Below are 57,671 nucleotides of genomic sequence, written 5' to 3' on the forward strand. Positions count from 1 at the left end.
CCATGCCGAACTCAGAAGTGAAACGCCGTAGCGCCGATGGTAGTGTGGGGTCTCCCCATGCGAGAGTAGGGAACTGCCAGACATCAAATAAGTGAAAAGGCCATCCGAAAGGATGGCCTTTTTGCATTTATACGCGGAAATCAGCCGGAACTGTATCCGGCATATATATATTTAATGAATAACCTGCGATAAAAACGCGCGAGTGCGTTCCGATTTGGGGTGAGCAAAAAACTCATCCGGTGGTGCCTGTTCCACAATCTCGCCAAGATCCATAAAGATCACCCGGTCAGCTACTGTGCGGGCAAAGCCCATTTCATGGGTTACACATAGCATGGTCATGCCCGATTGCGCCAGACCTATCATGGTATCCAGCACTTCTTTTACCATTTCAGGATCCAACGCTGATGTGGGTTCATCAAATAACATGATTTTGGGTTTCATACACAGCGAGCGTGCAATGGCCACGCGCTGTTGTTGTCCACCAGAGATTTGCCCGGGATATTTATGTGCATGTTCGGCAATGCGGACCCGCTCAAGGTAGTGCATTGCCAGTACTTCAGCCTCTTTTTTCGGCATATTTTGCACCCAGATAGGCGCCAGCGTGCAGTTTTGCAAGACAGTCAAATGAGGAAAGAGATTAAAGTGCTGAAAGACCATGCCAACTTCTTGTCGGACGCGCTCAATATTGCGGATGTCTTCATTGAGCTCAATCCCATCCACTACTATGCGTCCTTGCTGATGTTCTTCCAGATGGTTAATACAGCGGATAGTTGTCGATTTACCCGAACCGGAAGGCCCGCATAATACGATGCGCTCTCCCTGTTTTACCTTCAGGTTGATGTTTTTCAGGACATGAAACTGTCCGTACCATTTGTTGACGTTTTCCAGCGTAATCATCGCGTCGGTAGACGGCATTAATAATTGGCTCATAAATTCCTCAGTGCGGTGTACGCCCGGTGTTAAAACGTTTTTCCAGATGCTGGCTGTAACGCGACATACTGAAACAGAAGATCCAGTAAATCAGTGCAGCGAAAACATATCCTTCTGTCGACATACCCAGCCACGCAGGGTCCACAGTTGCCTGCTGCACGCTACTGAAGAGATCAAACAGACCGATGATGATGACCAGGCTGGTATCCTTGAACAGGGCGATAATCGTGTTAACCAGACCCGGGATAACCAGCTTGAGGGCTTGCGGAAGAATGACCAGCCCCTGAGTTTTCCAGTACCCTAGCGCCAGTGATTCAGCGGCCTCATACTGACCTTTCGGTAGGGCCTGTAACCCTCCGCGAACCACTTCTGCGACATAGGCCGACTGGAAAAGAATAACGCCGACCAGCGCCCGGATAAGCTTGTCGATACTGGTTCCTTCGGACATAAACAGAGGAAGCATGACCGAGGACATAAACAGAACGGTAATCAACGGTACACCGCGCCAGAACTCAATGAAAATGACGGATAAAACCCGCACGACTGGCATATGGGAACGACGTCCCAACGCCAGTAAAATGCCCCATGGAAGCGCGCCTGCAATCCCCACGGATGCAATAATAAGCGTCAGTGTTAATCCGCCCCACTGCCGGGTTTCTACGCGTTCAAGTCCGAAAAAACCACCGTACATCAGCCACCAGACGACAATCGGATATATGACTGCCCAGATGGCGATATAACGGCCACGGTGGGGAATGGTTTTCCAGAACATCGGAACAATAGAAGCCAGACCAATTATCAGGGCCAGATTTACGCGCCAACGCTGATCGTGTGGATAAAGCCCATACATGAATTGCCCGAAGCGTTCATGGATGAACACCCAGCAGGCTCCCGCTTTGGTACAGTCTGCCCGGGTAGAACCGACCCAGTTGGCCTGAAAGAATACCCAGTTCAACAGTGGTGGAAGAAATGACCAAATCAGCCATACGCATAGCAGGGTGAGCAGGCTATTTGACCAACTGGAGAACAGGTTTTTACGCACCCAGAGTAGACAGCGGCTTGCCGGATTGCTGCGCTGGCGCGAGGGGTGAGACAGCAGTGCTTTTGTCATCATGGCTCCTTAGCGCTCAATCAGTGCAATACGGCGGTTATAAATATTCATCAGCAAAGAAATACTCAGACTGATGATCAGGTATACCGACATGGTGATGGCGATCGTTTCAATGGCTTGCCCTGTTTGATTGAGTACCGTGCCGGCAAACAGTGAAACCATGTCCGGGTAGCCAATGGCGGCTGCAAGAGAAGAGTTCTTGACGATATTCAGGTACTGGCTGGTCAGTGGGGGAATGATGACGCGTAGCGCCTGTGGGATGATTACCTGGCGTAGCGTCACCGGATTTGGCAGACCCAGCGAGCGTGCGGCTTCATGTTGGCCGTAAGGAACGGCCTGAATGCCCGCCCGAATAATTTCTGCAATAAATGCCGAGGTATATACCGAAAGCGCCAGAGTCAGTGCCGCCAGTTCAGGAATAAGCACCATACCGCCACGGAAGTTAAAACCACGGAGCGCGGGAATATCCCAGTGAAGCGCAGCGCCAAACATCCACTGTGAAATCACCGGTAAAAGTACGATCAACGCCAGAGCTGTGGGCCAGGTCCGACGTAGCTGACCGGTTTTGGTCTGATGCATTCTGTTGAAGCGAAATAATCCGATGGTGACGACGAGAGCGATAACGACAGCGGTACAAAAGGCAAAAAAACCTTCTCCCATTTGCGGGGACGGAATATAGAGCCCCCGGTTACTCAGGAACATCAAATCCAGCGCGTTAACGGCCTGGCGTGGGCCGGGCAGATTACGTAATACGGCGAAATACCAGAAGAAGATCTGCAGCAGCGGCGGTATATTGCGGAACGTTTCGATGTAGATCGTCGAGAGCTTTCGCAATAACCAGTTATCTGACAGGCGTGCTAGTCCGAGAAAGAAACCGAGAATTGATGCGAAAACAATGCACAGTGCTGAAACTAACAGCGTATTGAGCAGGCCGACCACAAAGACACGACCATACGTATCGCCTTGCTCGTAATCGATCAGATGCTGGACAATGCCAAATCCGGCGCTGCGATCGAGAAAAGAAAACCCCGAGGTAATACCGCTATTGTTCAGGTTATTTATCGTGTTATGAATGAGATAGACCGCAATGCTGATAACCGCAATGACGGCGAGTATTTGAAATAACCAGGCGCGGACCGCAGGGTTAGAAAAGGATAACGATCCTTTTACGGTTGAGCGGCGATGGAACATAAGAAAACCTCAGTAACTATGACTCTGGGCTGAGCGCCGCAGTTGCGGCGCCCGTTACATCACTACGCATTAGCGCACCGGTGGCGCATACTGAATGCCACCGTTATTCCAGAGGTTGTTCTGTCCACGTTTGATCTTCAGCGGACTTTCCGATCCAACGTTACGTTCAAAGATCTCCGAATAGTTACCAACTTGCTTGATAATGTTGTAGGCCCATTTGTTATCAAGCTTCAGATCCTTGCCATAATCCCCTTCTTTACCCAACAGGTGTGCCATATCCGGTGTTGCTGGATTAGCCGCTTTGTCATCGACGTTTTTCGAGTTAACACCCATTTCTTCCGCATTTAGCATGGCGAACAGCGTCCAGCGAACAATGGAGAACCACTCATCGTCCCCACGACGTACGACAGGTCCCAGCGGTTCTTTAGAAATAACTTCTGGCAGGACGATCCATTCCGCAGGATTACTCAGCTTGATGCGTAGGGCATACAGCTGAGACTGGTCGGAAGCCAGCGTATCGCAACGTCCAGATTCCAGAGCTTTGGCTGATTCATCCGAACGGTCAAAGGTGACGGGGGTGTACTTCATCTTGTTGGCTTTAAAGTAGTCGGCCACGTTTAGTTCGGTATCGGTTCCCGCCTGAATACAGACCGTTGCACCATCCAGTTCTTTAGCGCTCTTCAGGCCTGCTTTATTGTGGGTAAGAAAACCAATGCCGTCGTAATACGTTACACCAGTGAAGGACATGCCCATACCGGCATCACGAGAAGAGGTCCACGTGGTATTACGAGAGAGCATGTCGACTTCACCAGACTGTAATGCGGTAAAGCGTTCCTTGGCGGTGAGCGGGGTATATTTTACTTTGCTATCATCGCCAAATACGGCGGAGGCAACGCCACGACATACATCAACATCAATACCCGAGAACTTGCCGCTTGCATCGGCGTAAGAAAAGCCAGGCAAGCCGTCGCTGATCCCACATTGCACAAACCCTTTTTTCTTTACGGCATCAAGTGTTGCGCCGGCATGTGCCTGATTTGCAACAGCAAGCAGCACACCGGCCGCAGCCAGGCTGGCGATTATCATCTTTTTCATAGAGCATCCTGTGTGGAGGAATTATTGTTATGGAAACGTTCTGAAAACGTCTTTTACCTGTCTGTGGCTTTGGCCATACTCTTTTAAGCAAAGGTAGTGCCAGTTTTTTGCGCCTGATTATTCGACGCAATATGCAGAGTGTAGACAGGAAAAAATAAATGCAGCGCCCCGAAGTGGTGCAAAATTGAAACGTAAGCCACATTTCGGCGCAAAAAATTTAAAAATCAGACAGGACGCGTGATAACGATTTCTGGCGTTAATATTAATGGCGTGAGAATAATGAAAAGAAAATGTGGTGTTACGAAAAACAGAAAAAATGCTAATTTCAAATCGCGGATGTGTGAGTTAAATCTATAATAATTTTATTACATGTCAGGTTCTATTAAGCAACGTTTTGTCTTATATGCAGATTTTATGCTTATTGCTAAAAGCGCGGTAATAACCGCGCTTTTAAGATGATTTATTTGGTCAGGGCGACAATCCCAAGCGTCAGTCCGGCAACGGCTGCAGCACCACCGGCGATGGCCCCGGCTGTTTCCCAGTTATCCTGGGTGGTGCCTTTCATACAGGTATTGGTATGAACCAGGCGTCCCTGATCGTCGTATACAGGTACGCAAGGAGAATCGTGTGCACAGCCAGCCAGGAATGCGGTAAGCAGTGCAACGGATATTAATCTTTTCATGGTGTTACCTCAAAAATAAGCGTTTCGCTAATAGAGCAAAGACAAACGCTAAGCCATCTGCGAACTCGGCGATTATTTTACCACTTCTTAAAAAAGGACTGACATGAGGAATAATCTCAATTCATGTGGATTGTAAAAATAATGGATAAAAAGAAAGGTCGCGGGCGCGTTTAAAGGAATGCTTTAAATGAAATAAATGGCTATCTTATTAATAAATAAAGAGGCGTAACATGGGTGAAAAAGGCGTCCGTAGACGCCTTTATTTTACAATTTAATCGTTGTGCCGACTAAAACGCCGTCTTACGACAACAAAGAAGACGGGGACGAAGAAGATAGCCAACAATGTTGCGGTCAGCATTCCTCCCATAACACCTGTACCGACCGCATTCTGCGCACCACTCCCTGCACCGTGACTGATAACCAGAGGCATAACCCCCAGAATAAAGGCCAGGGATGTCATCAGGATAGGACGAAGACGCATGCGCGATGCCTCCAGCGTCGCTTCAATCAACCCCTTGCCTTCTTTATCCATCAGGTCTTTGGCAAACTCGACGATCAGGATGGCGTTCTTAGCCGAGAGGCCGATTGTGGTTAGTAAGCCAACCTGGAAATACACATCGTTATTCATCCCACGCAGTGATGCTGCTAACAATGCGCCCACAACACCGAGCGGTACAACCAGCATCACCGAGAAAGGAATAGACCAGCTTTCATACAATGCGGCAAGGCAAAGGAAGACAACGATTAGCGAGATGGCATACAGCGCAGGAGCCTGGTTGCCCGACAATCGTTCCTGATAGGACATCCCCGTCCAGTCATGACCAATACCGTTTGGCAGTTTTTCCGCCAGGCTTTCCATCAGCGCCATTGCTTCACCGGTACTTCTGCCAGGCGCAGCTTCTCCCAGCAGTTCCATAGAAGGCATACCGTTATAGCGCTCCAGGCGCGGTGAGCCGTAGATCCAGTGTGCGGAACTGAACGTGGAGAACGGAACCATTTCGCCATTGGCGCTACGAACATACAGATTATTGATGTCTTCCGGCAACATACGGAATTTGGCATCGGCCTGTACGTACACTTTTTTCACGCGGCCACGGTCAATGAAGTCATTGACGTAATAGCCACCCAGCGCAGCGGAGATGGTTTCATTAATATCGGACAGCGAGACGCCAAGGGCCTGAGCTTTTTCCTGATCGACATCCAGCTTGAACTGTGCGGTATCCTCGAGACCGTTTGGACGCACGCGAACCAGCAGGTCAGGGTGTTTGGCAACCATGCCCAGCAGTTGGTTACGCGCTTGCGTTAACGCGGTATGTCCCAACCCGCCCTGGTCAATCAGTTCGAAGTCGAAGCCGGTTGCGGTACCCAGTTCAACAATGGCTGGCATGTTGAAAGGGAACACCAGACCATCACGAATCTGACTAAACGCTCGGGTAGCGCGGGCGATAATTGATTCAACGTTATTTTCGTTACCGCTACGTTCTTCCCAGGGCTTGAGGCTGACGAACGCCATCCCTGAGTTTTGCCCCTGGCCGCTGAAGCTAAAGCCGTTAACCGTAAAGACGCTTTCAACGTTGGCTTTTTCATTGTTCAGGTAGTAGTGGGTGACCTGATCCAGCACCTTCTGGGTGCGTTCTTGCGTGGCGCCTGCAGGAAGTTGAATCATCGTCAGGAAGACGCCCTGATCTTCCTCTGGCAGGAAGGAGGTTGGCAGGCGCATAAACAGCACCGCCATCCCGATGACGATTATCAGGTAGACGACCAGGTAACGCCCAGTTTTACGCACAATACCGCTGACGCTATTGGTGTAATGATTGACGCTGTGATCGAATTTGGCGTTGAACCAGCCAAAGAAACCGCTTCTTTTCTCGTGATGTTCAGCTGATACCGGCTTCAGCAACGTTGCACAAAGTGCGGGAGTCAGGATCAGCGCGACCAGTACTGAAAGCGCCATGGCGGAAACGATGGTGATGGAAAACTGCCGATAGATAGCCCCGGTTGAACCGCCAAAGAAGGCCATCGGGATAAATACCGCAGACAGCACCATGGCGATACCAACCAGTGCTCCCTGTATTTGTGACATGGATTTTTCCGTCGCCTCTTTGGGCGGCAGATGATCCTCCATCATCACGCGTTCCACGTTTTCCACCACCACTATCGCATCATCGACCAATAGACCGATGGCGAGCACCATGCCGAACATCGTCAGGGTGTTTATTGAGTAGCCAAACGCAGCAAGCACGGCAAATGTGCCCAACAGTACAACAGGTACGGCGATGGTCGGAATGAGCGTTGCCCGGATGTTTTGCAGGAACAAATACATGACCAGGAACACCAGCACGATCGCTTCAAACAGTGTTTTTACCACTTCATGAATGGAGATGGTCACAAATGGCGTCGTGTCGTACGGGTAGACCACCTTCATTCCCTGCGGGAAGAATGGTTGCAGTTCAACCAGCTTGGCTTTAATCGCGTTCGCGGTATCCAGCGCGTTTGCCCCGGTTGCCAGCTTGATCCCAAGGCCGGATGCAGGCTTACCGTTAATACGCGCCACGACGTTGTAGTTTTCCCCGCCTAACTCGATACGTGCGACGTCTTTCAGGTGAACAACCGAACCATCGCTGTTCACGCGTAAAGTCACTTTGCCGAACTCTTCAGGGTCTTTCAGTCGCGTTTGCGCAATGATAGAAGCGTTAAGCTGCTGGTTAGGTAATGCAGGCGTCCCCCCTAACTGACCTGCGGCAATCTGATCGTTCTGTACCTTCAACTGATTGATCACATCAACCGGCGTGAGCTGATATTTGTTCAATAAGTTTGCATCCAGCCAGATGCGCATGGCGTACTGTGCACCAAACAGCTGCACGTCACCCACGCCATTCAGACGGCTGATTGAGTCTTTAACGTTCGAGGCGACGTAATCGGAAATGTCATCCTGTGTGGTTTGTGGGTTGTCAGAAACAAAACCCGCAACCATCAAAAAGCTGCTGCTGGATTTCTCGACGCTGATCCCTTGCTGCTGAACTTCTTGCGGCAGTAGCGGAGTGGCGAGCTGCAGTTTATTTTGCACCTGCACTTGCGCGATATCGGGATCGGTACCGGACTGGAAAGTCAGTGTAATAGTCACACTCCCGGCCGAGTCGCTGGTGGAGGACATATACATCAGGTTATCGATACCATTCATATTCTGTTCGATAACCTGTGTGACTGTATCCTGAACCGTCTGTGCATCCGCACCAGGATAGGTGGCAGAAATGGCGACCGCAGGAGGCGCAATGGTCGGGTACTGTGCCACGGGCAGTTGCATGATTGCCAGAGCACCCGCCATCATCAGAATGATAGCCAATACCCAGGCAAAGATAGGACGCCTGATAAAAAAGTTAGCCATGTCCGGTTACCTTATTGGGCTTTCGTGGCAGGAGTTTCGGTATCGGCGGTTGCTTTAACCTGAACGCCTGGACGTGCTTTCTGTAAGCCGCTCACGATAACTTTGTCACCCGGTTGCAGGCCTTCGCTGATGAGCCACTTGTCACCAATAGCTTGTGCGGCAACGACTGCGCGAGACTCAACCTGACTCTTGTCGTTAACGACCATTACGGTGGCATCGCCGCGAGGCGTACGCGTTACCCCCTGCTGCGGAACGAGAATGGCATTTGGCTGGACGCCTTCATCAATGCGTGCGCGCACAAACATGCCCGGCAACAGCGTGTGCTGCGGGTTAGGGAACACGGCTCTGAGGGTGATTGATCCGGTGCTTTCATCAACCGTCACATCAGAAAACTGCAAAGAGCCTTTTAGCGGGTATGACTGACCATTTTCCATCACCAGTTCGACAGTACTGCTGGCGCTGTCTTTATGCAGACTCCCTTGTTCAACGGACTGTTTGAGGCGCATAAAGTCGTTACTGGACTGTGTCACGTCGACGTAAATGGGATCGAGCTGTTGAACGGTAGCAAGCTCAGTAGCCTGGCCATTCGTGACTAATGCACCTTCGGTGACGTTAGATTTACCGATGCGTCCGCTAATTGGCGATGTCACTTTGGTGTAGGCCAGATTGATACGCGCGCTTTCGACCGCCGCTTTTGCCGCGATCACGGAGGCATCGGCCTGACGAGCATCAGCAATTGCCTGATCGTACTCTTGCTGGCTGATGTACTTGGTGCCAACCAACGGCACATAGCGTTTTACCGTTAAATGCGCGATTGCAGCCGCCGCTTCACTCTTCGCCAGTTCACCTTTGGCGCTGTCATAGTCAGCCTGATAAGTCGCGGGATCGATCTGATAAAGTGACTGTCCGGCTTCAATATCGCTTCCCTCAGTGAAATTCCGTTTAAGCACTATCCCGCTGACCTGGGGACGAACTTCTGCAATTCGGAATGCCGTTGTGCGCCCGGGTAATTCGGTCGTTACGGCTAAAGGAGCCTTTTCGACGATATGGACAGTCACCTGCGGTTCTGCGGGATGAGCTTGTGTTTCTCCCTGATCGTTACAACCGGCGAGTAATGCAGCGGAGACGATGATGAATGAGGGCAGGAGTGAAAACCTGGCATTTTTCGTCATTTCTATTCCTTAAAAAACCGAACGCTCGTTATTAACCGGGTAAAGCAGGGGGCGATAACGCGCACAAGAAAAATAATAGTTGGCTATCCTACAAATTATTAGCTTGCGATGTAAGCAATACTTATTTATGGGCACGATACACGGCACGTAAAAGCAAAAAAAGATTAATCGACAGCTGTTTCATTGTGGTGTTAATAGCAATACTATGATTCGCATAAACACAAATTGAAATAAACATTTGGTTTATGAATATATTTGTTGGTGGTATTCGTTTTGTTTATTCGTGTGCAAAGTCCGTAATAATATTTTTTAGAACTCGTTTAAATAAATGCTAAGTGATACATTTGTTCCGTATCGCAAATATTAGATAAGAAAGTTAATCATTCTCTACTCTACCTCAGACAGTCGGAACCATGGCCAGAAAAACGAAAGCTGATGCCCTCAAAACGCGGCAGCACCTGATAGAAACGGCAATTGTACAGTTTGCCGCACGTGGCGTAAGCAATACGACGCTAAACGACATTGCGGATGCTGCCAGCGTGACGCGTGGCGCGCTCTATTGGCATTTCGAAAATAAAACTCAACTGTTTAATGAGCTATGGTTACAACAACCACCTTTACGCGATCTTATTCAGGACAAGCTAATTGGTCGTTGGGGTGATAACCCTTTACAGCGATTGCGAGAAAAGTTTGTGGTGGGGTTACAATATATTGCAGAGAACCCTCGTCAGCAGGCATTAATGCAGATTTTATATCATAAGTGTGAATTTCATAACGATATGATATCTGAGCAGGATATTCGCGATAAAATAGGTATCAGTCATCAAAGCATTCGTGATTCCCTGCAAAAGTGTGTCGATGACAATTTGATTGCCACCACTCTTGATTTAGATGTCATCATCATTATTCTGCACGGTAGTTTTAGCGGAATTATAAAAAACTGGTTAATGAATCCAGTGAGTTATGATCTATATGGGCAAGCTCCAGTATTAGTTGATAATGTACTAAAAATGTTAAGCCCAGACGGTAGCGTCATGCAATTAATGCAGAGTGAAAACCAGGTCGGATAGTTTTTACCGCCAGAGGCTGACGGCTGTCGAAGCATTACCTGAGGTGCTATTCGAGGTCGACGCAGTTGACCAGCTTAAGGGGATTCACTGAGTTCATATTCCGGCACTTGTCGTGCTCTGTTGTCATCAGCTCTATCCATTGGATGAGCAGCGCATCAAAAAGAAAAACGAAGACCGCAAAAACAACCAGCCACCAATACTTGCGAATCATTCCTAAACCCTGTGTATTCATGCCCAAGCGTGCAGGGAATATACACGAATTTTTTAAGCTGAAAAGCAGACTTACAATGCCTTTACTTTGTTGAAAGATCGCCACTCTTTGCCGTCAATCGACTCTTTTTAGACAGGTTTTTTGTCTTACGTTTTTTCACCTTGGCAAGCTCAATTTCTGAAAAATGAGAACCGATACTCAGTCTTCTGAGCCCCATTTTTACGTATTCAGTATTGATCTCAATCCCGACAAACTTGCGACCCAATTCCACGGCGGTAGCTCCGGTGGTGAAGCTGCCGGCAAACGGATCCAGTACCCTGTCATCTGGATTCGAGGACGCCAGAATTATACGCTCCAGGAGGGCTTTGGGTTTCTGGGTGGGGTGGTTTTCGTATTCGTCCATCAGATAGCGTACGCGTGGGAACTCCCAGACATTGCCCGGCACTTTTTTCTGATTGTATGGCTGCGGCGGGTTTTTTCTGTAGTCTATTAGCGCGCGTTTAGCGCCAGTTTTGGCTTCAACCAGAATATCGTCACGATTAAATGTGTAGTTTTTCTGATCTTTTACCATCATCAGGATCGGTTCATACATCGAACCAAAGTAATTTTTGGCCTGTACCCCTGAGCTATCGTATGACCACACGATACGACTCTTGATGGTAAAAAGCGGGCGGCATTTGAGGTCGATGTACGGCATGTTCTCCGTACTGTTCATGATGTACATGGTGCCGTGTGGTTTGAGGATGCGATGGCACTCGTCGATGCACTCAAACAACCACGCCAGAAAGGTCTCTTCGTCCCAGGATTCAACCATCCCGTCAAAGTCTTTCCCGATGTTATAAGGAGGGTCAGCAAAAATGAGTTCGACGCTTTCAGACGGCAGTTTTTTCAGTTCAGTTAGCGCATCGCCCAGGATTATCTTTTTAGATTCATCGCCAAAATAGACAGGTTCACATCTCGCGTTCATCGCCAAAGCCTCCCGTGTGACGTCAATAAAAAAGGCGCTTCCCCATGCCGAGTAGCGCCTTTTAAAACAAACATTTAACTGATTAGTATCAGTTCATGCCGTATTTTTTCAGTTTTTTACGCAGCGTACCACGGTTGATGCCCATCATCAGGGCAGCACGGGTCTGGTTACCGCGGGTGTATTGCATCACCATGTCCAACAGGGGCTGTTCTACTTCAGCCAGTACCAGCTCATAGAGATCATTCACATCCTGACCATTCAATTGAGCAAAATAGTTCTTCAGTGCCTGTTTAACCGAGTCACGCAGGGGCTTTTGAGTTACCTGGTCCTGAGAGTTAACGGTAGAAACGGTCAGTACGTCAGAATTTACGCGTTGTTCGAACATAGTTCTGTCAGCTCTTTATTTCTGTTTACGCAAAATTTTCGAAGTATGCCTCCAACGCCGCCAGCTGTTCGCTGGAATCTTCAATGGCGTTGAATGTGCGCCGAAACTGGTCATCCGGAGCGTGTTCCTGGAGATACCAGGATACGTGTTTACGCGCAATTCGGTACCCTTTTGCCTGACCATAAAAGTCGTGCAGTTCCCGAATATGCGCACAAAGCAAGCGCTTCACCTCTGCCAGAGGCAGCGGGGGCAGCAGCTCCCCAGTGTCCAGATAATGCTGGATTTCCCGAAAGATCCAGGGTCTTCCCTGAGCTGCACGTCCTATCATCAGGGCATCCGCCCCCGTATAGTCGAGTACAGCTCTGGCTTTATGCGGGTCAGTAATGTCGCCATTCGCGATAATCGGAATGGAAACTTTCTGCTTAACTGCCCGAATACTGTCGTACTCAGCATCTCCATTGAACAAACAGGCGCGGGTGCGTCCATGAATGGTCAGAGCCTGAATGCCACAGTCTTCAGCCAGTTGGGCAATCTCTACGCAGTTACGGTGTTCCGGAGCCCAGCCGGTGCGAATCTTGAGTGTGACAGGAACGTCCACTGCATTGACGACCTCGGTTAGTATCGATTTCACTAAATCCGGGTACTGCAAGAGGGCTGAACCTGCGAGCTTGCGATTCACTTTTTTAGCCGGACACCCCATATTGATATCAATAATCTGGGCGCCGCTTTCCACGTTAATACGTGCGGCATCGGCCATCTCAACAGGGTCGCTACCGGCAATTTGCACCGTGCGAATTCCTGGCTCATCAACGTGCACCATCCGTAAACGAGACTTGTCACTTTCCCAAACCTGCGGGTTAGAAGACATCATCTCGGATACTGTCAATCCTGCTCCCATCTCATAGCACAGCGTCCTGAATGGTCTGTCAGTGATGCCAGCCATAGGTGCTGCGATCAGGCGATTTCTGAGCTGGTATTGTCCGATGCGCATGAGTTAAGAAATGACCATACTGTGACTGCAAGGCGGCGTATATTACGCATTTTTCGCACGAGATGAAAGGCCAAACTTTGACCAATCCACTGAGGTGGATCAATGAATTGCCGTAAATGTGAACGCATGAAAATATTTAATCATATAAATCATCGCATTATAAAAATGTGTCGATTTTATATACACATATAATTTTGCGTAACTTCTCATTTTTTCTTCAGCTGCAGACGGTACTGACAAGATATTCTGCTGAATTAATCAGCAAATTACCTCGTCATTGTGTGATCGCTACCTCATTTTAGTACAGGATCTCGGTATCCCCAGAATAGCTGTCCGTAATCTTGCGTTCATTCAACGGCTGCAGCGGGCGATTGTTTGCCGTCCCAACAATGTAGTGGAATTTATCCATCTGTTCGGCAGAAAGAGCAACAGGCGTTTTCAGGACAGTCCAGGTGACGCCTTCGGTGCAGGGAGGCGTTGTTAACGAACCACGGTAGCGCCAGTAGGTTTTATTGTCGGGTAAAAGCTGGCGGATATCGACCGGCGAGAAGATGGCCATGCTGCTGTCCTCCATGGTTGGAAAGGACTCCCACAAATTTTGAATCGCCTGGTTTGGTTCGCCGATATCAAACATAACCGCCACGATAGCGATGTCTCCGGATTGATTTTTGTGGACCAGCTGCAGCTCCAGCGGATAGGTTTTACCGTTGAGGGTATGTTCGCTCGGGGCATGAAAATCAAATTGTTTTAAATAATAAAGCGTTTCATCAATTTCAATAGAATTAGATGCGTAGCTACTCATCGTTGCCTGCAACGTATGGTTAATGCTCCGAAATCTGGTTGGGCCATCGACGTACTGCATGTTCAGCGCGGGGAGACCGAGTTTACTGGTTGTGGTGGTCTGGATGTCTATGGGGGATTGGTTTATGCCTGTCTGGCACGTTGCATACGCTTTGCTGATTTCTCCCCACCGTGCGGGGCCGTTTTCTTCGGTATATCCCCATGGTACGGCCAGCGTGGTCAGTGGCATCATGCATGCTGCCAGCAAAGTTGTTGTAAGACAGTTGAAACGCATACGTTTACTCAACGAGAATCAATATAAAAAATAACAAAATCAATTGATTATTATATCGCTGAGGAAAGTGTCGGTATGCTGGTCAATTGTCTGAAAATGGCGTGGTCAGATAACCACGCCGGAAGGGATTATTTTTTCTGGCCGGTAATGCGACACCACTCTTCTTTCTCGATAACCGGATCGAGCGTAAAGAGATCGGCATAGGCTTCACAGACGCTTTCTGCCTGGCTGGCAAGAATACCAGAAAGCCCCAGCAAACCGCCCTCAACGGGCAGTACGCTGATTAACGGAGCCAGTTCACGTAATGGGCCAGCAAGGATGTTGGCGACCACCACGTCGGCTTTCATCGCCTCTGGCTGGTCTTTCGGCAGATAAAGCTCCAGACGCTCAGAAACACCATTACGCTGGGCGTTATCACGGCTGGCCTGAATCGCTTGCGGATCGATATCCACGCCAATGGCTTTCGCCGCACCCAGCTTCAGTGCCGCAATGGCAAGAATGCCGGAGCCGCAGCCAAAGTCGATAACCGTTTTACCGTTAAGATCAAGACCGTCCAGCCATTGCAGGCACAGAGAGGTAGTGGGGTGCGTGCCTGTACCAAACGCCAGACCCGGGTCCAGCATCACGTTGACGGCATTCTCATCCGGGACATCGCGCCAGCTTGGGCAAATCCACAGACGTTCACCAAAGCGCATCGGGTGGAAGTTATCCATCCATTCGCGTTCCCAGTCTTTGTCTTCGAGCTGTTCGATTTTATGCGCGAAGCCTTCACCCAGCAGCGGATGCTGTTCCAGGATAGCAACTACTTCTTTCATGTCGGTTTCTGCATCGAACAAGCCGATAACGTCGGTATCACCCCACAGGCGAGTCTCGCCCGGCAGAGGTTCAAATACCGGCGTATCATGCGTATCCTGGAAAGTAATGGAAACGGAGCCCGCTTCCATCAGCGCATCGCTCAACTCTTCAGCGTTGGCACCGGTCGTGTTCAGTTTCAGTTGGATCCATGGCATGGCAAAACTCTTTATTTATCAGTAGTCAATATGGCGGCTTGCGGGACGGCGGAACCGAAACGGTTGCCTATCAGGAAAGCCAGCAAGCTTATCAGTAACGAGGGCACGATTGGGTGGAAGCCCAGGAACTGAACGTTAAAGGTGGCGAGTAGAGCATAAAGCACGCCGCCGACAATCATCGCGCTCAATGCGCCTGACGCGTTTGCCCGCTCCCAATAGAGGCCCAGCACCAGAGGCCACAGGAAGACGGCTTCCAGCCCGCCAAACGCCAGCAGATTCAGCCAGATAATCATCTCTGGCGGTTTCCAGGCGGCCAGCAACAGTAACGCGCCCAGCAGCAGGGTAATCACTGCCGACATGCGTTTCAGCCGGGTTTCGTTTTCCAGCTGTTCCGGGCGAAGGTTCAGGTACAGATCCTTAATAATCGTAGCGGAGCTTTGCAGCAATTGGGCATTGATCGTCGACATAATCGCAGCCATAGGTGCGGCGAGGAAGATCCCGGCAGCGACCGGCGGCAGGACTTTGACCATCAGCGTAGGGATTACCAGATCCGGTACCGTCAGGTCAGGGATTACCGCCCGTCCCAGGGCGCCCGCCAGATGCATACCAAACATCAGGATCGCCACCACGATGGTGCCGATGATAATGCCGCGGTGTACCGCTTTACTGTCTTTATAAGAGATACAGCGTACCGCCGTATGCGGCAGGCCAATCACGCCAAAGCATACCAGCACCCAGAATGAGGTCATAAACGTGGGTGACAAAATGTCATCAGCGCCCTGCGGCGAAACCAGTTTAGGATCGATAGTCTGCAGGGTTACCACCGCATTGCTGAGGCCACCGGCAGCATGAACAACGCCGACCAGCAAAACGATAGTACCAATCAGCATCACCATGCCCTGCATGGTGTCGTTCAACACGCTGGCGCGAAAGCCGCCGAACGCCGTGTATAACGCGATGCTGACGCCAAAAATCAGCAGACCGGTTTCGTAGGGGATACCCGCTGCGGTTTCCAGCAAACGTGCGCCGCCAATAAACTGTACGGTCATTGCCCCGACAAACGCGACCAACAGGCTGAGGCTTGCCAGCCATACCAGCAGGCGGCTCTGGTAGCGTGCAAATAGCATATCGTTGAGGGTAACCGCATTATAACGGCGTGCCAGAATGGCGAATTTCTTACCAAGAATCCCCAATGAGAGCCATACGGCCGGCAACTGGATCATCGCTAGCAGCACCCATCCCAGTCCGTATTTGTAAGCGGCACCAGGACCGCCAATAAACGAGCTGGCGCTAATGTAGGTTGCCGTTAGCGTCATCGCTAACACGACGCCGCCCATGGAGCGGCTGCCGAGGAAATATTCATTCAGGAAGGTACCGGTCGATCTCTTGCGCATGGCATAAACTGAGAGACCGAAGACCACCAGAAGATAGGCGACCAGCGGAAAAATAACTTCAAGCTGCATCGTCATCCTCCAACGGAATGTCGCGATAGATAAACTTCACCATCGCCCAGCACAGCACGATAAAAACCAGCGGCGTTAGCAGGCAGGCCATTTCGAACCAGTGCGGTAAGCCGGTAAAACCCAGCGTTGAATCTGGTAAGTAAGCGGCCACTAACCATGTGGCCAGATATAAAAGGGTTAGCCACAGCGCCCAGCGCGCCTCTTTATGGGCCTGAACAAAACGAGCGTCCATTTTTTGTCCCTTGTGGATAAAGAAAGCGGGGATTGTACCTTATGGCACGTGCGGGAGGGGAGAAAAACAAAAGGCCGGAATTTCCGGCCTTTTCGGTTAACGCACGCTTACTTTTCCTGAAGTCCGAGTTTTTTCTCCAGGTAGTGGATATTGGTTCCACCGTGCTGGAAGTGCTCGTCATTCATGATACGGATCTGCAGGTCAACGTTGGTTTTGATACCGTCGATGATCAGTTCCTGCAATGCGTTTTTCATACGGGCGATAGCGACGTCGCGGTTTTCGCCATAGCAGATCAGCTTACCGATCATTGAGTCATAGTACGGAGGTACGGTGTAGCCTGCGTAAATATGAGACTCCCAACGCACACCAAAGCCACCCGGCGCGTGGAAACGCGTGATTTTACCCGGGCTTGGCAGGAAGGTGTTCGGGTCTTCGGCGTTGATACGGCATTCTACCGCATGGCCTTTAACCACAACTTCGTCCTGCTTGATGGACAGCGGTTGGCCCGCTGCGATGCGCAGCTGCTCTTTGATCAGATCAACGCCGGTGATCATTTCGGTTACCGGGTGTTCAACCTGAATACGGGTGTTCATCTCAATGAAGTAGAACTCGCCGTTTTCGAACAGGAACTCGAAAGTACCCGCCCCGCGATAGCCGATATCAACACACGCTTTGGCGCAACGCTCGCCGATGTAGCGACGCAGTTCCGGGGTAATGCCTGGCGCTGGTGCTTCTTCGACAACTTTCTGGTGACGACGCTGCATGGAGCAGTCACGTTCTGCCAGATAAATTGCGTTACCCTGACCGTCAGCCAGCACCTGAATTTCAATGTGGCGTGGGTTTTCCAGGTATTTCTCCATGTAGACCATGTCGTTATTGAAAGCGGCTTTTGCTTCCGCTTTGGTCATGGAGATGGATTGTGCCAGTTCGGCATCGCTGCGCACGACGCGCATACCGCGACCGCCGCCGCCGCCGGAGGCTTTGATGATAACCGGGTAGCCGATGCGTTTAGCATGAGCGCGGTTAGCGTCCATGTCATCGCCCAGCGGGCCGTCAGAGCCTGGGACTGTCGGTACGCCCGCTTTCTTCATCGCGGTGATTGCGGACACTTTGTCGCCCATCAGGCGGATGGTGTCGGCTTTCGGGCCGATGAAGATAAAGCCAGAACGCTCTACCTGCTCAGCAAAGTTGGCGTTCTCAGAGAGGAAGCCATAGCCCGGGTGAATTGCCACCGCGCCGGTGATTTCAGCGGCACTGATGATAGCCGGGATGTTCAGATAGCTTTTTACGGACGGAGCCGGGCCGATACAGACCGTCTCATCCGCCAGCAATACGTGTTTTAAATCGCGATCCGCACTTGAATGCACAGCGACAGTCTTGATGCCCAGTTCTTTACAGGCACGAAGAATACGCAGGGCAATCTCGCCGCGGTTGGCGATAACAATTTTATCCAACATGTTCGCCTCGTTATTCGATGACGACCAGCGGCTCGTCAAATTCTACCGGTTGACCACTTTCTACCAGGATCGCTTTAACTACGCCGGATTTGTCGGCTTCGATCTGGTTCATCATTTTCATGGCTTCAACGATGCACAGGGTATCGCCCGCATTCACTTTCTGTCCGATTTCGATGAACGCTTTAGCATCCGGGCTCGGGGTGCGGTAGAACGTACCAACCATTGGGGAGCGTACGATGTGACCACTGATTTCCGCTGCTGCCGGAGCTTCCATACTTGGAGAGGCAGTTTGTGCGACAGCGTTAGACAGAGCTGGTTGCTGCATCACTGGTGCAGCATAAGCCTGTTGCATCATCGGAAAACTTGCAGCTGGCGCCGCACGGCTGATGCGTACAGATTCTTCGCCTTCAGAAATTTCCAGTTCGGAGATGCCTGATTCTTCAACCAGCTCGATCAGTTTTTTAATCTTACGAATATCCATGAGTGGGTTCCGTACTCTTTGTTTAGTGAGATTGTGACAGGCGTTTTACCGCCGTCTGTATAGCATTTTTATAACAGTGAGTGACAAGATGCCACGCATCTCAGGCGCTGCACTGGGTGCTGCTGCCATTAAGTGAGATTGCCAGACTTGTTAGTCATTGTGCGGCTATCTTCTGCCATTTTCGGGTAAAAGACAAAATATACCTTCAATATGCGATTGTCACCCTTTCAGCGCCTTAAAAACGCTACCGGGGATAGCAAAGTCGCACATTATAACTATTTCGTAGCAATTGGCAGCTAAATACTGGTCTTATCAGGGAAGATAATCAACCGTTAACATGTAAAGAAAATCGGATCGTCCGTGTTTTGCAACGCACTGCACATATCGTGAAACTACCGCCACCACTGGCGAAACTTCTTGTAACGGCACGCTAATAGCACCGCAGCGAGCGCTGCATAAATAATCGGTTGAGGGGAGATAATTTTTACCGACCACAGATAATGTATGGGTGCCAGGATCGCCACAAGATAGACGAAGTTATGCAAATACTGCCAGTTTTTACCCAGCTTTCGCTGCGCAGCCTGCGTGGATGTTAAGGTGAGGGCGAATAATATGACCCAACTGACAATGCCCAAGGTTAAATAAGGCCGCGTAATTAATTCCCGCCCTAACAACGCCAGATTATTAATGCCCAGTTCCAGTAACGCGTAGCTGGTTAAATGCAGTGTTGCCCAGGCGAAACACCATAGCCCTAACAGGCGACGTGTGCGTATCAATAATGGCTGTTTAGCGTAGCGCGCGAGTGGAGAGACCAGCAAGGTTGCCAGCAATAATTTCAGAGCTGTCCTACCAGTAAAGTGCTGGATATCTTTGACCGGATCCGCGCTCAGACCGCCGTGATTTATCGCCCAAAATAGCCAGATAAACGGCAAAAAACCGGCAAGATGCAGGCAAAATTTCAGCCCGGTAATGTGCTTTGCGGTCAGTCGCACTTAAAAATTCTCCTGCAAATTGAGTCCGCGATACAGTGACGCAACCTCTTCGGCATAGCCGTTAAACATCAGCGTGGGCTGACGCTGTACGTCCAGAATACCGCCAGCGCCAATAAAACGCTCAGTGGCCTGGGACCAGCGGGGATGATCGACATGCGGATTCACGTTGGCATAAAACCCGTATTCATTGGGCGCGGCCAGATTCCAGGTTGTCGGAGGGCGTTCGCGCGTGAGTTTGATACTCACGATCGACTTAATGCCTTTAAATCCATATTTCCACGGCACAATTAAGCGAATGGGCGCGCCATTTTGTGGCGGAAGGGCCTTACCATAAACCCCCACGGTAAGCAGTGTGAGTGGGTGCATCGCTTCATCCAGGCGTAACCCTTCAACATAGGGATACTTCAGCCCGCCGCCAATAAAGCGATCTTTTTGCCCTGGCATTTCTTCCGGTGCGTACAGCGTTTCGAACGCGACATACTTCGCATTGCTGGTGGGTTCCACTTGCGCCAACAGTTTATGTAACGGGAAACCAATCCACGGCACGACCATTGACCAGGCTTCCACGCAGCGCATGCGGTAAATCCGTTGCTCCAGCGGGAAACGGGTGGTCAAGGTATCGTGATCGAGAGTGAGTGGTTTGGCGACCTCACCACTGATTTTTAATGTCCACGGATCGGTTTTCAGGCTACCCGCGTTGGCTGCCGGATCCGCTTTGTCGAGACCGAATTCATAGAAGTTGTTGTAGCCAGAAACTTTATCCGCTGGGGTTAAAGGAAGCGAATTTTGCCAGGCGGCGGGCTTGCTGAAATCAAGCGGCTTTCCCGCAGGCGCGGGCGGGCGGTCATTACCCTTAAACCAACTCAGAAGGTCAGCCTGCGTAGAGTGGGGTAAAGACAACGCGGCTGCGCTGATCCCTAATGCTTTCAGTACATGGCGACGCTGCATAAAAAAAGCCGACTCGTCAGTGACGTCGGCTTCTGTAAATGGACGTAATTTCTTCATAACAGACTCCCGGCTTACGCGTCATAACTGACAGGGGACGCGTAGTTAATATGGCAGGGAGTCTGTAGATGTGCCGCGAAATTTCGTTAATTAAGTGTAAATTTCTGCGCCAGAGTCTGTTACTTCACCTTCACCAGCGTACGGCCTTGCACCTGGTTATTGATGATGGCATCGGCGAACTTCGGCGCATCCGCCAGCGTAATTTCCGTTGCAGCCTGAGCATAGAACGATTCCGGCAGATCCTTAACCAAACGCGCCCAGGCTTCTGCACGGCGTGCCGGCGGGGTCATCACCGAGTCCACTCCTTGCAAACGAACGTTACGCAGAATGAATGGCATCACGGTGGTTGGCAGAGCGAAACCGCCCGCCAGGCCGCAGGCGGCAACACAGCCGCCGTAGTTCATCTGCGCGAGGACTTTCGCCAGAACTTTGTCGCCAACGGTATCCACCGCGCCAGCCCACAGCTGTTTTTCCAGCGGGCGAGATTCAGCAAATTCATCGCGGCCAAGAATGCGGTTAGCGCCCAGGCTTTTCAGGTAGTCGTGGGTGCTTTCACGACCCGAAACCGCCGCAACCTGATAACCCAGCTTATGCAGTAACGCAACGGCCGTGCTGCCCACGCCTCCGCTGGCGCCAGTGACGACAATCTCACCGTCTTGCGGACGAATTCCTGCATCTTCAAGCGCCATGACGCAAAGCATGGCGGTAAAGCCAGCGGTACCGATGACCATGGCTTTACGTCCATCCAGCCCTTTTGGCAACGCAACCAGCCAGTCGCCTTTCACGCGTGCGCGTTCTGCCAGTCCACCCCAATGATTTTCACCTACGCCCCAACCGGTCAGTAAAACCTCCTGACCCGCATGAAAACGGGGATCTTCGCTTGCTCGCACGGTACCAGCGAAATCGATACCAGGAATCATCGGAAAATTACGAATGATTTTTCCCTTGCCGGTGATAGCCAGGGCGTCTTTATAGTTCAGGCTTGACCAGTGGACATCCACCGTCACATCGCCTTCCGGTAGCTGATTTTCGTCGAGGGGTTGAACGGATGCGAGGGTTTTTCCGTCCTGCTGTTCTAAGATCAAAGCCTGCATAACCTGTCCTCAATTCGTATAGTGGATTGGAAAATTAATAATGAAGACTATACTCGCTAATCAAAACATGATGCCGATTCTGCGCAATAAATTGCCAGATATACCTGATTTGGTAGTATGCCCTCACAGTTTGTATAAATTGGCGGATTTTGTGGTCAGTTTTGCATTTTAGAGTCGATTTATCACTTTCAGGCCTGTTTCATAACTGTCGGAGTTAACACAAGGATGCGATTAACGACGAAATTTTCAGCTTTTGTCACGCTGCTTACCGGGTTAACGATCTTCGTGACTCTGATCGGCTGTTCGCTGAGTTTCTACAACGCTATTCAATATAAGTTCACCACGCGCGTTCATGCAGTCGCGACGGCGATTGATACGCATCTGGTCTCCAGAGATGTCGTTGCGTTAACTCCGCAAATCGATGAACTGATGGTTTCTGTTGATATCGTGCGCATCGAACTGTTGCAGGGCGAAAACGTGGTGTATGACCACTCACGGACCAGCAGCTACCGACCGGCAGGGACAAACAATCTCTACCGCGAGATTACCGTACCGTTGGTCAAGCATCCGGGTATGTCATTGCGTCTGGTTTATCAGGATCCGATGGGTAACTATTTCCATTCGCTACTGACCACCGCACCGCTCACGATAGCCATTGCTTTCATTATTCTGATGCTCTTTTTGTCTGTGCGCTGGCTTCAGCGCCAGCTTTCGGGTCAGGAGCTGCTGGAGATCCGTTCTACGCGTATTCTGAACGGCGAACGTGGACCGAACGTACGGGGAACGGTCTATGAATGGCCTGCGCGTACCAGCAGTGCGCTCGATATGCTGCTGACTGAAATTCAAAATGCCCGCGAGCAACGCAGCCGCCTGGATACGCTGATTCGTTCCTATGTCGCGCAGGATACAAAAACCGGGCTAAGCAACCGCTTGTTCTTTGATAACCAACTGGCCACGCTGCTGGAAGATCAGGAAAAAGTAGGCTCGCATGGCGTCGTGATGATGGTGCGCCTGCCGGACTTTACGCTGCTGCGCGATAGCTGGGGAATCACTCTCGCGGAAGAACAAATCTCGACGCTGATCAATTTGTTGTCGACTTTTATGACGCGCTATCCGGGCGCGTTGCTGGCGCGCTACCACCGTAGCGATTTTGCTATCCTACTGCCGCACCGTACGCTGAAAGAGGCGGAAAGCATCGCCGGGCAATTATTAAAAGCGGTAGATGCGCTTCCAGCTAATAAAATGATCGATCGTGCCGATATGGTTCATATCGGTATTTGCGTTTGCCGCAGCGGACAGTCGACGGAACAAGTAATGGATCACGCCGAAGCGGCTACGCGGAATTCGGTATTGCAGGGCGGAAACAGCTGGTCGGTCTATGATGACTCGCTGCCGGAAAAAGGTCGGGGCAACGTACGCTGGCGAACGCTGATCGAACAGATGCTTAGCCGGGGCGGGCCGAGAATTTATCAAAAGCCTGCGGTAACGCGTGAAGGCCGGGTGCACCATCGGGAGTTGATGTGCCGTATTTTTGATGGCAACGAAGAGGTCATTTCGGCGGAATATATGCCGATGGTCCTGCAATTTGGTCTGGCAGAAGAATATGACCGTTTGCAGATAAGCCGTCTGATCCTGCTTTTGGGCTACTGGCCGCAGGAAAATCTGGCGATGCAGACAACGGTTGAATCGCTTATTCGTCCACGTTTTCAGCGCTGGCTGCGTGATACGCTGATGCAGTGCGAAAAATCATTACGCAAACGCATAATTATTGAACTTGCTGAGGCAGATGTCTGTCAACATATCAGCCGGTTACAGCCCGTTATCAGATTGATGAATGCGCTGGGCGTGCGTATTGCCGTTACGCAGGCGGGGTTAACGCTGGTGAGCACCAGTTGGATCAAAGAGCTTAACGTTGAGTTATTGAAGCTTCATCCAAGTCTGGTGAGGAACATTGATAAGCGAACGGAAAATCAGCTTCTGGTTCAAAGCCTGGTGGAGGCCTGTTCGGGAACACCCACGCAGGTTTACGCCACGGGCGTACGTTCGCGTAGTGAGTGGCATACGCTGACAGAACGCGGAGTTGCGGGTGGGCAAGGAGATTTTTTTGCCGCATCACAACCACTTGACACTAACGTGAAAAAATATTCGCAAAGATACTCGGTTTAACCTGCCGTTTAATTTGTTTTCACGTAGAATAACGCGCGCTGTGCCTTCTGGGGGTGTGCTTGCCTGCTCGCCAGGTTGTAACAGCAAACATGCAGGTGAATGACCTTTGACAGGTTGCAAACAAAAGCGAGGAGTGCTGCTGATTTATTCAGCCCTGATGGACTCAGGCCGGTTTTGTAACAAAGGAAACGAACTGCACTAATTTTCACCGTAGCAGATGATTTTTGCGCCTTGTCGCTGCTGCGTGTGGTTGGTAAAGTAAGCGGATTTTGTTTTCCGCCCCAGCTTTCAGGATTATCCCTTAGTATGTTGAAAAAATTTCGTGGCATGTTTTCCAATGACCTGTCCATTGACCTGGGTACCGCGAATACCCTTATTTATGTAAAAGGACAAGGCATCGTATTGAATGAGCCTTCTGTTGTGGCCATTCGTCAGGATCGTGCCGGTTCGCCGAAAAGCGTGGCTGCAGTAGGTCATGATGCGAAGCAGATGCTGGGTCGTACGCCGGGCAATATCGCTGCAATTCGCCCAATGAAAGATGGCGTTATCGCTGACTTCTTCGTGACTGAAAAAATGCTCCAGCACTTTATCAAGCAAGTGCACAGCAATAGCTTCATGCGCCCAAGCCCGCGCGTACTGGTGTGTGTACCGGTTGGAGCAACTCAGGTTGAACGCCGTGCGATCCGTGAATCCGCTCAGGGCGCAGGTGCTCGTGAAGTCTTCCTGATCGAAGAGCCGATGGCGGCCGCGATCGGTGCGGGTCTGCCAGTTTCTGAAGCAACCGGTTCAATGGTTGTGGATATCGGTGGTGGTACCACTGAAGTTGCCGTTATCTCCCTGAACGGCGTGGTTTACTCCTCTTCTGTCCGTATTGGCGGCGACCGCTTCGATGAAGCCATCATTAATTATGTTCGTCGTAACTACGGTTCACTGATCGGTGAAGCGACCGCAGAACGTATTAAACACGAGATCGGTTCCGCTTATCCGGGTGACGAAGTGCGCGAAATCGAAGTTCGCGGTCGTAACCTGGCTGAAGGCGTTCCGCGCGGCTTTACCCTGAACTCTAACGAGATTCTGGAAGCCCTGCAGGAACCACTGACCGGTATCGTGAGCGCAGTAATGGTTGCACTGGAACAGTGCCCGCCGGAACTGGCGTCTGATATCTCCGAACGCGGTATGGTGCTGACCGGTGGCGGTGCGCTGCTGCGTAACCTTGACCGTCTGTTAATGGAAGAAACCGGTATTCCAGTTGTTGTTGCTGAAGATCCGCTGACCTGCGTGGCGCGCGGCGGCGGCAAGGCGCTGGAAATGATCGACATGCACGGCGGCGACCTGTTCAGCGAAGAGTAATCGGATGCAGGTTGGGTAGCCCCCGCGGGTTGCCCTTCCGCTCTGATACGAGAATACGCATAGACTATGAAGCCAATTTTTAGCCGTGGCCCGTCGCTACAGATTCGCCTTATTCTGGCGGTGCTGGTGGCGCTCGGCGTTATTATTGCCGACAGCCGCCTGGGTACGTTTAGTCAAATCCGAACGTACATGGATACCGCCGTCAGTCCTTTCTACTTTATCTCAAATGGTCCTCGTGAATTACTCGACGGCGTGTCGCAAACGCTGGCTTCGCGTGACCAACTCGAACTTGAAAACCGGGCGTTGCGTCAGGAACTGCTGCTGAAAAACAGCGAACTGCTGATGCTGGGGCAATACAAACAGGAGAACGCGCGTTTGCGTGAGCTGCTGGGATCGCCATTGCGTCAGGACGAACAAAAGATGGTGACGCAGGTCATCTCAACGGTTAATGACCCTTACAGCGATCAGGTCGTGATCGACAAAGGGAGCGTTAACGGCGTCTACGAAGGCCAGCCGGTTATTAGCGACAAAGGCGTAGTAGGTCAGGTCGTGGCGGTGGCTAAATTGACCAGCCGCGTGCTGCTGATTTGCGATGCGACGCATGCGCTGCCCATTCAGGTACTGCGTAACGATATCCGCGTGATCGCTGCGGGTAACGGCTGCACCGACGATCTTCAACTCGAACACCTGCCAGCCAACACCGACATTCGCGTTGGCGATGTGCTGGTCACCTCGGGTCTGGGTGGACGTTTCCCTGAAGGTTATCCGGTTGCTGTTGTTTCTTCCGTTAAGTTGGACACTCAGCGCGCTTATACCGTGATTCAGGCTCGCCCGACCGCGGGTCTGCAGCGTCTGCGCTATCTGCTGCTGTTGTGGGGTGCCGATCGTAATGGCGCAAACCCGATGACGCCGGAAGAAGTACACCGCGTTGCTAATGAACGTCTGATGCAGATGATGCCGCAAGTTCTGCCTGCACCAGATACCATGGGACCGCCTGCGCCAATGCCAGCACCTGCAACAGGCGTGGCTCCAGCGCCCGCAGATACCACGCCGCCACAACCTGCTCCGCGTAAGCCGGGAGGACAGTAAGTGGCAAGCTATCGTAGCCAGGGACGTTGGGTGATTTGGCTCTCGTTCCTTATTGCACTGTTGCTGCAAGTCATGCCCTGGCCGGATGACATTCTGGTTTTCCGGCCAAACTGGGTGCTGCTCATCTTGTTGTATTGGATCCTGGCACTGCCGCATCGCGTAAATGTGGGCACGGGATTTGTGGTGGGTGCCATACTGGATCTCATCAGCGGCTCCACGCTTGGCGTGCGCGCATTGTCGATGAGTATCATTGCTTATCTGGTCGCGTTGAAATTCCAGCTATTCCGAAACCTCGCGCTCTGGCAACAGGCGCTGGTGGTCATGTTGTTATCACTGGTCGTGGATATTATTGTTTTCTGGGCCGAGTTTTTAGTGATCAACGTCTCTTTCAGACCTGAAGTGTTCTGGAGTAGTGTAGTGAATGGTGTGCTTTGGCCATGGCTATTCTTACTGATGCGTAAAGTCCGTCAGCAGTTTGCGGTGCAATAAGGTTGATATGAATACTCTGTATCTTGCTTCAGGTTCTCCACGTCGTCAGGAGTTGCTCGCTCAGCTTGGTGTTACGTTTGAACGACTGGTCCCTGGGATTGAAGAACAGCGGCACCCGCAGGAAAGCGCGCAGCAGTACGTTTCCCGTCTGGCGCGCGAAAAAGCGCAGGCTGGCGTAGCGCTGGCACAGCGCGATTTGCCGGTATTGGGTGCGGATACCATCGTTATCCTTAATGGCGAAGTGCTGGAAAAACCTCACGACGCCGACCATGCCGCAGCAATGCTGCGCAAACTGTCGGGCAAAACGCATCAAGTTATGACGGCCGTGGCACTGGCCGATCGCCAGCACAGTCTGGACTGCCTGGTAGTGACGGAAGTGACATTCAGAGCACTAACCGATGAGGACATCGTGGGCTATGTTGCCAGCGGTGAACCAATGGATAAAGCAGGTGCATACGGTATTCAAGGGTTGGGTGGCTGTTTTGTCAGGAAGATCAATGGCAGCTATCACGCCGTAGTCGGCTTACCGCTGGTAGAAACGTATGAGTTGCTGACCAATTTTAACGCACTGCGTGAGAAAAGGGATAAACATGACGGCTGAATTGTTGGTAAACGTAACGCCATCGGAAACTCGGGTGGCTTACATTGATGGTGGTATTCTGCAGGAAATTCATATTGAACGTGAGGCGCGACGCGGAATCGTAGGCAATATCTACAAAGGTCGTGTAAGTCGTGTACTTCCGGGTATGCAGGCGGCTTTTGTAGATATTGGACTGGATAAAGCCGCATTTCTTCACGCTTCTGACATCATGCCGCACACCGAATGCGTGGCGGGTGAAGAACAAAAACAGTTCACCGTACGCGACATCTCTGAACTGGTGCGCCAGGGTCAGGATCTGATGGTGCAGGTGGTAAAAGATCCGTTGGGAACTAAAGGCGCACGCCTGACGACGGACATCACGCTTCCTTCCCGTTATCTCGTCTTTATGCCGGGGGCTTCGCACGTTGGCGTATCCCAACGTATCGAAAGCGAAACCGAACGCGAACGCCTGAAAAAAGTGGTGGCGGATTACTGCGATGAGCAGGGTGGCTTCATCATTCGCACGGCGGCGGAAGGCGTATGTGAAGAGGATCTGGCCTCGGATGCTGCCTACCTGAAGCGCGTCTGGACGAAAGTCATGGAGCGTAAAAAGCGCCCGCAAACGCGCTACCAGATGTACGGTGAATTGGCCCTGGCACAGCGCGTGTTGCGTGACTTTGCCGATGCACAGCTGGACCGCATCCGCGTTGACTCCCGTCTGACCTATGAGGCGTTACTGGAATTTACGGCGGAATATATCCCCGAGATGACCAGCAAGCTGGAACATTACAGCGGGCGCCAGCCTATTTTTGATCTCTTTGACGTTGAGAATGAAATCCAGCGCGCGCTGGAACGCAAAGTTGAGCTGAAGTCCGGCGGCTATCTGATCATCGATCAAACCGAAGCGATGACCACCGTGGATATCAACACCGGCGCGTTTGTTGGGCATCGTAATCTCGACGACACTATCTTTAATACTAATATTGAAGCAACGCAGGCCATTGCTCGTCAGCTGCGTCTGCGTAACCTCGGCGGTATTATCATTATCGATTTTATCGACATGAATAATGAAGATCACCGTCGCCGGGTGCTGCACTCCCTGGAGCAGGCTCTGAGCAAGGATCGCGTAAAAACCAGCATTAACGGTTTTTCACAGCTGGGCCTGGTGGAGATGACGCGCAAACGCACACGTGAAAGCGTGGAACATGTACTGTGCAACGAGTGTCCGACCTGCCATGGGCGTGGTACGGTGAAAACGGTGGAAACCGTATGCTATGAAATCATGCGCGAAATCGTGCGCGTACACCATGCATATGACTCCGATCGTTTCCTGGTTTATGCCTCTCCGGCAGTGGCTGAAACCCTGAAAGGTGAAGAGTCACATGCGCTGGCGGAAGTTGAGATCTTTGTCGGCAAACAGGTCAAAGTACAAATCGAACCGCTGTATAACCAGGAGCAGTTCGACGTCGTCATGATGTAAATCGTGTAGTGGCACCCGCGCATGTAGGCCGGATAAGGCGCAAGCGCCGTTATCCGGCAATATTCACTCAAGGGGTGTGAGTCATATTTTTTGGTAGACAAGGAGAGGCGCGTGAGGCGATTGCCGGGGATTTTACTGCTCACTGGAGCCGCATTCGTTGTCATCGCAGCGCTGCTGGTCAGTGGACTGCGCCTTGCGTTACCTCATCTTGATAGCTGGCGTCCGGCCATTCTTGGCAAGATTGAATCCGCCACAGGTCTACCTGTTTCCGCTAGTCAGCTTTCTGCCAGCTGGCAAAATTTCGGTCCTACGCTTGAAGCGCGTAATATCCATGCGCAGCTGAAAGATGGGGGAGAATTTTCGGTAAAACGCGTCACGCTGGCGCTGGATGTCTGGCAAAGTTTGCTGCACATGCGCTGGCAGTTTCGCGATCTCACCTTCTGGCAACTGCAGTTGCGCACCAATACGCCTATCCAGCGCAGCGAAGGCGGAGATGGGATTGAAACCGGCCATCTCAGCGATCTCTTCCTGCGTCAGTTTGATCATTTCGATCTACGCGACAGCCATATCAGCTTTATAACCCTCTCAGGTCAACGTGCTGAACTGGCGATCCCCCAGCTTACCTGGCTGAATGGTAAAAATCGGCATCGCGCCGAGGGTCAGGTCAGCCTCTCCAGCCTGACCGGACAGCACGGCATTATGCAGGTGCGTATGGATCTGCGTGATGACGAAGGGCTGTTGAATAACGGTCGAGTCTGGCTGCAGGCAGACGACATCGACGTCAAACCGTGGCTGGGCAAATGGATGCAGGATAATGTCGCGCTACAAACCGCGCGTTTTAGCCTGGAAGCATGGATGACGATCAGCAAAGGCGTCGTTTCTGGTGGCGATGTCTGGCTGAAAAAAGGCGGAGCTAGTTGGCTGGGTGAAAATCGTACGCACACGCTCTCCGTCGATAATCTGACGGCGCACATCAGCCGTGAAGAGCCGGGCTGGCAATTCTCTATTCCCGATACGCGTATCACCATGGATGATAAGCCCTGGCCGAGCGGGGCATTAACGCTGGCCTGGATCCCTGAGCAGGAAGTCGGTGGCGAGAATAACAAACGCAGTGATGAGCTACGCATTCGCGCCAGTAATCTGGAATTGGCCGGGTTAGAAGGACTGCGTCCGATGGCGTCCAGGTTATCGCCTGCGCTGGGTGATATCTGGCGGGCCACGCAACCCAGCGGCAAAATAGATGTGCTTGCGCTGGATATCCCGTTACAGGCGACAGAAAAAACCCGCTTCCTGTCCTCGTGGACCGATTTGGCCTGGAAACAGTGGAAGCTGCTGCCGGGGGCAGAACATTTCTCCGGTACGCTTGCGGGCAGCGTTGAAAATGGGGCGCTCACCGCCTCCATGAAACAAGCAAAAATGCCGTATGAAACCGTCTTCCGCGCGCCGCTGGAAATAGAGAACGGCGTGGCGACGCTAAGCTGGCTGAAGAATGATAAAGGCTTCCAGTTAGACGGGCGCAACATTGATGTTAAAGCGAAAGCGGTACATGCGCGCGGTGGTTTTCGCTATCTGCAACCGGCTGATGATGAGCCATGGTTGGGCATTCTGGCCGGTATCAGCACCGACGATGGCTCCCAGGCCTGGCGCTATTTCCCGGAAAACCTGATGGGTAAGGATCTGGTTGACTATCTCAGCGGCGCTATTCAAGGCGGCGAGGCGGATAACGCCACGCTGGTGTATGGCGGTAACCCGAATCTGTTCCCGTATCTGCACAATGAAGGGCAGTTTCAGGTCCTGGTGCCGCTACGCAATGCGAAATTTGCTTTCCAGCCCGACTGGCCTGCGCTAACCGATCTTAATATCGAACTAAACTTCATTAACGATGGCCTGTGGATGAAGACGGATAGCGTCAATCTAGGCGGCGTGAAGGCCAGTAACCTGACGGCTAATATTCCCGACTATGCAAAAGAAAAGCTGCTGATTGATGCCGATATCAACGGGCCAGGCAAGGCGGTTGGACCTTATTTTGATGAGACTCCGTTGAAGGATTCTCTCGGTGCCACGCTGGAACAGTTGCAAATTGACGGCGATGTGAATGCTCGCTTACATCTTGATATTCCGCTAGACGGCTCGCTGGTTACCGCCAAAGGCGACGTCAACCTGCGTAATAACAGTCTGTTTATTAAACCACTCGACAGCACGCTGAAGAATTTGAATGGTAAATTCAGCTTTATCAACGGCGATCTGAAGAGCGAGCCGATGACGGCGAACTGGTTTAATCAGCCGCTGAACGTCGACTTCTCTACCACCGAAGGGGCGAAAGCCTATCAGGTAGCCGTGAACCTGCAAGGCGACTGGCAGCCAACCCGCATGGGGATTTTACCGGCGCAGGTCAACGATGCGTTAAGTGGCAGCATGGCGTGGAATGGCAAAGTGGGTATCGATCTTCCGTATCATGCCGGGCCGACCTACGACATTGAGCTTAAGGGTGACCTGAAGAATGTAAGTAGTCACTTACCGGCTCCGCTGAATAAGGCGCCCGGTGAAGCGTTGCCGGTAAACGTTAAGGCTAACGGCAATCTGCGCGGCTTTGAACTGACCGGTAATGCTGGCAGTAAGAACCACTTTAACAGCCGCTGGCTGCTGAATCAGAAACTGACGCTTGACCGCGCTATCTGGACGTCGGAAAGCCGTACTGTGCCCGCGTTACCCGATCAGCAAGGCATTGAGCTTAATCTTCCCCCTATGGATGGCGCGCAATGGTTGGCGTTGTTCCAAAAAGGCGCAGCGGATAACGTTGGCACTAATGCCAACTTCCCACAACGCATCACCGTGCGTACGCCATCGTTATCCCTGGGCGGTCAGCAGTGGAATAATTTGAGTATTGTGTCTGAGCCTGCGAGCAATGGCTCCATCGTACAGGCGCAGGGTCGTGAAATTAACGCCACGCTGGCGATGCGCAATAATGCGCCATGGCTGGCCAATATTAAGTATCTTTATTACAACCCTAGCGCGGCGAAAGCGTCACCGGGCAACACATCAGCCTCGCCGTTTTCCGCCGTGGACAACTTCAGCTTCCGCGGCTGGCCGGACCTTCAGTTACGCTGTGCCGAGTGCTGGATGTGGGGACAGAAATATGGGCGCATTGATGCCGATGTAGCAATTAAAGGCGACACGCTAACGTTGAGCAACGGTCTGTTGGATACGGGCTTTGCCAGACTGACCACCGATGGCGTGTGGGTGAATGCGCCGGGCAAAGAGCGAACGTCACTGAAGGGTAAACTGAGCGGCAGTAAAATTGACTCCGCTGCCAGTTTCTTTGGCGTATCGACCCCGATTCGTAATTCTTCGTTCAACGTGGAGTATGACCTGCACTGGCGTAACCCGCCATGGGATCCGGACGAAGCTTCGCTGAATGGGATTTTGCGTACCCGGTTGGGCAAAGGTGAGCTTACCGAACTCAGTACCGGGCATGCGGGGCAACTGTTGCGACTGCTGAGCTTTGATGCGTTGCTACGTAAACTGCGTTTTGATTTTAGCGATACCTTCAGTGAAGGTTTCTATTTCGACTCGATTCGCAGCACGGCGTGGATCAAAGATGGTGTGATGCATACCGACGACACGCTGGTGGATGGTCTGGAGGCAGACATTGCGATGAAAGGCTCAGTGAACCTGGTCCGTCGGGAGCTGGATATGGAAGCCATTGTCGCGCCTGAAATTTCTGCCACCGTAGGGGTTGCCGCTGCGTTTGCTGTCAACCCGATTGTCGGTGCGGCGGTGTTTGCTGCCAGTAAGGTTCTGGGACCATTGTGGAGCAAAGTTTCGATTTTGCGTTATCGCATCACCGGTCCGGTCGATAAACCGCAGATTAACGAAGTTCTGCGTCAGCCGCGCAAAGAAAGCCAGCAATGATTTGACGGGGGCGAGTAATTGCCCCAATCTCAGTACAGTGATCTTCTACCGCAGTCCGTAGGCCGGAAAAGGCGTTCACGCCGCCATCCGGCATTGAAGTGCCTGATGGCGACGCTGGCGCGTTTTATCAGGCCTACAACAGAAACTAATGAGTACCAAAACGATGAGTCTGAACCTGGTAAGTGAACAATTGCTAGCGGTGAATGGCCTGAAACATCAGGATCTGTTCGCCATTCTGGGCCAACTGGCCGAACGCCGTCTTGACTACGGCGATCTCTACTTTCAGTCGAGCTATCACGAATCCTGGGTTTTAGAAGACCGCATCATTAAAGACGGCTCTTACAATATCGATCAGGGTGTTGGCGTGCGCGCCATCAGCGGCGAAAAAACAGGGTTTGCCTATGCAGACCAGATCAGCCTGCTGGCGTTGGAGCAAAGTGCTCATGCTGCCCGTACTATCGTGCGTGACAGCGGTGACGGCAAAGTAAAAACGCTGGGAGCGGTTGAGCATCAGGCGCTTTACACTTCGGTTGATCCATTACAGAGCATGAGCCGCGAAGAGAAACTGGATATTCTGCGTCGCGTTGATAGCGTGGCCCGTGCCGCCGACAAACGCGTCCAGGAAGTAACCGCCAGCCTGACCGGTGTTTATGAACTGATCCTGGTAGCCGCGACCGACGGTACGTTGGCCGCTGACGTTCGTCCGCTCGTACGCCTGTCCGTAAGCGTACAGGTCGAAGAGGACGGTAAGCGCGAGCGCGGTGCCAGCGGTGGTGGCGGTCGTTTTGGCTATGACTATTTCCTTGGCGACCTTGATGGTGAAGTCCGTGCTGACGCGTGGGCGAAAGAAGCCGTACGCATGGCGTTAGTTAATCTGTCCGCGGTAGCAGCACCTGCTGGTACGCTGCCGGTAGTACTCGGCGCTGGCTGGCCTGGCGTTCTGCTGCATGAAGCGGTCGGTCATGGTCTGGAAGGTGACTTTAACCGCCGTGGTACCTCGGTATTCAGCGGTCACATGGGTGAGCTGGTGGCGTCGGAACTGTGTACCGTTGTGGATGATGGCACAATGGCGGACCGTCGTGGCTCTGTGGCTATTGATGATGAAGGCACACCGGGTCAGTACAACGTGCTGATCGAAAACGGTATTCTGAAAGGCTACATGCAGGACAAACTGAACGCGCGCCTGATGGGCGTCGCGCCAACGGGTAACGGTCGCCGTGAATCTTACGCGCACCTGCCGATGCCACGTATGACCAACACCTACATGCTGCCGGGGAAATCCACGCCGCAGGAAATCATCGAATCCGTTGAATACGGCATTTATGCGCCTAACTTCGGCGGCGGCCAGGTGGATATCACCTCCGGGAAATTCGTGTTCTCGACGTCTGAAGCGTATCTGATTGAAAACGGTAAAGTAACCAAACCGGTGAAAGGCGCGACGCTGATTGGGTCTGGTATCGAAGCGATGCAGCAGATTTCGATGGTTGGTAATGACCTGAAGCTGGATAACGGGGTTGGTGTGTGCGGTAAAGAAGGGCAGAGCCTGCCGGTGGGCGTGGGCCAGCCGACGCTGAAGGTGGATAACCTGACGGTGGGTGGTACTGCATAACATCATGATGTATGCCCGATAAGCATCAGCGATATCGGGCATCTTTCCGGACGCGGCGTCAACGCCTTATCCGGCCAATACTCTTTTTATTTCTCTTTTCCCCGGCCGTACATCCCCTGAAAAAGCTGCGCTACATCGACAAAATACTCCGTCAGATAGTTAATCACCACTTGGACCTTGAGCGGCAGTTTGTCTTTTTCGGTATATAGCGCATAGACCGGACGCGGATCCGACTGGTAGCGGGGAAGGAGGATCTCCACTTCGCCACGATTGATCTCATTGATCACCCACATTAGCGGCACATAGGCAATGCCTGCACCCGCAGCCAGCCAGCGCACCAATGTCATCGGATCGTTAGTCACAAAACGACCCTCTGGGATCAGGCGGGTGGAAATTCCTTCCGGAGCGATAAGCTCGAATTCATTATCCGGGCGCACGCTGTATTCCAGCCACGAGTGGTTGCTGAGATCGGCGGGTTTCTCCGGAGCACCAAACTGTGCGAGATAGCTTTTAGCCGCGCAGACTACCATCGGCATGGCACCCAGGCGACGCGAGAACAGACTGGAGTCCTGCAACGCACCGACGCGGATAACCACGTCCAGACCATCGGCGATTAAATCCGGTGCCGGGATGCCTGTTACCAGATTTACCGTCAGACCGGGGTATTCCTTCAGCATGGTCGCGGTCAATCCGGCGAGGACATTTTGTGCCATGGTTGAAGAACAACCAATGCGCAGTGTGCCGATGGGCGTGTTGTTAAAGGCATAAAGCTGCTCGTGAACATCCTGCGCTTCGTGCAGCATTCTCCGGCAGCCCTGGTAGTAAATTTTACCGGCTTCGGTCAGCCCAATGCTGCGTGTACTGCGGTTTAGCAGCTTAACCTGTAGCTCATCTTCCAGTTTGGAGACCGTCTGGCTTATCGATGAAACGCTCATTTGTAGCTGTCTTGCGGCGGCGGTGAAGGAGCCCAGTTCGACGACTTTGGCGAACACCGACATACGTTTTAATCGTTCCATTGTTCACTCTGGCTTAAAAGTGATTTAGATCACATAATATAGATAACAGCATAACAGTTACGTTAATATATTATTATTCAAATAACAGCTATGTCGCTCTCGCCTGGCTCATCCTTGCCCTTCTCTGCGGTGACATACGCTAGAAAATCTATCACCTGCACTCTCTTAAGTTACCAAGGTCAACATGAGTCTGTTTCCCGTTATCGTGGTGTTTGGTTTGTCCTTCCCACCGATTTTTTTCGAATTACTTTTGTCACTGGCGATTTTCTGGCTGGTGCGCCGGATGCTGGTTCCAACCGGCATCTATGATTTTGTCTGGCATCCGGCTCTGTTTAACACCGCGCTGTATTGCTGCCTGTTCTATTTAATAACGCGCCTGTTCGTTTGAGGTTGAAGTGAAAACACTAACAAAAAAACTCTCCCGTACGGCCACGACTCTCGTACTGGTCATTCTGGCCTTCATCGCTATTTTTCGCGCATGGGTGTATTACACCGAGTCGCCATGGACACGTGATGCGCGTTTCAGCGCAGATGTCGTCGCTATTGCGCCGGATGTTGCGGGTCTTATTTCCAACGTTAACGTCCATGATAACCAACTGGTGAAAAAGGATCAGATTCTGTTCACCATCGATCAGCCACGCTATAAGAAAGCCCTTGAGCAGGCCGAAGCTGATGTTTCTTATTATCAGGTTCTGGCCCAGGAAAAACGCCAGGAGGCTGGTCGTCGTAACCGCCTGGGCGTGCAGGCCATGTCTCGTGAAGAGATTGACCAGTCAAACAACGTCCTGCAAACCGTATTACACCAGCTTGCGAAAGCACAAGCGACCCGCGACCTGGCAAAATTAGATCTGGAACGTACCGTCATTCGCGCACCAGCAGACGGTTGGGTCACTAACCTGAACGTCTATAGCGGCGAATTTATTACACGTGGTTCCACAGCGGTGGCACTGGTCAAACAGCATTCTTTCTATGTGCTGGCCTATATGGAAGAAACCAAACTGGAAGGCGTTCGCCCTGGTTATCGCGCTGAGATCACCCCGTTGGGCAGTAATAATGTCTTAAAAGGCACCGTTGATAGCGTGGCGGCGGGGGTAACAAATGCCAGCAGTACGCAGGATGCAAAAGGTATGGCGACCATTGATTCAAATCTGGAATGGGTGCGCCTGGCGCAGCGTGTACCGGTGCGAATCCGCCTTGATGAACAGCAGGGAACTCTGTGGCCTGCCGGGACAACGGCTACCGTTGTCATTACCGGTAAGCAGGACCGTGATGCAAGCCAGGAGTCCTTCTTCCGTAAAATGGCGCACCGCCTGCGCGAGTTTGGTTAATCGTGATGGGTATTTTCTCCATTGCCAACCAGCATATCCGCTTTGCGGTAAAACTGGCGTGCGCGATTGTACTGGCGCTGTTCGTTGGTTTTCACTTCCAACTTGAAACTCCGCGTTGGGCGGTGCTGACTGCAGCTATTGTGGCGGCAGGCCCGGCCTTTGCTGCCGGTGGGGAACCCTATTCAGGGGCTATTCGCTATCGCGGCATGCTGCGTATTGTCGGGACATTTATCGGTTGTATTGCCGGACTAATCATTATCATCAGTATGATCCGCGCTCCGTTATTGATGATCCTGGTGTGCTGTATTTGGGCCGGTTTTTGTACCTGGATCTCGTCACTGGTGAAGATCGAAAACTCCTATGCCTGGGGGCTTTCGGGCTATACGGCGCTGATCATCGTCATTACCATTCAGGCCGAACCGCTGCTGACGCCGCAATTTGCGCTCGAACGTTGCAGTGAAATTGTGATGGGGATTGTCTGTGCCATTGTGGCCGATCTACTTTTCTCTCCCCGTTCGATAAAACAAGAGATTGATGTTGAGCTGGACAGCCTGCTGGTGGCGCAATATCAACTGATGCAGTTGTGCATTAAGCACGGCGACAGCGAGGTCGTGGATAAAGCCTGGGGCGATTTAGTCCGTCGAACGGCGGCGCTGGAGGGCATGCGCAGCAACCTCAATATGGAGTCTTCACGCTGGGTGCGTGCTAATCGCAGACTCAAAGCATTAAACACGCTGTCGCTCACGCTCATTACTCAGTCCTGTGAAACTTACCTTATTCAAAATACCCGCCCGGAACTTATCACCGACACCTTCCGCGAGTTGTTCGATACGCCGGTTGAAACGGTGCAGGATGTCCATAAACAGTTGAAGCGGATGCGTCGGGTTATTGTCTGGACTGGCGAACGTGAAACACCGGTAACGATTTATAGCTGGGCAGGTGCGGCGACGCGCTACCTGCTGCTCAAACGTGGTGTGGTGAGTAATACCAAGATTAGCGCTACGGAAGAAGAGATCCTGCAAGGTGAACCGGTGGTGAAAGTGGAGTCTGCCGAGCGTCATCATGCGATGGTTAACTTCTGGCGTACCACGCTTTCTTGTGTGCTGGGGACCTTATTCTGGCTATGGACCGGATGGACCTCCGGCAGCGGTGCAATGGTGATGATTGCGGTCGTCACCTCGCTGGCAATGCGTTTGCCAAATCCTCGCATGGTGGCGATAGACTTTATCTATGGGACGTTGGCAGCGTTACCGCTCGGAGCGCTCTATTTCCTGGTGATTATCCCTAATACGCAACAAAGTATGCTGTTACTGTGCCTGAGCCTGGCGGTGCTGGGATTCTTTCTGGGGATTGAGGTACAGAAACGACGGCTGGGATCGATGGGGGCGCTGGCCAGCACCATTAATATCATTGTGCTGGATAACCCGATGACCTTCCACTTTAGCCAGTTCCTTGATAGTGCGCTGGGGCAGATTGTTGGCTGCGTGTTGGCGTTTATCGTCATTCTGCTGGTGCGTGATAACTCTCGTGACAGAACAGGCCGCGTATTGCTCAACCAGTTCGTGTCGGCGGCGGTTTCAGCAATGACCACCAATGTAGTCCGTCGTAAAGAAAATCATCTTCCGGCACTTTATCAGCAGCTGTTTTTGCTGATGAACAAGTTTCCCGGCGATCTGGCGAAGTTTCGCCTGGCGCTGACGATGATCATCGCGCACCAGCGCCTGCGTGATGCACCGGTACCGGTAAACGAGGATCTATCCGCATTCCATCGCCAGCTTCGTCGTACTGCCGATCACGTAATTTCAGCAGGAAATGACGACAAGCGCCGACGCTACTTTAGCCAGTTACTGGAGGAGCTTGAGGTCTACCAGGAGAAATTAATTATCTGGCAAGCACCGCCGCAGGTGACCGAGCCGGTAAAACGACTCAGTGGGATGCTGCACAAATACCAGCATGCGCTGGTCAGTAATTAAGAGTTGTAAACCGACGCTAAAAGCGTCGGTTTTTTTATGGCTATACTTACCTGAAAATGCGAGAGACCCCTGGATATTGGCGGTCTGTAGAGTAGCTGGCGTCGGGATGGTGGCTATAGATGAACATCTATACATTTGATTTTGACGAGATAGAAGATCAGGGCGATTTCTACCGCGAGTTCACGCGCACATTCGGTCTGGCCCGGGAAAAGGTTGTTGATTTGGATTCTCTGTGGGAGGTGGTGATCGGGGAGGTCTTGCCGCTGCCGCTGGAAATTGAATTTGTCCATTTACCGGACAAGCTGCGCAGGCGATACGGCGCGTTGATTTTACTGTTCGATGAAGCGGAAGAAGAGCTGGAAGGGCAGTTGCGTTTTAACGTTCGTCACTCAATGTAAGACATAAAAAAGCCCCCGGCAGGCGGGGGCAAGTCGTCGGACTTAGACGACGAGGGTTTATTTGTAGAGTTCTGCAGTAGCGTGCCAGTGAGCACCTTCACGGAGTTCGGTGACGCGATAGCTGCTGGCGCCTGCTTTTTCAGCTTTAGCGGCGATGGCCTGACGCATGTCCATTGGCGAACTACCGATCTGAGAGACGGAGACGCTACCGATGGATTGCAGATTCTGTGCTTCTTGTGAGTTCACCTGAGTAACCGCGGCGCTTGCACCGAAGGAGAGAACAGAAAGAAGGCTTAAGGTTGCAATAGTAGTTTTGATTTTCATGATATTTACCTCGTCGAATTCTTTTATTGGGGTCTGTGTTTCGTGACCCTCATCACAAAATCAAGTATACACTAATCACCCGATAAATTAATACCACGCTAATTGTTTCATTGGGTTTTGAGTGTTAAGAAAATGATTTTTTATAACTCAATGGAATTAAAAAGAGCATTTCAAACAGCTTATTCAAAATAAATTTAATTAAATCATGTAGATACTTTATTTTGCAAAATGTGCGTTTTTAAGGGCGAGTATTCACCATGTGAATGTATTTTGATGGTTAAACGCACCATTTGTTAAATCAATAGCAGTGGAAAAGAGAAGGAGGGGGATGAAAAGAGAGTGTTTTCCCCCGCCGCGAGGCGACGGGGAGGCGGTATTACAGTTCTTGTTCGAACAGTTCCAGAATGGCTTCGTACAGATCTTTTACCGTAAAACCCTTAGCTGGGGTGGTGAAGATGGTATCGTCACCGGCAATCGTACCCAGGATACCTTCCGCTTTCCCCAATGAGTCCAGCAGACGTGCAATCAACTGAGCAGCGCCAGGGCTGGTATGAATAACCACGACCGCATCGTTATAGTCGATATCCAACACCAGATTTTTCAGCGGGCTGGAGGTCGTGGGTACGCCCAGTTCCGCCGGAAGGCAGTACACCATTTCCATTTTCGCATTGCGGGTACGCACGGCGCCAAATTTGGTCAGCATGCGTGAAACCTTGGACTGATTGATATTATCAAAGCCCTGATCCTGCAACGCGAGGACGATTTCGCCTTGAGAGCTGAACTTTTCTTCTTTAAGTAGCGCTTTAAACGCCTTTACTAATTCTTCTTGTTTTGCCGAGCTTCGCATAAGTCACCCGTAATATGGCGGTAGAAACAACATTATTGTGCATACAGATGAATTTTTATGCAAACAGTCTGCCTTGTTCAAGGCTGAAATAATGTTATGAAAGAGCGGAATTTTATCAAATTTCGTTATCAAGAAACATGCCTGTGTCACGGCTCGCAAATAAGGTTAAAAGTAAATTAAATGTTATCAAATTGATGTTGTTTTGAGAGGCGGGTAGGGTATATTGTCAGCACCTGTTGGAAAGTTGCTCTACTGTGTGGGTGGTTTTGAATTACGTAACTTAGGTTTTATTTTACGTAAGTTAAATGCATAAAAGCCAAATTTGCGTGACTACGCATTCTTGACGCGTGGTTGTTGTATTCATTGGATTTGTGAATTAAGGTCGCCGCCGCGGAGCAATAGACATTTTGCTTATCAATATAATAAGGAGTTTAGGATGAAAGTTGCAGTCCTCGGCGCTGCTGGTGGTATCGGTCAGGCGCTAGCATTACTGTTAAAAACCCAACTGCCTTCAGGTTCAGAACTCTCCCTGTACGACATCGCTCCAGTAACACCTGGTGTGGCCGTTGATTTGAGCCATATCCCTACTGCTGTGAAAATCAAAGGCTTCAGCGGCGAAGATGCTACCCCTGCACTGGAAGGTGCTGATGTGGTACTGATCTCTGCGGGCGTCGCACGTAAACCGGGTATGGATCGTTCCGACCTGTTCAACGTCAACGCCGGTATCGTGAAGAACCTGGTGCAGCAAGTTGCTAAAACCTGCCCGAAAGCGTGTATCGGTATCATCACCAACCCGGTGAATACTACCGTTGCTATCGCTGCAGAAGTGCTGAAAAAAGCAGGCGTATACGATAAGAACAAACTGTTTGGCGTGACCACGCTGGACATCATCCGCTCCAACACCTTTGTTGCGGAACTGAAAGGCAAACAACCAGGCGACGTTGAAGTTCCGGTTATTGGCGGCCATTCTGGCGTGACCATCCTGCCACTGCTGTCACAAATTCCTGGCGTAAGCTTCACCGAACAAGAAGCAGCTGACCTGACTAAACGTATCCAGAATGCGGGTACTGAAGTTGTGGAAGCCAAAGCCGGTGGCGGTTCTGCAACCCTGTCTATGGGTCAGGCTGCTGCACGTTTCGGCCTGTCCCTGGTTCGCGCATTGAGCGGCGAAAAAGGTGTGGTTGAATGTGCTTACGTTGAAGGTGACGGCCAGTATGCTCGCTTCTTCTCTCAGCCGCTGCTGCTGGGCAAAAACGGCGTAGAAGAGCGTCAGTCTATCGGCAAGCTGAGCGCGTTTGAACAAAGCTCGCTGGAAGGCATGCTGGATACGCTGAAAAAAGATATTACTCTGGGCGAAGAGTTCGTTAAGTAACGCGAAGAGAGGCCTGCGTGTATTTGTAGGCCTGATAAGCGTAGCGCCATCAGGCATTACGTACTAACTCTCTACGATATCGCCTAATAAAAACCGGAGCCAACATGCTCCGGTTTTTTTATGGTCAGTAGGCCGCCAGACGTGACGTTAATTGGTGGCTGGGTATTCCTGGATCGTTACCTGCAGCGTCAACTGTTTGTCATCACGCATCACGACAACGGAGATAACTGAACCTGGTCGAATCTCTGCCACCTGGTCCATCGTTTCCAGCGCAGACACCGCCGGTTTGTTATTGACCGAGATAATCAGATCGTTAACCTGAATGCCCGCCTGCGCTGCCGGACCATCCGGGGAAACTTCGTTAACCACAATCCCCTGAATTTGATCCATCCCGCCGCCCTGAGCGTGCAGTGGTGCAATTTCGCGACCGCTGATACCGATGTAGCCACGAATCACGCGCCCGTCACGAATCAGCTTATCCATGATTTTGGTCGCCAACTGAAACGGAATGGCAAAGCCGATCCCTTCCGGGGTTTCGCCATCGTTGCTCTTATCAAATGACAGCGTGTTAATCCCCATCAATTCACCCAGTGAGTTGACCAGCGCACCGCCGGAGTTTCCGTGGTTGATGGAAGCATCGGTTTGCAGAAAGTTTTGCCGTCCTGTCGGGTTCAGGCCAATTCGACCGGTGGCGCTGATGATCCCCTGAGTGATGGTTTGCCCAAGGTTGTACGGGTTACCGATGGCGAGTACCACGTCACCAATGTGCGGCACGCGTTTGTTATTAATTGGGATTGTTGGCAGCCCGCCAGTGGCGTTGATTTTCAGCACCGCAAGGTCGGTTAACGTATCAGACCCCACAAGCAGCGCTTCAAATACGCGACCGTCCTGCAATGCGACGATGATTTGGTCAGCATCGTTAATGACGTGCTTATTGGTAATGATATAGCCGCGCTGATCCATGATAACGCCTGAGCCGAGCGTGCGGATCTCAAGCTGGTTGTGCGCGGTACTGTTCATACTGCGGTTATAAACGTTCACGACGGCAGGCGCTGCGCGGCGAACCGCCGGGTTATAGCTAGCGGGCGTTTCATCTGCACTGTCGAACTGCGGTGCGGTAAGCGTATTAATTTTTCGCAGAGAGGGCATCGCCGCCAGCAGGATGGCGCCGACGATTAAACCAATCGCGACCGAACGTAAAAGCTTCACAAACATGATGGCGGCGTCATTAATAAAGGGAACGGCAGCAGCATATCACGAGTTTACCGGACATCACACGAGGGGCTGATGTCCGGTTGCATGCGTTAACGCAGGAGCAGGTAAATACTCTCGTTACCGCGCACCACCTGCAGAGCAATGATCGACGGTTTCGCTTCCAGCACTTTTCGCATTTCGGCGATTGAGTTTACGCGATCGCGGTTAACGCCAATGATAACGTCATCTTTATGCAGACCGGCCTGTGCTGCAGGGCTGCTTTTTTCTACGTTATCAATTTTGATGCCTTTGGTGCCGTCTTTTAACTGACTATCGCTGAGCGTGGCCCCTTGCAACGCAGGCGCAATCATCTCTGCGCTGGCGGACGATGATGTGCTGGTATCGAGGGTGACTTCAACCTCCAGCGGTTTACCGTTACGCAGCAGGCCCAGTTTGACCTTGGTCCCAGGTTCAGTTGTTGCAATGCGTGAACGCAGCTCGGCGAAGCTGTTTAGCGGTTTACCGTTGAGGCTGGTAATGACGTCACCAGATTTCACTCCCGCTTTTGCGGAGCCGGAGTTAGGCAGAACCTCACTGACAAACGCGCCACGCTGTACGTCCAGTTTGAACGCTTTGGCGATATCCGAGGTCATTTCGGTGCCTTTGATACCCAACAGACCGCGTTTGATTTCACCAAACTGCATCAGCTGCTGTGCCAGCGTGCGCGCCATGTTGCTCGGGATTGCAAAACCAATCCCGATGCTGCCGCCGCCGGGGGCCAGAATCGCGGTGTTAATACCGATCAGCTCACCGTTCAGGTTGAGCAATGCGCCGCCGGAGTTACCGCGGTTGATAGAGGCGTCAGTCTGAATAAAGTTTTCCAGACCTTCCAGGTTCAACCCACTGCGACCCAAGGCAGATACAATGCCGGAGGTGGCTGTTTGACCCAAACCGAACGGGTTACCCACAGCCACCGCGAAATCACCCACGCGGAGTTTGTCGGAGTCGGCAATGGCAATTTGCGTCAGGTTGCTGGGGTGCTGAATTTGTAGCAGTGCGATATCGCTCTGATCGTCGCTGCCGATAAGCTTAGCGTCGAACTCACGGCCATCATTAAGCTGAACGCTGATTTTTTGCGCCTGATTAATAACGTGGTTATTGGTCAGAACGTAGCCTTTGGCTGCGTCAATGATGACCCCTGAGCCCAGCCCTTCAAAGGGTTGTGACGGTTGATCGGGAAGTTCGTCACCAAAAAACTTTTTGAACTCTTCCGGGACTTTCTGCCCCTGAGTGGCGGTGCCTTCAACCCTTACGCTCACCACGGCAGGTAACACTTTCTCCAGCATCGGAGCGAGGCTGGGAAGCGCAGCCTGACCGGGAACCTGGCCGGGGATAGACGCTGCGGCCGGGAATGGCGCCGAGAGAGTTAACCCGACACTTAACGCTAATGCACTCAACAGCTGGGTTTGTTTTTTCATGGATCCTGCTCTCGTACCTTGAGTAAACGGAAGATGATTCAAAACAGGTTGATGTTATTGAATTTTCGGTTTGGTCACAATGCGGCTAACGACTAAATAATAGCTGGGACAGGAAGAGAAGCGGAGGGCGCAATTGCTGCGCCCAATAAATTTCTTAACGATGTGCGGTTAGTCGCGCTTTGCGCCGCTACGCAGCAGGCCGGATGCCCCTTCAGAATAGTCGCGTGGCATCTGAACCGGCGCCTGATCGTTGCCTGCTTCAGACTCTGCCAGACGGTTACGGAACGGGTTGTTTTCCGGCGACATACCCGGCAGCAGGTTGCTGGAGCTTTTCGCCATGTGCTGGTAAATCTGACGATAATCGTCCGCCATGTTATCCAGCAATTCAGCGCTGCGGGCAAAGTGGCTCACCAGCTCTTCGCGGTACTCTTCCAGCTCAGCTTTATTTTTTTCCAGTTCGTACTGCAATGCCTGCTGTTGGCGTAATTTACGATTACCAAAACGCATGGCTACAGCACCAATAATGATACCGACGACTAACCCAATTAGCGCATATTCCCAGGTCATGAACATCTCCCGTTGTCTTGTGTTTCCGTAGGGTGTTGGCTTTAGGCTCCATGCCTGCGCCTGATTATGCCACTATAACCGCTAATCCCGTAGAAGTGGAATCCCGTGTTTATATCACGTAATGTAGAACGGCCTTTTTTTCGTCAACCGTGAGCGACGGCACATCGATTCTCAAGGAATAACAATAACATCATGCAAAGCTTTTCCCCTACATCGCGTTACCAGCAAGCCCTCAACGACGGCAGTCATCAACCCGACAGCGTACAACTCGAAGCCGTGAATCGACTGGAAACCATTTTCCAGGCGCTTACGACGCCAGCACGCCCTGCGCCGCAGGAGAGTGGACTGATGGCGCGTTTTGGTAAGTTGCTGGGCAAGCGTGAGTCACCGATCAACGCGCCGGTGCGTGGTTTATATATGTGGGGCGGAGTTGGGCGCGGAAAAACCTGGCTGATGGATCTGTTCTACCATAGCCTGCCGGGCGAACGTAAACAGCGTTTGCACTTTCACCGTTTTATGCTGCGCGTGCATGAAGAGCTTACTGCCTTACAGGGGCAGAGCGATCCGCTGGAAATCATCGCCGACCGCTTTAAGGCCGAAACCGACGTGCTGTGCTTCGACGAATTTTTTGTTTCTGATATCACCGACGCCATGCTGCTCGGCGGCCTGATGAAAGCGCTGTTTGCCCGCGGTATTACGCTGGTGGCGACCTCTAATATTCCGCCAGATGAGCTATATCGTAACGGTTTGCAACGCACGCGTTTTCTTCCTGCCATTGATGCGATCAATCAGCATTGCGACATCATGAATGTCGATGCCGGCGTCGATTATCGTCTGCGCACCTTAACGCAGGCGCATTTGTGGTTGTCGCCATTGAATGAGGAAACCCGCCAGCAGATGGATAAGCTTTGGCTGGCATTAGCGGGAACCAAAGGTGAACATGCGCCAACGCTGGAGATCAATCATCGTCCGATGCAGACGCTGGCCGTCGAAAACCAAACGCTGGCGGTGTCGTTTACCACGCTCTGCGTCGATGCCCGGAGTCAGCATGACTACATTGCGCTGTCGCGTCTGTTTCACACGGTGCTGTTGTCTGATGTGCCGGTCATGACCCCGCTGATGGAGAGTGAAGCGCGACGCTTTATCGCATTGGTGGATGAGTTCTACGAACGCCACGTCAAGCTGGTGGTCAGTGCGGCATCACCCCTCTATGAAATTTATCAGGGTGAGCGTCTGAAGTTTGAATTTCAGCGTTGTTTGTCGCGTTTGCAGGAGATGCAAAGCGAAGAGTATCTGAAGCGGGAACATTTAGCCGGTTAAACCTGCCGCAAATCACATAAAGGGGTCGATCTTTGACCCTGACTTCTCTATAATCTTGCGACCCCACGTTACGAGAGAGTTTTTTTCCCAAAACTTTCTATGCGCCGGCATAGGCTATTCGAAGGGGTAGGTTTGCTGGACAATGTCGTGTGAACCTCAACTGACAAAACGTTTGGGTGTTCACCAACGTGTAACTTATTTATTTGGGTAAGCTTTTAATGAAAACTTTTACAGCTAAACCAGAAACCGTAAAACGCGACTGGTATGTTGTTGACGCGACCGGTAAAACTCTGGGCCGTCTGGCTTCCGAACTGGCTCTGCGCCTGCGCGGTAAGCACAAAGCGGAATACACTCCGCACGTAGATACCGGTGATTACATCATCGTTCTGAACGCTGACAAAGTTGCTGTAACCGGCAACAAGCGTACTGACAAAGTGTACTATCACCACACCGGCCACATCGGTGGTATCAAACAAGCGACCTTTGAAGAGATGATTGCTCGCCGTCCTGAGCGTGTGCTTGAAATCGCGGTTAAAGGCATGCTGCCAAAAGGCCCGCTGGGTCGTGCTATGTTCCGTAAACTGAAAGTTTACGCTGGCAACGAGCACAACCACGCGGCACAGCAACCGCAAGTTCTTGACATCTAATCGGGATTATAGGCAATGGCTGAAAATCAATACTACGGCACTGGTCGCCGCAAAAGTTCCGCAGCTCGCGTTTTCATCAAACCGGGCAGTGGTAAAATCGTAATCAACCAACGTTCTCTGGAACAGTACTTCGGTCGTGAAACTGCCCGCATGGTAGTTCGTCAGCCGCTGGAACTGGTCGACATGGTTGAGAAACTGGATCTGTACATCACTGTTAAAGGTGGTGGTATCTCTGGTCAGGCTGGTGCGATCCGTCACGGTATCACCCGCGCTCTGATGGAGTACGACGAATCCCTGCGTGGCGAACTGCGTAAAGCTGGCTTCGTTACCCGTGATGCTCGTCAGGTTGAACGTAAGAAAGTCGGTCTGCGTAAAGCACGTCGTCGTCCTCAGTTCTCCAAACGTTAATTGTACTCTGCTTCGGCAGACGACAATTTGCGAAAAAACCCGCTTCGGCGGGTTTTTTTATCGTTATTTCTCGCCTCAGATCCACGGTAATCCGCTGATTGCCACCTCTTTTTCCCCATTTCAAGAATCGACTCACCACAAAGGTCACAAAATCTGGTAAACTATCATCCAATTTTCTGCCCAAATGTCCGGTATCGTTCATTTTTTGTTTGTATTTTGAGCAGTAATGACTTTCCCGAGTCTGGGTGACATCACTTCTGGCTGGCCACTGAGTGGCTGGTAGCAGTAAAAATTCTGAATATACCTGGAGGTTTTCATGGCTGTCGCTGCCAACAAACGTTCGGTAATGACGCTGTTTTCTGGTCCTACTGACATCTATAGCCATCAGGTCCGCATTGTGCTGGCTGAGAAAGGTGTTAGTTTCGAGATTGAGCATGTGGAGAAGGACAATCCACCTCAGGATCTGATCGACCTCAACCCGAATCAGAGCGTACCGACACTGGTGGATCGTGAGCTGACCCTGTGGGAATCTCGCATCATTATGGAATACCTGGATGAGCGCTTCCCGCATCCGCCGCTGATGCCGGTTTACCCGGTTGCGCGTGGTGAAAGCCGCCTGTACATGCAGCGTATTGAAAAAGACTGGTACACGCTGATGAACGTCATCGTGAACGGTTCTGCATCTGAAGCCGAAGTCGCGCGTAAGCGTCTGCGCGAAGAACTGCTGGCAATCGCGCCAGTATTTGGCCAGAAACCTTACTTCCTGAGCGATGAGTTCAGCCTGGTAGACTGCTACCTGGCGCCGCTGCTGTGGCGTTTACCGCAGTTGGGTATTGAATTCAACGGTGCAGGTTCGAAAGAACTGAAAGGGTACATGACTCGCGTCTTCGAACGTGACTCTTTCCTGGCTTCTCTGACTGAGCCTGAACGTGAAATGCGTCTGGGCCGGGGTTAACCTGTATGGATTTGCCACAGCTAACACCACGCCGTCCGTATCTGCTGCGCGCGTTCTATGAGTGGTTGCTGGACAACCAGCTCACGCCGCATCTGGTGGTGGATGTGACGCTCCAGGACGTGCAGGTTCCAATGGAATATGCGCGTGACGGGCAAATTGTTCTGAATATTGCACCGCGTGCGGTGGGCAACCTGGAACTGGCTAACGATGAAGTGCGCTTTAACGCGCGCTTCGGTGGTGTGCCGCGTCAGGTGTCTGTGCCGTTGGCTGCCGTTCTGGCAATTTATGCACGTGAAAATGGCGCCGGTACGATGTTTGAACCGGAAGCCGCCTACGACGAAGATGTTGCCAGCTTAAATGATGACGACAACGACACGTCTGGTTTTGAGAGTGAAACGGTCATGTCGGTCATTGATGGCGATAAACCTGATAATGGCGACGACAACGATCCGGATGATACTCCGCCACCGCCTCGCGGTGGGCGTCCAGCGCTGCGCGTAGTGAAATAAGTAGTGAAATGAAAAACAGGCCCTTTGGGGCCTGTTCTGTTTTCTGGCTTTGGTATCAATAAAACAGCGCGATGGTGGCTACCATATTCACCACAAATCCTACTGCCATCGGGATTGCTGTACGTTTTACCACTTCAAAGGGCGATACGCCGGCAATACCCGATGTCACGACAATTACAGCGGTTATGGGTGACACCGCGCGGGCAAGCGTAGTGGCAAAATGCATCGGCATAATCATTACTACCGCAGGAATATGCAGCCCGGCGGCAATATCCGGAATGAGGCTGGCAAAAGACATAAACGGCGCGTTGCCTGACCCCATGACGATTGCGCAGGCGGCGATGACCACCGCCATGATGATCATCACGCCGATACCGCCAAGACCGGAATGCTCTGCGCCTTTTATTACGGCATCGACAGTCCCGATAGTCGTCAACCCTTTCGCAAAGATTTCACCGGCGACCACCAGGGAGACAACGTTGGCAAACTGCGTCCCCATGCCGTCAAAAAAAGCCTGCACATCATCCATCGTTTCGCGCAGATTATGTTTATGCAGGAATTCAACAAACATAGTCAGCGTCATGCTCATCAACATCACCACCACCAGATTCAACTCTGCTTTCATTAGCCCCATTTGTGCAAGGGCAAGCGAGCCCAGCATCAGGATCAGCGGCATCACCGGCAAAATGGCGTAATAGAGCGGGGGTACGTTTTCCAGCGCCTTTTGTTCCGCAAATCCGTTACTTTCCGGTGCGGCTTTTTTATCAAATTGACGCTGAACGAAAAAATGCGCAATGGCGACGGCGACAATGACACACGACGCGACGGGCAACTGGTATTGAAAGAAATAGGTGGCGATTTTCATGCCCGCGACCTGCGCGGCAAAAATAGAGTTGGTTTCCAGAATGCCCCACTCAATCGACATCGAAGTGGCAATGACCGCAACAGCGGATAAACGGCTTACGCCAAGACTAACCAGCGTTGGGAACAGCGTCACCATCAGCAACATACCTAACCCGGATGCGCTGGTAATGAACTGCGCCATGATCTGACCAATCACATAGGTGGCGGCAAGCACTACATAGGGGGAGCGGATTAGCTTGAGCGGGCGACTTAACAGGCTAACCATCGCTCTGCTGGCCCCCATTCTGTCCATATAACGGGCATAACCGCCCACCGCCATGATTGATAACCCCAGTCCGGCCGCGCGGTTGGAGAGCATACGCAAAATTTCATTGTAAATATCGACCAGTAGATAGCCACTGCTTTTGTCGTTAGCGACCAACGCGCCGTAGCCCAGCCAGACGCCGCAGATCATCAGGAAGATCCCGGCGGCGGCCAGCACGACCTGCGGTTTGTAGTTTTTGAGGATCAGGTAACCCATCGTTAATAAAACGATGACAGAGATAATGATGCCAAACATTGTTTCACTCCATGCCAGAGAAGAAGATAAATCCGGTAATAATGCTGTTGTCAAAACGGATGTTATATTTTTCTGGGCATTTTTTATGGAGTGAATATCTTATTTTTAATTCGATAATGTAATTATTTATCGTTATAAAATAGAAGGTTATGATAAATAATCACGTTCATATTCATAATTTTCATGAAGCTATTTAACTCCATTCAATTAAAGTGAGGCAGAAGATACTCGCTTAAAATAATATTGCTGTTACGTATATTATCAATAAGCCAGCAGGATCAGATCGTCCATCATTTCACCCTGCTTTCGATCCTGTGTTAGGATAAACCCGCTGTTGTTTGTCACCACGACTTAGCTGAATGGACCCTATGAACGCATTTGATTCGCAAGCTGAAGACTCTCCATCCACCATTGGCCGTAGCTTACGCAATCGCCCGTTGGCGCGTAAAAAACTGTCTGAAATGGTTGAAGAAGAACTGGAGCAGATGATTCGTCGTCGGGAATTTGGCGAGGGCGAACAGTTGCCGTCTGAGCGGGAGCTGATGGCCTTCTTTAACGTGGGCCGTCCTTCTGTACGAGAAGCGCTGGCCGCGTTAAAACGCAAAGGTCTGGTACAAATCAACAACGGCGAGCGCGCCCGCGTTTCGCGTCCTTCAGCTGATACCATCATCAGCGAGCTGTCTGGTATGGCGAAAGATTTCCTCGCACATCCCGGTGGCATTGCCCACTTCGAGCAGTTGCGACTGTTCTTTGAATCCAGCCTGGTACGATACGCCGCCGAACATGCGACAGATGAGCAAATCGACAGACTGGCTAAAGCACTGGAGATCAACAGCCAGTCGCTCGATGACAATACGTTGTTCATCCGCTCGGACGTTGATTTTCACCGTGTACTGGCTGAGATCCCGGGCAATCCTATCTTTATGGCTATCCATGTTGCGCTGTTAGATTGGCTGATTGCCGCCCGTCCGACCGTCGCCGATCAAGAGTTGTATGAGCACAACAACGTGAGTTATCAGCAGCATATCGCTATTGTCGACGCAATTCGCCAGCGCGATCCTGAAGAAGCTGACCGCGCACTGCAAGAACACCTCAATAGCGTTTCCGCGACCTGGCATGCCTTCAGCAAAAGTAAAAAGTTGCGTAAGTGATCGCGATCCCGACGATCGTTTAAACACAAAATCATTCAAGTTGCATCAAGGCGGCAAGAGAGCGAGTTCCCTGGAGCATAGATAACTATGTGACAGGGGTGAGCGAACGCAGCTAACGCAGAGGCGGCTCGAAGGATGAAGTGTTTAGTGAAGTAGATCGCACTATAAGCGTTCTGTATTGTATTGCTGCTTATTTGATCTGGTATAACAGGTATAAAGGTATGCAGTTAGATAACACTAATCATCGTCAGAGGTCGTTATGGCAAGAGATTTAAAAGGCGTAATGCCAGCGTTGTTAACCCCATTCGATAACCAACAGAGACTGGACATCGAGAGTTTGCGCCGCCTGGTGCGTTTCAACATTGGTCAGGGTGTAGACGGGCTCTATGTCGGTGGCTCAACGGGTGAGGCCTTTGTCCAAAACCGCGTTGAAAGAGAGCAGGTACTGGAAATTGTTGCCGAAGAGGCGAAAGGTAAGGTGACGCTGATCGCCCATGTTGGCACGGTGAGTACTGAAGAGAGCCAACAGCTGGCGAGTGCGGCACATCGTTACGGCTTTGATGCCGTTTCGGCCGTTACACCGTTTTACTATCCGTTCAGCTTTGAAGAACATTGCGATCACTACCGCGCAATTATTGATTCCGCTGATGGTTTACCGATGGTGGTCTATAACATTCCGGCGCTGAGCGGCGTAAAACTGACGCTGGATCAGATCAACACGCTGGTAACGCTGCCAGGCGTTGGCGCACTGAAGCAAACTTCGGGCGATCTCTATCAGATGGAACAGATCCGCCGCGCTCATCCCGATCTGGTGCTTTATAACGGCTATGACGAGATCTTTGCTTCCGGACTGCTTGCGGGCGCAGATGGCGGTATCGGTAGCACTTACAACATCATGGGGTGGCGCTATCAGGGAATTGTGAAAGCGCTCAAAGAAGGTGACATCCGCACGGCGCAAAAGCTGCAAACCGAGTGCAATAAGGTTATCGATCTGCTTATTAAGGTTGGCGTATTCCGCGGTCTGAAAACAGTACTGCACTATATGGATGTGGTTTCTGTCCCACTGTGCCGTAAACCCTTTGCCCCGGTAGATGAACACTATCTGCCGGAACTGAAAGCGCTGGCAAACCAACTGCTGGCGGAAAAGGCGTAATCACGGGTAGCCGGGGGCGCTTCGCTTGCCCGGCCTGGATCTTCGACCGTAGGCCGGGTAAGGCAAAGCCACCACCCGGCACAACAACAAAAATCGTCGGGAGAGTAAAATGAGTACTTCTACCCAGAACATCCCGTGGTATCGCCATCTCAATCGGGCACAATGGCGGGCATTTTCCGCCGCCTGGCTGGGATATTTGCTTGATGGTTTCGATTTTGTGTTAATCGCCCTGGTGCTGACAGAAGTGCAGGGCGAATTCGGACTGACGACGGTGCAGGCCGCCAGCCTGATCTCGGCCGCCTTTATCTCCCGTTGGTTTGGCGGGTTAATGCTGGGGGCAATGGGCGACCGCTACGGACGCCGCCTGGCAATGGTCACCAGCATCATTCTGTTCTCTGTGGGAACGCTGGCCTGCGGTTTCGCGCCGGGCTACACCACCATGTTTATCGCCCGCCTGGTTATCGGTATGGGAATGGCCGGTGAGTATGGTTCCAGCGCAACCTATGTTATTGAAAGTTGGCCTAAACACCTGCGAAACAAAGCCAGTGGTTTCCTGATTTCCGGCTTTTCCGTTGGTGCCGTGATCGCCGCCCAGGTCTACAGTCTGGTGGTCCCGGTCTGGGGATGGCGCGCGCTGTTCTTCATCGGCATCCTGCCAATTATCTTCGCCCTCTGGCTGCGTAAAAATATTCCGGAAGCGGAAGACTGGAAAGAAAAACACGAAGGCAAAGCGCCAGTGCGCACGATGGTGGACATTCTCTACCGGGGCGAGCATCGGGTAATTAATATTCTGATGACGCTCGCCGCTGCAACTGCGCTGTGGTTCTGCTTTGCTGGCAACCTGCAAAATGCGGCTATCGTGGCGGTCCTGGGACTGATATGCGCCTTTATCTTCATTAGCTTTATGGTGCAAAGCAGCGGGAAACGCTGGCCGACGGGCGTGATGCTGATGGTGGTCGTGCTATTCGCCTTCCTGTACTCGTGGCCGATTCAGGCGCTGTTGCCAACCTATCTGAAAACGGAACTGCTGTACGATCCTTCCACGGTGGCCAGAGTGCTCTTCTTTAGCGGTTTTGGTGCGGCGGTTGGGTGTTGCGTCGGCGGTTTTCTTGGTGACTGGCTGGGCACGCGTAAAGCCTATGTCTGCAGTCTGCTGGCCTCGCAGTTGCTGATTATTCCGGTGTTTGCGATAGGCGGTTCAAACGTCTGGGTACTGGGTTTGCTGCTGTTTTTCCAACAAATGCTCGGCCAGGGGATCTCCGGGATCTTACCAAAACTGATTGGCGGTTATTTCGATACCGATCAGCGTGCGGCGGGATTGGGCTTCACCTATAACGTGGGCGCACTGGGCGGGGCTCTGGCACCGATCATCGGCGCGCTGATTGCCCAACGTCTGGATCTGGGTACCGCGCTGGGATCGCTCTCTTTCGGCCTGACATTTGTAGTGATCCTGCTGATTGGTCTTGATATGCCGTCCCGTGTACAGCGCTGGCTACGTCCTGAAGCGTTGCGTACGCATGATGCCATTGATGGTCGACCGTTTAGCGGTGCCGTGCCGTTCGGCGGTGACAAAAGCACTATGGTGAAATCCAAAAGTTAATCCAGTTGCCCGGTGCTGAACCGGGCAATAGCCGTAAGGGAAGGATATGTCGTTCTTTGAGCTACAGAGCGCCACCACGATGCATGAGGCGGCGTCATGACCACACTGGCGATTGATATTGGCGGCACCAAATTGGCTGCCGCGCTGATAGACAACAATCTGCAAGTCCGCGAGCGGCGTGAACTGCCGACGCCTGTCAGTAAAACGCCGCAAGCGCTGCGCGCCGCGTTACAAACACTGGTTGCCCCGCTACAGGGGCGTGCTAATCGGGTGGCGATCGCCTCGACGGGGATTATCCGTGAGGGGGCTTTACTGGCGCTGAATCCGCATAACCTCGGCGGATTGATGCATTTTCCGCTGACACAAACGCTGGAACAAATCACCGGCCTGCCGACGCTGGCCGTCAATGACGCACAGGCAGCGGCGTGGGCTGAGTACCATGCGCTTGGTGGTGAGTACCGCGATCTGGTGTTTATTACCGTCTCCACAGGCGTTGGCGGGGGAGTCGTCAGCGGTGGGAAACTGCTGACCGGAGTCGGCGGTTTAGCTGGGCATCTGGGACATACGCTGGCCGATCCGCATGGGCCTGTTTGCGGCTGCGGGCGTGTGGGCTGCGTTGAGGCGATCGCATCCGGTCGTGGAATAGCGGCGGCTGCCGAAGGCGCGCTTGCCGGATGCGACGCCAAAACTATTTTTAGCCGTGCCGGGCAGGGGGATGAGCAGGCAAGCCGGTTGATCCATCGCTCAGCGCGTACTTTGGCCAGGCTTGTTGCCGATGTGAAGGCCACGACTGATTGTCAGTGCGTGGTCATTGGCGGCAGCGTTGGGCTGGCTGAAGGGTATCTGGCGCTGGTGGAACATTATCTGGCACAAGAGCCTTTGGCCTATCACGTGGAATTGCTGGCGGCGCATTGCCGTCATGACGCTGGATTACTGGGGGCCGCGCTGTTGGCCCAGGGAGAATGATGATGATATCAGATGCGTTGAATTCATTGCCTTCTGCCGGATTACATCCGGTCTTGCAGCAGGCGTTAACGCTTGCCATTGCGGCGAATCCGCAGGAGAAAACGCCTGGGCGCTACACGTTGCAGGGCGAGAATATTTTTATGAATGTCATGCAATTTACAACGCAGAGCCCAGAGCATAAGAAAGCGGAGCTGCATCAGCAGTACATTGATATTCAGATGCTGTTGTCCGGCGAAGAACGGATTCTGTTCGGGATGACCGATTCTGCTCGTCACTGCGAAGAGATGCACATCGAGGATGATTATCAGCTGTGCAGCCAGATTGCCGATGAACAGGCTATGGTACTGAAGCCGGGAAAATTTGTGATTTTTATGCCGGGCGAGCCGCATAAACCGGGTTGTGTGGTGCAGACCCCGATGGACATCAAAAAGGTGGTGATCAAAGTCCGCGCCAGCTTATTACAAGCTTGAGAATGAGAGACTGTGTCGGATGGCAAGGCTAACGCCATCCGACATGGAATGTAACGACCTAGCGCTTAAACGTCACCGTTTCTGGCTGCGTCAGATGCAGTGTGGTTTGGCTTGGGACCGTCTCGGCAATGACTCGACCATGACGAATGGAATAACGGGCAGGTGTCTGGCGACGAACCGCGTCAAACCCATTTTCTGCAGGCAAAATCACCAGATTCGCAGAATTCCCCACGTTCAGACCGTAGTCCTGCAGGTGCAGGGTTTTCGCGCTGTGGGTGGTGACCAGGTTCAACCCATCGTTAATTTGTCCGTATCCCATCAGCTGGCACACGTGTAATCCCATATGCAGCACCTGCAGCATATTCGCAGTGCCCAGCGGATACCACGGATCGAAGACGTCATCATGACCGAAGCAGACGTTGATCTCCGCTTCCAGCATCTCTTTGACGCGCGTAACACCACGACGCTTAGGATAAGTGTCAAAGCGCCCTTGCAGGTGAATATTCACCAGTGGATTTGCGACAAAGTTAATGCCGGACATTTTCAACAGACGGAAAAGACGGGAAGCATACGCGCCGTTGTAGGAATGCATCGCCGTGGTATGGCTGGCGGTCACGCGCTCGCCCATATTGTAGCGATGCGCCAGCGCCGCAACGGTTTCAACAAAGCGGGATTGCTCATCATCGATTTCGTCACAGTGCACGTCGATAAGTTTGTCGTATTTTTGCGCCAGAGCGAAAATCTTATGCAGCGACTCTACGCCATATTCACGCGTGAATTCAAAGTGCGGGATCGCGCCAATGACGTCGGCGCCCAGACGCACGGCTTCCTCCAGGAGCGCTTCACCGTTGGGATAAGAAAGAATGCCTTCTTGCGGGAACGCGACAATCTGTAGCTCTACCCACGGAGCGACTTCTTGCTTCACCTCCAGCATGGCTTTTAGCGCCGTCAACGTTGGGTCGGAAACGTCAACGTGGGTACGGACATACTGGATGCCGTTGGCCATCTGCCACTTCAGGGTCTGCATGGCGCGCGCTTTGACGTCTTCGTGAGTGAGCATTGCCTTACGTTCAGCCCAGCGTTCAATGCCCTCAAACAGCGTACCAGACTGATTCCAGCTCGGCTCGCCCGCGGTTTGCGTAGTGTCCAGATGGATATGTGGCTCAACGAACGGTGGGATAGCCAGACCGCCTTCAGCATCAAGCACTTCACCCTGTGGTAACGTCGCTGCGTCTTGAGGCTCAATACGGCTAAAGCGCCCGTTTTCAATCGTGATTTGCCATAACCCTTCACGTCCCTGTAAACGCGCCTGATGAATGGTGATGTTATTATTCTGCATGGCTGACCTCCGGGGATTTAGCAAGGCTGCGATTGAAAAGTGGATTCAGCAGGATATAGCTGAATACGCCGCCGAGTACGGCATTGACGGGCACGATGCCGGGAATATAGTGACCAGCGGCGATGCCCAGTGCAACGGACAGGATCGCTATCCAGTTTACGGAAATAAATTGCGCTTTGCTGAAGTCGGCATAGCGGCGATGGTTCAGCAGATAGTCGGCGATGATCACCCCGCCAATCGGGGGAATCGCTGCCGACAGAAATGTCAGCCAGCCGACAAAGTTATTGTAAAGCCACAGCGCGCATAGTGTGCCAATAATACCGTTAGCCACCGACAGCGTACGGCTGGAAAGGCCGGTAATATTGGCAAATCCCAGGCCCGATGCGTACAGAGCATTATCGTTGGTGGTCCAGATATTCAGGCCGAGAACGATGATCGCGGGCAGCAGCAGTCCCTGGGCAATCATCACGTCAGAGATATCCGCCTGTCCAACCGCAGCCGCGCCCGCAGCGCCGAAGATGAACATCAAGGAGTTGCCAAGGAAAAACGCCACCATGGC

The 57,671-nt window shown here is 51.9% G+C and carries 53 protein-coding genes and 1 rRNA gene (1 of these 54 running past the window's edge); 25 read left to right on the forward strand and 29 right to left on the reverse strand.

Going from position 1 to position 57,671, the window contains the following annotated elements:
- Nucleotides 1-82, forward strand: a 5S ribosomal RNA gene (rrf, locus tag OGY04_RS23175); the annotation flags it as partial.
- Nucleotides 83-171: 89 nt separating this feature from the next.
- Here rrf and OGY04_RS02170 read toward each other — a convergent pair.
- From OGY04_RS02170 to OGY04_RS02200, 7 genes are all read right to left on the reverse strand, one after another.
- Complete coding sequence (locus OGY04_RS02170) at nt 172-930, reverse strand: amino acid ABC transporter ATP-binding protein (protein ID WP_286584690.1); 759 nt, start codon at nt 928-930, stop codon at nt 172-174.
- Nucleotides 931-937: 7 nt separating this feature from the next.
- Nucleotides 938-2,041 carry an amino acid ABC transporter permease gene (locus tag OGY04_RS02175; RefSeq protein WP_191227193.1) on the reverse strand — a complete coding sequence of 368 codons (1,104 nt, stop codon included), beginning with the start codon at nt 2,039-2,041 and terminating at the stop codon, nt 938-940.
- Nucleotides 2,042-2,050: 9 nt separating this feature from the next.
- Nucleotides 2,051-3,232 (reverse strand): amino acid ABC transporter permease, encoded by a 1,182-nt coding sequence (locus tag OGY04_RS02180; RefSeq protein WP_048236882.1) that lies wholly within the window; start codon nt 3,230-3,232, stop codon nt 2,051-2,053.
- A 69-nt stretch (nt 3,233-3,301) separates the two neighbouring features.
- Entirely contained in the window at nt 3,302-4,327 is a 1,026-nt protein-coding gene (locus tag OGY04_RS02185) for an amino acid ABC transporter substrate-binding protein (protein ID WP_048225761.1), read from the reverse strand.
- Nucleotides 4,328-4,787: 460 nt separating this feature from the next.
- On the reverse strand, nt 4,788-5,009 hold the full coding sequence (locus OGY04_RS02190; RefSeq protein WP_003025292.1) for a lipoprotein: 222 nt from the start codon (nt 5,007-5,009) through the stop codon (nt 4,788-4,790).
- Between the two features lie 271 nt (nt 5,010-5,280).
- Nucleotides 5,281-8,394 (reverse strand): efflux RND transporter permease subunit, encoded by a 3,114-nt coding sequence (locus OGY04_RS02195; RefSeq protein ID WP_048225759.1) that lies wholly within the window; start codon nt 8,392-8,394, stop codon nt 5,281-5,283.
- Between the two features lie 11 nt (nt 8,395-8,405).
- The gene (locus OGY04_RS02200; protein ID WP_060683116.1) at nt 8,406-9,566 is read right to left on the reverse strand and encodes an efflux RND transporter periplasmic adaptor subunit; all 1,161 of its coding nucleotides are present in this window, start codon (nt 9,564-9,566) and stop codon (nt 8,406-8,408) included.
- 413 nt (nt 9,567-9,979) lie between these two features.
- Here OGY04_RS02200 and envR point away from each other — a divergent pair, with 413 nt between their 5' ends.
- Entirely contained in the window at nt 9,980-10,636 is a 657-nt protein-coding gene (gene envR / locus OGY04_RS02205) for an acrEF/envCD operon transcriptional regulator (RefSeq protein ID WP_008785973.1), read from the forward strand.
- Between the two features lie 46 nt (nt 10,637-10,682).
- Here envR and OGY04_RS02210 read toward each other — a convergent pair whose 3' ends face one another.
- The 13 genes from OGY04_RS02210 to acuI all read right to left on the reverse strand — a co-directional run bounded on the left by OGY04_RS02210 (nt 10,683) and on the right by acuI (nt 21,999).
- Nucleotides 10,683-10,847: a DUF2556 family protein gene (locus OGY04_RS02210; RefSeq protein WP_003025279.1), complete on the reverse strand. Its 165-nt coding sequence runs from the start codon at nt 10,845-10,847 to the stop codon at nt 10,683-10,685.
- 82 nt (nt 10,848-10,929) lie between these two features.
- Nucleotides 10,930-11,814 (reverse strand): adenine-specific DNA-methyltransferase, encoded by an 885-nt coding sequence (gene yhdJ, locus OGY04_RS02215; protein WP_153686725.1) that lies wholly within the window; start codon nt 11,812-11,814, stop codon nt 10,930-10,932.
- An 88-nt stretch (nt 11,815-11,902) separates the two neighbouring features.
- A complete protein-coding gene (gene fis / locus OGY04_RS02220; protein ID WP_000462905.1) occupies nt 11,903-12,199 on the reverse strand; it encodes a DNA-binding transcriptional regulator Fis in 297 nt (98 codons plus the stop codon).
- A 25-nt stretch (nt 12,200-12,224) separates the two neighbouring features.
- Complete coding sequence (gene dusB, locus OGY04_RS02225; RefSeq protein ID WP_008785970.1) at nt 12,225-13,190, reverse strand: tRNA dihydrouridine synthase DusB; 966 nt, start codon at nt 13,188-13,190, stop codon at nt 12,225-12,227.
- 298 nt (nt 13,191-13,488) lie between these two features.
- Nucleotides 13,489-14,223 carry a carbonic anhydrase gene (locus OGY04_RS02230; protein ID WP_231587330.1) on the reverse strand — a complete coding sequence of 245 codons (735 nt, stop codon included), beginning with the start codon at nt 14,221-14,223 and terminating at the stop codon, nt 13,489-13,491.
- A gap of 170 nt (nt 14,224-14,393) precedes the next feature.
- Complete coding sequence (gene prmA / locus OGY04_RS02235) at nt 14,394-15,275, reverse strand: 50S ribosomal protein L11 methyltransferase (protein ID WP_003025221.1); 882 nt, start codon at nt 15,273-15,275, stop codon at nt 14,394-14,396.
- Nucleotides 15,276-15,286: 11 nt separating this feature from the next.
- Complete coding sequence (gene panF, locus OGY04_RS02240; RefSeq protein WP_020996361.1) at nt 15,287-16,738, reverse strand: sodium/pantothenate symporter; 1,452 nt, start codon at nt 16,736-16,738, stop codon at nt 15,287-15,289.
- Complete coding sequence (locus OGY04_RS02245) at nt 16,728-16,970, reverse strand: YhdT family protein (protein WP_016154721.1); 243 nt, start codon at nt 16,968-16,970, stop codon at nt 16,728-16,730. The genes panF and OGY04_RS02245 overlap by 11 nt, the downstream gene beginning before the upstream one ends.
- Nucleotides 16,971-17,077: 107 nt before the next feature.
- Nucleotides 17,078-18,427 carry an acetyl-CoA carboxylase biotin carboxylase subunit gene (accC, locus tag OGY04_RS02250; protein WP_003828838.1) on the reverse strand — a complete coding sequence of 450 codons (1,350 nt, stop codon included), beginning with the start codon at nt 18,425-18,427 and terminating at the stop codon, nt 17,078-17,080.
- A gap of 10 nt (nt 18,428-18,437) precedes the next feature.
- Nucleotides 18,438-18,908, reverse strand: coding sequence for an acetyl-CoA carboxylase biotin carboxyl carrier protein (accB, locus tag OGY04_RS02255; RefSeq protein ID WP_003025210.1), 471 nt, complete (start codon nt 18,906-18,908; stop codon nt 18,438-18,440).
- A 392-nt stretch (nt 18,909-19,300) separates the two neighbouring features.
- Complete coding sequence (gene msrQ, locus OGY04_RS02260) at nt 19,301-19,900, reverse strand: protein-methionine-sulfoxide reductase heme-binding subunit MsrQ (protein ID WP_237857478.1); 600 nt, start codon at nt 19,898-19,900, stop codon at nt 19,301-19,303.
- Nucleotides 19,901-20,905, reverse strand: a complete 1,005-nt coding sequence (gene msrP / locus OGY04_RS02265) for a protein-methionine-sulfoxide reductase catalytic subunit MsrP (protein ID WP_191238076.1) — start codon at nt 20,903-20,905, stop codon at nt 19,901-19,903.
- 119 nt (nt 20,906-21,024) lie between these two features.
- A complete protein-coding gene (acuI, locus tag OGY04_RS02270) occupies nt 21,025-21,999 on the reverse strand; it encodes an acrylyl-CoA reductase (NADPH) (RefSeq protein WP_003828832.1) in 975 nt (324 codons plus the stop codon).
- Between the two features lie 225 nt (nt 22,000-22,224).
- Here acuI and csrD point away from each other — a divergent pair, with 225 nt between their 5' ends.
- From csrD to tldD, 8 genes are all read left to right on the forward strand, one after another.
- A complete protein-coding gene (gene csrD / locus OGY04_RS02275; RefSeq protein WP_186412931.1) occupies nt 22,225-24,165 on the forward strand; it encodes an RNase E specificity factor CsrD in 1,941 nt (646 codons plus the stop codon).
- A gap of 306 nt (nt 24,166-24,471) precedes the next feature.
- Nucleotides 24,472-25,515 carry a rod shape-determining protein MreB gene (gene mreB, locus OGY04_RS02280; protein WP_000913396.1) on the forward strand — a complete coding sequence of 348 codons (1,044 nt, stop codon included), beginning with the start codon at nt 24,472-24,474 and terminating at the stop codon, nt 25,513-25,515.
- Nucleotides 25,516-25,581: 66 nt separating this feature from the next.
- Nucleotides 25,582-26,604 (forward strand): rod shape-determining protein MreC, encoded by a 1,023-nt coding sequence (gene mreC / locus OGY04_RS02285; protein ID WP_003828827.1) that lies wholly within the window; start codon nt 25,582-25,584, stop codon nt 26,602-26,604.
- Complete coding sequence (mreD, locus tag OGY04_RS02290) at nt 26,605-27,093, forward strand: rod shape-determining protein MreD (protein WP_003025196.1); 489 nt, start codon at nt 26,605-26,607, stop codon at nt 27,091-27,093.
- Nucleotides 27,094-27,100: 7 nt separating this feature from the next.
- Nucleotides 27,101-27,694, forward strand: coding sequence for a Maf family protein (locus tag OGY04_RS02295; protein ID WP_286584691.1), 594 nt, complete (start codon nt 27,101-27,103; stop codon nt 27,692-27,694).
- On the forward strand, nt 27,684-29,153 hold the full coding sequence (rng, locus tag OGY04_RS02300; protein ID WP_003025190.1) for a ribonuclease G: 1,470 nt from the start codon (nt 27,684-27,686) through the stop codon (nt 29,151-29,153). The genes OGY04_RS02295 and rng overlap by 11 nt, the downstream gene beginning before the upstream one ends.
- Nucleotides 29,154-29,264: 111 nt before the next feature.
- Nucleotides 29,265-33,065, forward strand: coding sequence for an AsmA2 domain-containing protein YhdP (yhdP, locus tag OGY04_RS02305; protein WP_286584692.1), 3,801 nt, complete (start codon nt 29,265-29,267; stop codon nt 33,063-33,065).
- Nucleotides 33,066-33,228: 163 nt separating this feature from the next.
- Complete coding sequence (gene tldD, locus OGY04_RS02310; protein WP_079938312.1) at nt 33,229-34,674, forward strand: metalloprotease TldD; 1,446 nt, start codon at nt 33,229-33,231, stop codon at nt 34,672-34,674.
- Between the two features lie 86 nt (nt 34,675-34,760).
- Here the strand turns inward: tldD and aaeR are convergent, their stop codons facing one another.
- Nucleotides 34,761-35,690, reverse strand: coding sequence for an HTH-type transcriptional activator AaeR (gene aaeR, locus OGY04_RS02315; protein WP_008785957.1), 930 nt, complete (start codon nt 35,688-35,690; stop codon nt 34,761-34,763).
- Nucleotides 35,691-35,874: 184 nt separating this feature from the next.
- On the opposite strand from aaeR, the gene aaeX reads away from it, so the two are divergent.
- The 4 genes from aaeX (at nt 35,875) to OGY04_RS02335 (ending at nt 39,389) form a co-directional block, all read left to right on the forward strand.
- Nucleotides 35,875-36,078 carry a p-hydroxybenzoic acid efflux pump operon protein AaeX gene (gene aaeX / locus OGY04_RS02320; RefSeq protein ID WP_003828816.1) on the forward strand — a complete coding sequence of 68 codons (204 nt, stop codon included), beginning with the start codon at nt 35,875-35,877 and terminating at the stop codon, nt 36,076-36,078.
- A 7-nt stretch (nt 36,079-36,085) separates the two neighbouring features.
- On the forward strand, nt 36,086-37,018 hold the full coding sequence (aaeA, locus tag OGY04_RS02325) for a p-hydroxybenzoic acid efflux pump subunit AaeA (RefSeq protein WP_057067981.1): 933 nt from the start codon (nt 36,086-36,088) through the stop codon (nt 37,016-37,018).
- A gap of 5 nt (nt 37,019-37,023) precedes the next feature.
- Complete coding sequence (gene aaeB, locus OGY04_RS02330; RefSeq protein WP_048225741.1) at nt 37,024-38,991, forward strand: p-hydroxybenzoic acid efflux pump subunit AaeB; 1,968 nt, start codon at nt 37,024-37,026, stop codon at nt 38,989-38,991.
- Nucleotides 38,992-39,110: 119 nt separating this feature from the next.
- A complete protein-coding gene (locus OGY04_RS02335; RefSeq protein ID WP_003025168.1) occupies nt 39,111-39,389 on the forward strand; it encodes a barstar family protein in 279 nt (92 codons plus the stop codon).
- Nucleotides 39,390-39,446: 57 nt separating this feature from the next.
- On the opposite strand, the gene yhcN is transcribed toward OGY04_RS02335, so the two are convergent.
- Together yhcN and argR are read right to left on the reverse strand one after the other, a co-directional pair.
- Complete coding sequence (gene yhcN, locus OGY04_RS02340; RefSeq protein WP_003828812.1) at nt 39,447-39,713, reverse strand: peroxide/acid stress response protein YhcN; 267 nt, start codon at nt 39,711-39,713, stop codon at nt 39,447-39,449.
- Nucleotides 39,714-40,089: 376 nt separating this feature from the next.
- The gene (gene argR, locus OGY04_RS02345; RefSeq protein ID WP_003025162.1) at nt 40,090-40,560 is read right to left on the reverse strand and encodes a transcriptional regulator ArgR; all 471 of its coding nucleotides are present in this window, start codon (nt 40,558-40,560) and stop codon (nt 40,090-40,092) included.
- 436 nt (nt 40,561-40,996) lie between these two features.
- Here argR and mdh point away from each other — a divergent pair, with 436 nt between their 5' ends.
- Nucleotides 40,997-41,932: a malate dehydrogenase gene (mdh, locus tag OGY04_RS02350; protein WP_008785953.1), complete on the forward strand. Its 936-nt coding sequence runs from the start codon at nt 40,997-40,999 to the stop codon at nt 41,930-41,932.
- A gap of 147 nt (nt 41,933-42,079) precedes the next feature.
- Here the strand turns inward: mdh and degS are convergent, their stop codons facing one another.
- From degS to zapG, 3 genes are all read right to left on the reverse strand, one after another.
- Entirely contained in the window at nt 42,080-43,147 is a 1,068-nt protein-coding gene (gene degS / locus OGY04_RS02355) for an outer membrane-stress sensor serine endopeptidase DegS (protein ID WP_008785952.1), read from the reverse strand.
- A gap of 89 nt (nt 43,148-43,236) precedes the next feature.
- Nucleotides 43,237-44,604 carry a serine endoprotease DegQ gene (degQ, locus tag OGY04_RS02360; RefSeq protein WP_286584693.1) on the reverse strand — a complete coding sequence of 456 codons (1,368 nt, stop codon included), beginning with the start codon at nt 44,602-44,604 and terminating at the stop codon, nt 43,237-43,239.
- A gap of 168 nt (nt 44,605-44,772) precedes the next feature.
- Entirely contained in the window at nt 44,773-45,171 is a 399-nt protein-coding gene (zapG, locus tag OGY04_RS02365) for a Z-ring associated protein ZapG (protein WP_003025147.1), read from the reverse strand.
- A 192-nt stretch (nt 45,172-45,363) separates the two neighbouring features.
- Between zapG and zapE the strand changes: the two genes are divergently transcribed.
- The 5 genes from zapE (at nt 45,364) to sspB (ending at nt 49,010) form a co-directional block, all read left to right on the forward strand.
- Nucleotides 45,364-46,491, forward strand: coding sequence for a cell division protein ZapE (gene zapE, locus OGY04_RS02370; RefSeq protein WP_286584694.1), 1,128 nt, complete (start codon nt 45,364-45,366; stop codon nt 46,489-46,491).
- A gap of 218 nt (nt 46,492-46,709) precedes the next feature.
- Nucleotides 46,710-47,138 (forward strand): 50S ribosomal protein L13, encoded by a 429-nt coding sequence (gene rplM / locus OGY04_RS02375; protein ID WP_003025141.1) that lies wholly within the window; start codon nt 46,710-46,712, stop codon nt 47,136-47,138.
- Between the two features lie 15 nt (nt 47,139-47,153).
- Nucleotides 47,154-47,546 (forward strand): 30S ribosomal protein S9, encoded by a 393-nt coding sequence (gene rpsI / locus OGY04_RS02380; RefSeq protein WP_003025138.1) that lies wholly within the window; start codon nt 47,154-47,156, stop codon nt 47,544-47,546.
- A gap of 316 nt (nt 47,547-47,862) precedes the next feature.
- A complete protein-coding gene (sspA, locus tag OGY04_RS02385; RefSeq protein WP_003025132.1) occupies nt 47,863-48,501 on the forward strand; it encodes a stringent starvation protein SspA in 639 nt (212 codons plus the stop codon).
- 5 nt (nt 48,502-48,506) lie between these two features.
- Entirely contained in the window at nt 48,507-49,010 is a 504-nt protein-coding gene (sspB, locus tag OGY04_RS02390) for a ClpXP protease specificity-enhancing factor (protein ID WP_032945142.1), read from the forward strand.
- Between the two features lie 55 nt (nt 49,011-49,065).
- On the opposite strand, the gene dcuC is transcribed toward sspB, so the two are convergent.
- Nucleotides 49,066-50,433 (reverse strand): anaerobic C4-dicarboxylate transporter DcuC, encoded by a 1,368-nt coding sequence (dcuC, locus tag OGY04_RS02395; RefSeq protein WP_286584695.1) that lies wholly within the window; start codon nt 50,431-50,433, stop codon nt 49,066-49,068.
- A 359-nt stretch (nt 50,434-50,792) separates the two neighbouring features.
- Here dcuC and nanR point away from each other — a divergent pair, with 359 nt between their 5' ends.
- The 5 genes from nanR (at nt 50,793) to nanQ (ending at nt 55,773) form a co-directional block, all read left to right on the forward strand.
- Nucleotides 50,793-51,584 carry a transcriptional regulator NanR gene (gene nanR, locus OGY04_RS02400; RefSeq protein WP_008785946.1) on the forward strand — a complete coding sequence of 264 codons (792 nt, stop codon included), beginning with the start codon at nt 50,793-50,795 and terminating at the stop codon, nt 51,582-51,584.
- 259 nt (nt 51,585-51,843) lie between these two features.
- Nucleotides 51,844-52,737: an N-acetylneuraminate lyase gene (nanA, locus tag OGY04_RS02405; RefSeq protein WP_003828793.1), complete on the forward strand. Its 894-nt coding sequence runs from the start codon at nt 51,844-51,846 to the stop codon at nt 52,735-52,737.
- Between the two features lie 109 nt (nt 52,738-52,846).
- The gene (nanT, locus tag OGY04_RS02410; RefSeq protein WP_003828791.1) at nt 52,847-54,337 is read left to right on the forward strand and encodes a sialic acid transporter NanT; all 1,491 of its coding nucleotides are present in this window, start codon (nt 52,847-52,849) and stop codon (nt 54,335-54,337) included.
- Between the two features lie 96 nt (nt 54,338-54,433).
- On the forward strand, nt 54,434-55,303 hold the full coding sequence (gene nanK, locus OGY04_RS02415; protein ID WP_286584696.1) for an N-acetylmannosamine kinase: 870 nt from the start codon (nt 54,434-54,436) through the stop codon (nt 55,301-55,303).
- A gap of 2 nt (nt 55,304-55,305) precedes the next feature.
- Nucleotides 55,306-55,773, forward strand: coding sequence for an N-acetylneuraminate anomerase (gene nanQ / locus OGY04_RS02420; RefSeq protein ID WP_057067638.1), 468 nt, complete (start codon nt 55,306-55,308; stop codon nt 55,771-55,773).
- 58 nt (nt 55,774-55,831) lie between these two features.
- Here nanQ and OGY04_RS02425 read toward each other — a convergent pair whose 3' ends face one another.
- Both OGY04_RS02425 and codB read right to left on the reverse strand, forming a co-directional pair.
- The gene (locus OGY04_RS02425; RefSeq protein WP_032945132.1) at nt 55,832-57,112 is read right to left on the reverse strand and encodes a cytosine deaminase; all 1,281 of its coding nucleotides are present in this window, start codon (nt 57,110-57,112) and stop codon (nt 55,832-55,834) included.
- Nucleotides 57,102-57,671 carry the 3' end of a cytosine permease gene (codB, locus tag OGY04_RS02430; RefSeq protein WP_032945130.1) on the reverse strand. The gene runs 681 nt beyond the window's last position, so the window shows 570 of its 1,251 coding nt (coding positions 682-1,251); the start codon falls outside the window, past its right edge; its stop codon occupies nt 57,102-57,104. The genes OGY04_RS02425 and codB overlap by 11 nt, the downstream gene beginning before the upstream one ends.

The organism is Citrobacter sp. Cpo091 (genome assembly GCF_030332645.1).
GTDB classification, from domain to species: domain Bacteria; phylum Pseudomonadota; class Gammaproteobacteria; order Enterobacterales; family Enterobacteriaceae; genus Citrobacter; species Citrobacter portucalensis.

What these genes read in the sequence shown, in the direction of transcription:
- OGY04_RS02170 (WP_286584690.1), bottom strand. Translation starts at nt 930, where the DNA reads ATGAGCCAATTATTAATGCCGTCTACCGACGCGATGATTACGCTGGAA.
- OGY04_RS02175 (WP_191227193.1), bottom strand. Translation starts at nt 2,041, where the DNA reads ATGACAAAAGCACTGCTGTCTCACCCCTCGCGCCAGCGCAGCAATCCG.
- OGY04_RS02180 (WP_048236882.1), bottom strand. Translation starts at nt 3,232, where the DNA reads ATGTTCCATCGCCGCTCAACCGTAAAAGGATCGTTATCCTTTTCTAAC.
- OGY04_RS02185 (WP_048225761.1), bottom strand. Translation starts at nt 4,327, where the DNA reads ATGAAAAAGATGATAATCGCCAGCCTGGCTGCGGCCGGTGTGCTGCTT.
- OGY04_RS02190 (WP_003025292.1), bottom strand. Translation starts at nt 5,009, where the DNA reads ATGAAAAGATTAATATCCGTTGCACTGCTTACCGCATTCCTGGCTGGC.
- OGY04_RS02195 (WP_048225759.1), bottom strand. Translation starts at nt 8,394, where the DNA reads ATGGCTAACTTTTTTATCAGGCGTCCTATCTTTGCCTGGGTATTGGCT.
- OGY04_RS02200 (WP_060683116.1), bottom strand. Translation starts at nt 9,566, where the DNA reads ATGACGAAAAATGCCAGGTTTTCACTCCTGCCCTCATTCATCATCGTC.
- envR (WP_008785973.1), top strand. Translation starts at nt 9,980, where the DNA reads ATGGCCAGAAAAACGAAAGCTGATGCCCTCAAAACGCGGCAGCACCTG.
- OGY04_RS02210 (WP_003025279.1), bottom strand. Translation starts at nt 10,847, where the DNA reads ATGATTCGCAAGTATTGGTGGCTGGTTGTTTTTGCGGTCTTCGTTTTT.
- yhdJ (WP_153686725.1), bottom strand. Translation starts at nt 11,814, where the DNA reads ATGAACGCGAGATGTGAACCTGTCTATTTTGGCGATGAATCTAAAAAG.
- fis (WP_000462905.1), bottom strand. Translation starts at nt 12,199, where the DNA reads ATGTTCGAACAACGCGTAAATTCTGACGTACTGACCGTTTCTACCGTT.
- dusB (WP_008785970.1), bottom strand. Translation starts at nt 13,190, where the DNA reads ATGCGCATCGGACAATACCAGCTCAGAAATCGCCTGATCGCAGCACCT.
- OGY04_RS02230 (WP_231587330.1), bottom strand. Translation starts at nt 14,223, where the DNA reads ATGATGCCACTGACCACGCTGGCCGTACCATGGGGATATACCGAAGAA.
- prmA (WP_003025221.1), bottom strand. Translation starts at nt 15,275, where the DNA reads ATGCCATGGATCCAACTGAAACTGAACACGACCGGTGCCAACGCTGAA.
- panF (WP_020996361.1), bottom strand. Translation starts at nt 16,738, where the DNA reads ATGCAGCTTGAAGTTATTTTTCCGCTGGTCGCCTATCTTCTGGTGGTC.
- OGY04_RS02245 (WP_016154721.1), bottom strand. Translation starts at nt 16,970, where the DNA reads ATGGACGCTCGTTTTGTTCAGGCCCATAAAGAGGCGCGCTGGGCGCTG.
- accC (WP_003828838.1), bottom strand. Translation starts at nt 18,427, where the DNA reads ATGTTGGATAAAATTGTTATCGCCAACCGCGGCGAGATTGCCCTGCGT.
- accB (WP_003025210.1), bottom strand. Translation starts at nt 18,908, where the DNA reads ATGGATATTCGTAAGATTAAAAAACTGATCGAGCTGGTTGAAGAATCA.
- msrP (WP_191238076.1), bottom strand. Translation starts at nt 20,905, where the DNA reads ATGAAGAAATTACGTCCATTTACAGAAGCCGACGTCACTGACGAGTCG.
- acuI (WP_003828832.1), bottom strand. Translation starts at nt 21,999, where the DNA reads ATGCAGGCTTTGATCTTAGAACAGCAGGACGGAAAAACCCTCGCATCC.
- csrD (WP_186412931.1), top strand. Translation starts at nt 22,225, where the DNA reads ATGCGATTAACGACGAAATTTTCAGCTTTTGTCACGCTGCTTACCGGG.
- mreB (WP_000913396.1), top strand. Translation starts at nt 24,472, where the DNA reads ATGTTGAAAAAATTTCGTGGCATGTTTTCCAATGACCTGTCCATTGAC.
- mreC (WP_003828827.1), top strand. Translation starts at nt 25,582, where the DNA reads ATGAAGCCAATTTTTAGCCGTGGCCCGTCGCTACAGATTCGCCTTATT.
- OGY04_RS02295 (WP_286584691.1), top strand. Translation starts at nt 27,101, where the DNA reads ATGAATACTCTGTATCTTGCTTCAGGTTCTCCACGTCGTCAGGAGTTG.
- rng (WP_003025190.1), top strand. Translation starts at nt 27,684, where the DNA reads ATGACGGCTGAATTGTTGGTAAACGTAACGCCATCGGAAACTCGGGTG.
- tldD (WP_079938312.1), top strand. Translation starts at nt 33,229, where the DNA reads ATGAGTCTGAACCTGGTAAGTGAACAATTGCTAGCGGTGAATGGCCTG.
- aaeR (WP_008785957.1), bottom strand. Translation starts at nt 35,690, where the DNA reads ATGGAACGATTAAAACGTATGTCGGTGTTCGCCAAAGTCGTCGAACTG.
- aaeX (WP_003828816.1), top strand. Translation starts at nt 35,875, where the DNA reads ATGAGTCTGTTTCCCGTTATCGTGGTGTTTGGTTTGTCCTTCCCACCG.
- aaeB (WP_048225741.1), top strand. Translation starts at nt 37,024, where the DNA reads ATGGGTATTTTCTCCATTGCCAACCAGCATATCCGCTTTGCGGTAAAA.
- OGY04_RS02335 (WP_003025168.1), top strand. Translation starts at nt 39,111, where the DNA reads ATGAACATCTATACATTTGATTTTGACGAGATAGAAGATCAGGGCGAT.
- yhcN (WP_003828812.1), bottom strand. Translation starts at nt 39,713, where the DNA reads ATGAAAATCAAAACTACTATTGCAACCTTAAGCCTTCTTTCTGTTCTC.
- argR (WP_003025162.1), bottom strand. Translation starts at nt 40,560, where the DNA reads ATGCGAAGCTCGGCAAAACAAGAAGAATTAGTAAAGGCGTTTAAAGCG.
- mdh (WP_008785953.1), top strand. Translation starts at nt 40,997, where the DNA reads ATGAAAGTTGCAGTCCTCGGCGCTGCTGGTGGTATCGGTCAGGCGCTA.
- degS (WP_008785952.1), bottom strand. Translation starts at nt 43,147, where the DNA reads ATGTTTGTGAAGCTTTTACGTTCGGTCGCGATTGGTTTAATCGTCGGC.
- degQ (WP_286584693.1), bottom strand. Translation starts at nt 44,604, where the DNA reads ATGAAAAAACAAACCCAGCTGTTGAGTGCATTAGCGTTAAGTGTCGGG.
- zapG (WP_003025147.1), bottom strand. Translation starts at nt 45,171, where the DNA reads ATGACCTGGGAATATGCGCTAATTGGGTTAGTCGTCGGTATCATTATT.
- zapE (WP_286584694.1), top strand. Translation starts at nt 45,364, where the DNA reads ATGCAAAGCTTTTCCCCTACATCGCGTTACCAGCAAGCCCTCAACGAC.
- rplM (WP_003025141.1), top strand. Translation starts at nt 46,710, where the DNA reads ATGAAAACTTTTACAGCTAAACCAGAAACCGTAAAACGCGACTGGTAT.
- rpsI (WP_003025138.1), top strand. Translation starts at nt 47,154, where the DNA reads ATGGCTGAAAATCAATACTACGGCACTGGTCGCCGCAAAAGTTCCGCA.
- sspA (WP_003025132.1), top strand. Translation starts at nt 47,863, where the DNA reads ATGGCTGTCGCTGCCAACAAACGTTCGGTAATGACGCTGTTTTCTGGT.
- sspB (WP_032945142.1), top strand. Translation starts at nt 48,507, where the DNA reads ATGGATTTGCCACAGCTAACACCACGCCGTCCGTATCTGCTGCGCGCG.
- dcuC (WP_286584695.1), bottom strand. Translation starts at nt 50,433, where the DNA reads ATGTTTGGCATCATTATCTCTGTCATCGTTTTATTAACGATGGGTTAC.
- nanR (WP_008785946.1), top strand. Translation starts at nt 50,793, where the DNA reads ATGGACCCTATGAACGCATTTGATTCGCAAGCTGAAGACTCTCCATCC.
- nanA (WP_003828793.1), top strand. Translation starts at nt 51,844, where the DNA reads ATGGCAAGAGATTTAAAAGGCGTAATGCCAGCGTTGTTAACCCCATTC.
- nanT (WP_003828791.1), top strand. Translation starts at nt 52,847, where the DNA reads ATGAGTACTTCTACCCAGAACATCCCGTGGTATCGCCATCTCAATCGG.
- nanK (WP_286584696.1), top strand. Translation starts at nt 54,434, where the DNA reads ATGACCACACTGGCGATTGATATTGGCGGCACCAAATTGGCTGCCGCG.
- nanQ (WP_057067638.1), top strand. Translation starts at nt 55,306, where the DNA reads ATGATATCAGATGCGTTGAATTCATTGCCTTCTGCCGGATTACATCCG.
- OGY04_RS02425 (WP_032945132.1), bottom strand. Translation starts at nt 57,112, where the DNA reads ATGCAGAATAATAACATCACCATTCATCAGGCGCGTTTACAGGGACGT.